52 protein-coding genes, 4 pseudogenes and 1 other annotated feature (1 of these 57 running past the window's edge) are annotated in these 57,671 nt (G+C 50.3%); of the genes and pseudogenes, 25 read left to right on the top strand and 31 right to left on the bottom strand.

Features of this window, described 5'->3' with window-relative positions:
- From fadD to yoaA, 4 genes are all read right to left on the bottom strand, one after another.
- Nucleotides 1-922 carry the 5' portion of a long-chain-fatty-acid--CoA ligase FadD gene (gene fadD / locus DES54_RS07940; protein WP_147247274.1) on the bottom strand. The gene continues 767 nt to the left of window position 1, outside the view, so only the first 922 of its 1,689 coding nucleotides appear in the window; its start codon is at nt 920-922; the stop codon falls past the left edge of the window.
- Nucleotides 923-1,125: 203 nt separating this feature from the next.
- Nucleotides 1,126-1,725, bottom strand: a complete 600-nt coding sequence (locus tag DES54_RS07935) for a Slp family lipoprotein (RefSeq protein WP_427846350.1) — start codon at nt 1,723-1,725, stop codon at nt 1,126-1,128.
- A gap of 154 nt (nt 1,726-1,879) precedes the next feature.
- Entirely contained in the window at nt 1,880-2,578 is a 699-nt protein-coding gene (gene tsaB / locus DES54_RS07930; protein WP_113866211.1) for a tRNA (adenosine(37)-N6)-threonylcarbamoyltransferase complex dimerization subunit type 1 TsaB, read from the bottom strand.
- 96 nt (nt 2,579-2,674) lie between these two features.
- Nucleotides 2,675-4,603 (bottom strand): DNA repair helicase YoaA, encoded by a 1,929-nt coding sequence (yoaA, locus tag DES54_RS07925; RefSeq protein ID WP_113866209.1) that lies wholly within the window; start codon nt 4,601-4,603, stop codon nt 2,675-2,677.
- 188 nt (nt 4,604-4,791) lie between these two features.
- Between yoaA and DES54_RS07920 the strand changes: the two genes are divergently transcribed.
- Nucleotides 4,792-5,136, top strand: a complete 345-nt coding sequence (locus tag DES54_RS07920; protein ID WP_113866207.1) for a RidA family protein — start codon at nt 4,792-4,794, stop codon at nt 5,134-5,136.
- A gap of 36 nt (nt 5,137-5,172) precedes the next feature.
- On the opposite strand, the gene DES54_RS07915 is transcribed toward DES54_RS07920, so the two are convergent.
- A complete protein-coding gene (locus DES54_RS07915) occupies nt 5,173-5,412 on the bottom strand; it encodes a YoaH family protein (protein WP_113866267.1) in 240 nt (79 codons plus the stop codon).
- A gap of 138 nt (nt 5,413-5,550) precedes the next feature.
- On the opposite strand from DES54_RS07915, the gene pabB reads away from it, so the two are divergent.
- From pabB to DES54_RS07900, 3 genes are all read left to right on the top strand, one after another.
- Nucleotides 5,551-6,978, top strand: a complete 1,428-nt coding sequence (gene pabB / locus DES54_RS07910) for an aminodeoxychorismate synthase component 1 (RefSeq protein WP_113866205.1) — start codon at nt 5,551-5,553, stop codon at nt 6,976-6,978.
- A complete protein-coding gene (locus tag DES54_RS07905) occupies nt 6,974-7,564 on the top strand; it encodes a CoA pyrophosphatase (RefSeq protein ID WP_113866265.1) in 591 nt (196 codons plus the stop codon). The genes pabB and DES54_RS07905 overlap by 5 nt, the downstream gene beginning before the upstream one ends.
- A 152-nt stretch (nt 7,565-7,716) precedes the next feature.
- Nucleotides 7,717-9,081, top strand: a complete 1,365-nt coding sequence (locus DES54_RS07900) for an L-serine ammonia-lyase (protein WP_113866203.1) — start codon at nt 7,717-7,719, stop codon at nt 9,079-9,081.
- Between the two features lie 85 nt (nt 9,082-9,166).
- Here the strand turns inward: DES54_RS07900 and DES54_RS07895 are convergent, their stop codons facing one another.
- The 3 genes from DES54_RS07895 to DES54_RS07885 form a co-directional block, all read right to left on the bottom strand.
- The gene (locus DES54_RS07895) at nt 9,167-10,720 is read right to left on the bottom strand and encodes a TerC family protein (protein WP_113866201.1); all 1,554 of its coding nucleotides are present in this window, start codon (nt 10,718-10,720) and stop codon (nt 9,167-9,169) included.
- Nucleotides 10,721-11,087: 367 nt separating this feature from the next.
- A complete protein-coding gene (locus DES54_RS07890) occupies nt 11,088-12,191 on the bottom strand; it encodes an amidohydrolase (RefSeq protein ID WP_113866199.1) in 1,104 nt (367 codons plus the stop codon).
- A 153-nt stretch (nt 12,192-12,344) separates the two neighbouring features.
- Nucleotides 12,345-12,941, bottom strand: coding sequence for a YitT family protein (locus DES54_RS07885; protein ID WP_240634972.1), 597 nt, complete (start codon nt 12,939-12,941; stop codon nt 12,345-12,347).
- A gap of 505 nt (nt 12,942-13,446) precedes the next feature.
- Here DES54_RS07885 and manX point away from each other — a divergent pair.
- The 5 genes from manX to mntP all read left to right on the top strand — a co-directional run bounded on the left by manX (nt 13,447) and on the right by mntP (nt 17,757).
- Complete coding sequence (gene manX / locus DES54_RS07880; RefSeq protein ID WP_113866197.1) at nt 13,447-14,400, top strand: PTS mannose transporter subunit IIAB; 954 nt, start codon at nt 13,447-13,449, stop codon at nt 14,398-14,400.
- A 129-nt stretch (nt 14,401-14,529) separates the two neighbouring features.
- On the top strand, nt 14,530-15,327 hold the full coding sequence (locus tag DES54_RS07875) for a PTS mannose/fructose/sorbose transporter subunit IIC (protein WP_113866195.1): 798 nt from the start codon (nt 14,530-14,532) through the stop codon (nt 15,325-15,327).
- 14 nt (nt 15,328-15,341) lie between these two features.
- The gene (locus DES54_RS07870) at nt 15,342-16,184 is read left to right on the top strand and encodes a PTS mannose transporter subunit IID (protein ID WP_113866193.1); all 843 of its coding nucleotides are present in this window, start codon (nt 15,342-15,344) and stop codon (nt 16,182-16,184) included.
- A 113-nt stretch (nt 16,185-16,297) separates the two neighbouring features.
- Nucleotides 16,298-16,756, top strand: coding sequence for a DUF986 family protein (locus tag DES54_RS07865; protein WP_113866191.1), 459 nt, complete (start codon nt 16,298-16,300; stop codon nt 16,754-16,756).
- Between the two features lie 428 nt (nt 16,757-17,184).
- Nucleotides 17,185-17,757, top strand: a complete 573-nt coding sequence (gene mntP, locus DES54_RS07860; RefSeq protein WP_113866189.1) for a manganese efflux pump MntP — start codon at nt 17,185-17,187, stop codon at nt 17,755-17,757.
- A gap of 74 nt (nt 17,758-17,831) precedes the next feature.
- On the opposite strand, the gene rlmA is transcribed toward mntP, so the two are convergent.
- The 3 genes and pseudogenes from rlmA to DES54_RS07845 form a co-directional block, all read right to left on the bottom strand.
- Entirely contained in the window at nt 17,832-18,662 is an 831-nt protein-coding gene (gene rlmA / locus DES54_RS07855; RefSeq protein ID WP_113866187.1) for a 23S rRNA (guanine(745)-N(1))-methyltransferase, read from the bottom strand.
- A gap of 142 nt (nt 18,663-18,804) precedes the next feature.
- The gene (gene cspE, locus DES54_RS07850) at nt 18,805-19,014 is read right to left on the bottom strand and encodes a transcription antiterminator/RNA stability regulator CspE (protein WP_005968829.1); all 210 of its coding nucleotides are present in this window, start codon (nt 19,012-19,014) and stop codon (nt 18,805-18,807) included.
- A gap of 39 nt (nt 19,015-19,053) precedes the next feature.
- Nucleotides 19,054-19,165 (bottom strand): annotated as a pseudogene (locus DES54_RS07845) (DUF2627 domain-containing protein).
- A gap of 732 nt (nt 19,166-19,897) precedes the next feature.
- On the opposite strand from DES54_RS07845, the gene DES54_RS07830 reads away from it, so the two are divergent.
- From DES54_RS07830 to DES54_RS07810, 5 genes are all read left to right on the top strand, one after another.
- Nucleotides 19,898-20,812 (top strand): metal ABC transporter substrate-binding protein, encoded by a 915-nt coding sequence (locus DES54_RS07830; RefSeq protein WP_113866181.1) that lies wholly within the window; start codon nt 19,898-19,900, stop codon nt 20,810-20,812.
- Nucleotides 20,809-21,699 (top strand): manganese/iron ABC transporter ATP-binding protein, encoded by an 891-nt coding sequence (locus DES54_RS07825; RefSeq protein ID WP_113866179.1) that lies wholly within the window; start codon nt 20,809-20,811, stop codon nt 21,697-21,699. Before DES54_RS07830 ends, DES54_RS07825 begins: the two co-directional genes overlap by 4 nt.
- Nucleotides 21,699-22,562, top strand: coding sequence for a metal ABC transporter permease (locus DES54_RS07820; protein ID WP_113866177.1), 864 nt, complete (start codon nt 21,699-21,701; stop codon nt 22,560-22,562). Before DES54_RS07825 ends, DES54_RS07820 begins: the two co-directional genes overlap by 1 nt.
- Nucleotides 22,559-23,419, top strand: a complete 861-nt coding sequence (locus DES54_RS07815) for a metal ABC transporter permease (RefSeq protein ID WP_113866175.1) — start codon at nt 22,559-22,561, stop codon at nt 23,417-23,419. Before DES54_RS07820 ends, DES54_RS07815 begins: the two co-directional genes overlap by 4 nt.
- Before the next feature lie 294 nt (nt 23,420-23,713).
- Nucleotides 23,714-24,574: a fructosamine kinase family protein gene (locus tag DES54_RS07810; protein ID WP_113866173.1), complete on the top strand. Its 861-nt coding sequence runs from the start codon at nt 23,714-23,716 to the stop codon at nt 24,572-24,574.
- Nucleotides 24,575-24,579: 5 nt separating this feature from the next.
- Here the strand turns inward: DES54_RS07810 and DES54_RS07805 are convergent, their stop codons facing one another.
- Complete coding sequence (locus tag DES54_RS07805) at nt 24,580-25,128, bottom strand: YniB family protein (RefSeq protein WP_113866171.1); 549 nt, start codon at nt 25,126-25,128, stop codon at nt 24,580-24,582.
- Between the two features lie 197 nt (nt 25,129-25,325).
- Between DES54_RS07805 and hxpB the strand changes: the two genes are divergently transcribed.
- The gene (gene hxpB / locus DES54_RS07800; protein WP_113866169.1) at nt 25,326-25,991 is read left to right on the top strand and encodes a hexitol phosphatase HxpB; all 666 of its coding nucleotides are present in this window, start codon (nt 25,326-25,328) and stop codon (nt 25,989-25,991) included.
- Between the two features lie 59 nt (nt 25,992-26,050).
- Here the strand turns inward: hxpB and DES54_RS07795 are convergent, their stop codons facing one another.
- A complete protein-coding gene (locus DES54_RS07795; protein WP_113866167.1) occupies nt 26,051-26,383 on the bottom strand; it encodes a cupin domain-containing protein in 333 nt (110 codons plus the stop codon).
- 493 nt (nt 26,384-26,876) lie between these two features.
- Between DES54_RS07795 and kduD the strand changes: the two genes are divergently transcribed.
- The 8 genes and pseudogenes from kduD (at nt 26,877) to DES54_RS07760 (ending at nt 35,118) form a co-directional block, all read left to right on the top strand.
- Nucleotides 26,877-27,638, top strand: a complete 762-nt coding sequence (gene kduD, locus DES54_RS07790) for a 2-dehydro-3-deoxy-D-gluconate 5-dehydrogenase KduD (protein WP_113866165.1) — start codon at nt 26,877-26,879, stop codon at nt 27,636-27,638.
- 295 nt (nt 27,639-27,933) lie between these two features.
- Nucleotides 27,934-28,101 carry a hypothetical protein gene (locus DES54_RS18560; RefSeq protein WP_169050451.1) on the top strand — a complete coding sequence of 56 codons (168 nt, stop codon included), beginning with the start codon at nt 27,934-27,936 and terminating at the stop codon, nt 28,099-28,101.
- Nucleotides 28,102-28,156: 55 nt separating this feature from the next.
- Nucleotides 28,157-29,047 (top strand): carbohydrate ABC transporter permease, encoded by an 891-nt coding sequence (locus tag DES54_RS07785; protein WP_113866163.1) that lies wholly within the window; start codon nt 28,157-28,159, stop codon nt 29,045-29,047.
- Nucleotides 29,040-29,945, top strand: a complete 906-nt coding sequence (locus tag DES54_RS07780) for a carbohydrate ABC transporter permease (protein WP_113866161.1) — start codon at nt 29,040-29,042, stop codon at nt 29,943-29,945. Before DES54_RS07785 ends, DES54_RS07780 begins: the two co-directional genes overlap by 8 nt.
- A 13-nt stretch (nt 29,946-29,958) precedes the next feature.
- Nucleotides 29,959-31,086: an ABC transporter ATP-binding protein gene (locus tag DES54_RS07775; protein WP_113866261.1), complete on the top strand. Its 1,128-nt coding sequence runs from the start codon at nt 29,959-29,961 to the stop codon at nt 31,084-31,086.
- A 16-nt stretch (nt 31,087-31,102) separates the two neighbouring features.
- Complete coding sequence (locus tag DES54_RS07770) at nt 31,103-32,392, top strand: ABC transporter substrate-binding protein (RefSeq protein WP_113866159.1); 1,290 nt, start codon at nt 31,103-31,105, stop codon at nt 32,390-32,392.
- Between the two features lie 243 nt (nt 32,393-32,635).
- The gene (locus tag DES54_RS07765) at nt 32,636-33,352 is read left to right on the top strand and encodes an oligogalacturonate-specific porin KdgM family protein (protein ID WP_113866157.1); all 717 of its coding nucleotides are present in this window, start codon (nt 32,636-32,638) and stop codon (nt 33,350-33,352) included.
- Between the two features lie 409 nt (nt 33,353-33,761).
- Nucleotides 33,762-35,118 (top strand): annotated as a pseudogene (locus tag DES54_RS07760) (L-cystine transporter).
- Between the two features lie 108 nt (nt 35,119-35,226).
- Here the strand turns inward: DES54_RS07760 and osmE are convergent.
- Nucleotides 35,227-35,559 (bottom strand): osmotically-inducible lipoprotein OsmE, encoded by a 333-nt coding sequence (gene osmE, locus DES54_RS07755; RefSeq protein WP_113866155.1) that lies wholly within the window; start codon nt 35,557-35,559, stop codon nt 35,227-35,229.
- A gap of 227 nt (nt 35,560-35,786) precedes the next feature.
- On the opposite strand from osmE, the gene nadE reads away from it, so the two are divergent.
- Both nadE and DES54_RS07745 read left to right on the top strand, forming a co-directional pair.
- Nucleotides 35,787-36,611 (top strand): NAD(+) synthase, encoded by an 825-nt coding sequence (nadE, locus tag DES54_RS07750; RefSeq protein WP_113866153.1) that lies wholly within the window; start codon nt 35,787-35,789, stop codon nt 36,609-36,611.
- 196 nt (nt 36,612-36,807) lie between these two features.
- Nucleotides 36,808-38,526, top strand: coding sequence for an ABC transporter ATP-binding protein (locus tag DES54_RS07745; protein ID WP_113866151.1), 1,719 nt, complete (start codon nt 36,808-36,810; stop codon nt 38,524-38,526).
- Nucleotides 38,527-38,670: 144 nt separating this feature from the next.
- On the opposite strand, the gene ihfA is transcribed toward DES54_RS07745, so the two are convergent.
- The 17 genes and pseudogenes from ihfA to DES54_RS07665 all read right to left on the bottom strand — a co-directional run bounded on the left by ihfA (nt 38,671) and on the right by DES54_RS07665 (nt 57,481).
- A complete protein-coding gene (gene ihfA, locus DES54_RS07740) occupies nt 38,671-38,967 on the bottom strand; it encodes an integration host factor subunit alpha (RefSeq protein WP_009112984.1) in 297 nt (98 codons plus the stop codon).
- A 4-nt stretch (nt 38,968-38,971) separates the two neighbouring features.
- Complete coding sequence (gene pheT, locus DES54_RS07735) at nt 38,972-41,359, bottom strand: phenylalanine--tRNA ligase subunit beta (protein ID WP_113866149.1); 2,388 nt, start codon at nt 41,357-41,359, stop codon at nt 38,972-38,974.
- 15 nt (nt 41,360-41,374) lie between these two features.
- Entirely contained in the window at nt 41,375-42,358 is a 984-nt protein-coding gene (gene pheS, locus DES54_RS07730; protein WP_113866147.1) for a phenylalanine--tRNA ligase subunit alpha, read from the bottom strand.
- Between the two features lie 119 nt (nt 42,359-42,477).
- Nucleotides 42,478-42,602: a sequence feature (Phe leader region), on the bottom strand.
- Nucleotides 42,552-42,596, bottom strand: a complete 45-nt coding sequence (pheM, locus tag DES54_RS18480; protein ID WP_121514181.1) for a pheST operon leader peptide PheM — start codon at nt 42,594-42,596, stop codon at nt 42,552-42,554. (Overlaps the previous feature by 45 nt.)
- A 137-nt stretch (nt 42,603-42,739) precedes the next feature.
- Nucleotides 42,740-43,096: a 50S ribosomal protein L20 gene (rplT, locus tag DES54_RS07725; protein WP_113866146.1), complete on the bottom strand. Its 357-nt coding sequence runs from the start codon at nt 43,094-43,096 to the stop codon at nt 42,740-42,742.
- Nucleotides 43,097-43,138: 42 nt separating this feature from the next.
- The gene (rpmI, locus tag DES54_RS07720; protein ID WP_109054964.1) at nt 43,139-43,336 is read right to left on the bottom strand and encodes a 50S ribosomal protein L35; all 198 of its coding nucleotides are present in this window, start codon (nt 43,334-43,336) and stop codon (nt 43,139-43,141) included.
- 98 nt (nt 43,337-43,434) lie between these two features.
- Nucleotides 43,435-43,977 carry a translation initiation factor IF-3 gene (gene infC, locus DES54_RS07715; protein ID WP_113866144.1) on the bottom strand — a complete coding sequence of 181 codons (543 nt, stop codon included), beginning with the start codon at nt 43,975-43,977 and terminating at the stop codon, nt 43,435-43,437.
- Between the two features lie 3 nt (nt 43,978-43,980).
- The gene (gene thrS / locus DES54_RS07710; RefSeq protein WP_113866142.1) at nt 43,981-45,909 is read right to left on the bottom strand and encodes a threonine--tRNA ligase; all 1,929 of its coding nucleotides are present in this window, start codon (nt 45,907-45,909) and stop codon (nt 43,981-43,983) included.
- Nucleotides 45,910-46,232: 323 nt separating this feature from the next.
- A complete protein-coding gene (locus DES54_RS07705) occupies nt 46,233-46,493 on the bottom strand; it encodes a YebO family protein (protein ID WP_169050504.1) in 261 nt (86 codons plus the stop codon).
- A 272-nt stretch (nt 46,494-46,765) separates the two neighbouring features.
- Complete coding sequence (kdgR, locus tag DES54_RS07700) at nt 46,766-47,557, bottom strand: DNA-binding transcriptional regulator KdgR (protein ID WP_113866132.1); 792 nt, start codon at nt 47,555-47,557, stop codon at nt 46,766-46,768.
- A 215-nt stretch (nt 47,558-47,772) separates the two neighbouring features.
- A complete protein-coding gene (gene ogl / locus DES54_RS07695) occupies nt 47,773-48,939 on the bottom strand; it encodes an oligogalacturonate lyase (protein ID WP_113866130.1) in 1,167 nt (388 codons plus the stop codon).
- Between the two features lie 274 nt (nt 48,940-49,213).
- A complete protein-coding gene (htpX, locus tag DES54_RS07690; protein ID WP_113866128.1) occupies nt 49,214-50,095 on the bottom strand; it encodes a protease HtpX in 882 nt (293 codons plus the stop codon).
- A gap of 214 nt (nt 50,096-50,309) precedes the next feature.
- Nucleotides 50,310-51,530, bottom strand: coding sequence for an L-lactate MFS transporter (locus DES54_RS07685; protein WP_113866126.1), 1,221 nt, complete (start codon nt 51,528-51,530; stop codon nt 50,310-50,312).
- A gap of 183 nt (nt 51,531-51,713) precedes the next feature.
- A pseudogene (locus DES54_RS07680) lies at nt 51,714-52,462 on the bottom strand (LytR/AlgR family response regulator transcription factor).
- Nucleotides 52,459-54,203, bottom strand: a pseudogene (locus tag DES54_RS07675) (LytS/YhcK type 5TM receptor domain-containing protein). Before DES54_RS07675 ends, DES54_RS07680 begins: the two co-directional pseudogenes overlap by 4 nt.
- 274 nt (nt 54,204-54,477) lie before the next feature.
- Nucleotides 54,478-56,652 (bottom strand): sensor domain-containing phosphodiesterase, encoded by a 2,175-nt coding sequence (locus DES54_RS07670; RefSeq protein WP_113866124.1) that lies wholly within the window; start codon nt 56,650-56,652, stop codon nt 54,478-54,480.
- A 571-nt stretch (nt 56,653-57,223) separates the two neighbouring features.
- Complete coding sequence (locus DES54_RS07665; protein ID WP_113866123.1) at nt 57,224-57,481, bottom strand: hypothetical protein; 258 nt, start codon at nt 57,479-57,481, stop codon at nt 57,224-57,226.
- Nucleotides 57,482-57,671 lie beyond the last annotated feature (190 nt).

The following is a 57,671-nucleotide window of genomic DNA, read 5'->3' as shown; positions in this document are numbered from 1 at the left end:
TGTTCACCCCGGTGATGGTCGTAAACGGATACTGGCTCAACGCCTTGACCACCGCCGGAATATCACGAGGATTGGTGATCAGCAGATTTTTTCCGCCCCGTTCAAAAAACAGCAGACAATTCACGGTCAACGCGAAAATGTGATACAGCGGCAATGCCGTCACCACCAGTTCTTGTCCTTCCTGCAGGACGGGGCCGTAAGCCGCTTTACACTGTTCAAGATTCGCCTGCATATTGCGATGGGTCAACATCGCGCCTTTGGCAGCGCCTGTCGTGCCGCCGGTGTATTGCAAAAAAGCCAGATCGGTATTGATGATGTCCGGCTTCACATATTGCAGGCGTCGTCCTTCTTGCATGACCCGACGAAACGAAATAGCATCCGGCAGATGATATTTTGGCACCAGCCGCTTGATATATTTGACGACAAAATTCACCAGCGTGCCTTTGGCGGTAGAAAGCTGATCCCCCATGCGAGTCAGAATAACGTGCTTTACCGACGTATTCGCCACCACCTTTTCCAGCGTATGCGCGAAATTGGATACGATAACGATGGTGCTGGCTCCGCTGTCTTTCAATTGGTACTCCAGTTCCGGCGGGGTATACAGCGGATTCACATTCACCGCCACCATCCCCGCCCGCAGTACGCCAAACAGCGCCACCGGATACTGCAACAGATTGGGCATCATCAAGGCAACACGGTCGCCCTTCTTCAGGCCAAGCCGATTTTGCAGATAGGCGGCAAAGGCCCGGCTACGCTCATCCAGCTTGCGGAACGTCATCACCTCACCCATGTTGATGAATGCGGTCTGATCGGCATAGCGCGTTACCGTGCTTTCAAACATATCGATTAGTGAGGCAAAACGGTCCGGGTCGATTTCCGCAGGCACCGAGGCCGGATAGCGAGACAGCCAGATTTTGTCCAAGACGTCACTCCCAAGATATTTTTTTAATGGCATCGCAAGCACCTCGGCATTGAACATTTATTAACATTACTTTAACTAAAATAATCAGTTAATTAACAATTAATCTCCAGGTTGCGAGGCCGATCACTGATTTGATGTTAGTCATTAGTTCAAAAAAAATCAGGCAACCTTAGTCGCCTGAATTTCTTCATCTGCAACAGCGTTTATTCTGTTACAACATCCTCAACTTGCGCAGGACCATACCAACCGCCGCCGAATCCCCATCCGGGCCCCCAGCCATGGCCATAGCGAGCATCCCATCCCCACGGGCCATAAGCGCCAGGCGGCATGACGACCCGCTGCACCACATTCCAACGTTTGTATCCCTGTACGTCCACCACGACAAAGCGATACGGTTTGTCACCGATGGCACCGTGCTCCGATCCCGTAATGAGGCCGACGACAGTAACCAATTGATTCTGAAAATCGATCGGTTCCAGGAAACGATTCACATAGGCAATGAAGCGCCCCTCGGAAGGGAGATCCAGCCGAGGTCTGGCGCCGCTATCAAGCGGCAGGCTGGCGATTTCCAATCGGGTTCGGTTAACTTCATTACGGATACTCACCACCCGGCCACCAAAACGCGCCTCCTGCCCGACATACAATTGCGGCGCATTCATTACCCGCACAAGATCGTCCTGTGGCGTTGGGGACGTTCCTTTTATCGCCTCAGGCACACTGACGCAGCCAGACAGTAGTAACACGGCGGCAACGACAAGACCGCGCACGGCCTGCACTGACAGGTTGTGAGGCTTCACATGCATTGAAATCGTAATCATCACATGCCCCTTCTTCAATGTCCGTTCATTAGACTATATCGCATCGAATAAGTTGCTGTTTTCTTCTGGCCGGGACCATCCGGGACGTGGAACGCGGCGACCGAAGTTTCAGCAAAGATGGTCTCAGCAAAGACGGATCTCAGCGTCCCGGCAGTTTTTTCCAGGCCACGTCGTTACGCAGATAACGCGGCTGGGCCAGTTCAACGCTTACGGCTTGTCCGGCTCGCCATTGCCGGTACGCCAGCGGCAACATGTCCTCGGCTCGCGGCAACAGCATGTCGCCATCCCGTAGGGTCAGCGCGGCGTGAACCACCAGATCGGGATAGGTTTGCCAGCCCGTTCCCACCGTTACCCATTCGCCCTGCAACGCAGCCGTCAGCGTTTGCGTCTGTAGGGGCGTCAGGACAGCCTCGGAAGCATCGCCCTGCCAGACGCCATCAGCATCACGCTGATATTGCGCCCAGTAGACTTCGCCCATCCGGGCATCAATGGCGGCTAACACCTGAGTAGCATTAATCCGACGAAATGCGCCCTGCGCCAGCGTCGCCAGCGTGGAAACGCCGATCATCGGCAGTTCCGCGCCCAGCGCCAGCCCTTGAGCGATACCGATGCCGATCCGCACGCCAGTAAAACTGCCCGGCCCCTGACCAAACGCCACTGCATCCAGTTCACCAAGCGTGAGGCCACCCTCGGCCAACACCTGTTGCACCATTGGCAGCACACGCTGAGTATGCTCTCTGGGACAAACCTCAAATAAAGAATGAATTTCACCATCATTCCAGAGCGCGACAGAACAGGCTTCCGTCGCGGTATCAAGCGCTAGAATTCGCGTAGACATGCCAACCTCAGGCGGGGTAAATAAATCTCAACGGCGCGCATAATAGCATATCCGCCGCCATCGCCGTCACCTTTCAGGCCCTTGTTCCGTCAGTCATCAAGTCAGTGATGCTTTGCGGGTAAGAAACGCAATGGCCTGCGCCATATCTCTGGTACGAGGAGCGGGCGGCAGGCTATTAAGGAAAACCTCGCCATACGGACGCATCACCAGTCGGTTATCGCAGATCACCAGAACGCCGCGATCATCCGTGTCGCGGATCAAACGGCCAACGCCCTGTTTTAACGTGATCACCGCATCAGGCAGTTGGACGTCGTCGAACGGTTCGCCGCCACGCAGACGGCAATCTTCGATACGCGCTTTCAATAACGGGTCATCAGGCGAAGTAAAGGGTAATTTATCGATGATCACGCAGGACAGCGCGTCGCCGCGCACGTCCACGCCTTCCCAGAAACTGCTGGTCGCCACCAGCAACGCATTCCCCGCCGACACAAACTGAGACAGCAACTGCGCTTTGCCGGTTTCTCCCTGCAACAGAACGGGCAAGGTCAGGGTGGCGCGGAATTCGGCGGCCAGATCGCGCATCATTTGATGCGAGGTGCACAGCATAAAACAACGTCCCTGATTAGCCTCAATCAACGGTCGCAATAAACCTGCCAACTTATGCGCCGCACCCGGCTGATGAGTTTGCGGCAAATAACGCGGCACACAAAGCAACGCCTGACTCGCATAATCGAACGGGCTGGGCAGCAACAGAGTATTGGCCGCGTCCAGGCCCAATCGTTCGGTAAAATGCGTCAGTTGTTCGTTAACGGAGAGCGTCGCGGAAGTAAATATCCAGGCTGCGGGCTTTTCTTTCATCAATTCCCGGAAACGATCGGCAACGGACAGCGGCGTCAACGCCAACACAAAGTGGCGGGAATTGCACTCATACCAGTAGCTGTAACCCGGCTGCTGCACATCGCGCAAACGTTTCAGGCGACTGCGGTACAAGGTGGCGCGCTCAAAGGCCGCATCAAGCAGCGCAGAGCGACCCAGCGACAGTTTGGCGACGTCATAACACAGTTCCAGCGCATCATCCAACAGCACCAGCGCACGCTGAAGATGGGGTTGGTTAAGCACGTCGCGCAGGTTGCCGCGAAAACCGGGATCGCCAAGCGCCAAACGAAAATCCTGGGTACTCTGGCTCAGGCGATCGGCGCTTTTCTGGAGTTGCTGCGCGTCCCGTACTTCCGTGCGATAGGCAATGGTGATGTCTTTTGCCAAATCCAGTAGTTGGCGGCTGGAAAGCTGCTGACCAAAATACTGGCTGGCGATATCCGGGATCTGATGAGCTTCATCGAAAATGACCACCTCGCTTTCTGGGATCAATTCGGCAAACCCGCTCTCTTTAACCACCATATCCGCCAGATAAAGATGGTGATTCACCACTACGATATCCGCATCCATTGCTTTACGGCGTGCCTTTACCACAAAGCAGTCTTTGTAATGCGGACAGTCGCTGCCCAGACAGTTGTCGTTGGTGCTGGTTACCAGCGGCCAGATTGGGCTGTCTTCCGCCACGCCGTCACAGGTGGCGACATCACCTTCCGTGGTTGCAGAAGACCAGCCTCGCAAGCGGACCAACTCGCTGAGCAGTTCCGCGGACAACTCCCCGCCCGCCAGCGATTGCTGTTCGAGTCGTTCGATACAAAGGTAATTGGAACGGCCTTTCAGCAACGCCAGTTTGCCCTGGTATTTCAGCGCCTGGGCCACCGTGGGCAAATCCCGACGGTAAAGCTGATCCTGAAGGGCTTTCGAACCGGTCGAAATAATGACTTTTTTATCCGATCGCAATGCCGGGGCCAGATAAGCGTATGTTTTTCCGGTGCCGGTTCCCGCCTCTACCACCAGCGCCTGTTTGCCGTGAATGGCCTGAACCACCGCCTGCGCCATTTGTCGTTGTGGCTCGCGCGGTTTGAATCCGCTAATTGCCCTGGCTAACGCCCCATCGGTGGCAAAATCATCTATTACACGATCACTTATCACGCTGTCTCTCTTAGTCGGGTTCAGACTGCCAGCGTTATCCAGTGACGCCGCCGGACCGATTATGCCAATACTCCGCCACGCTCGCTACCACCCTATCTTCGCCCGCGCTGCCCGCAACAGATTCATGACGCAAAAGAGTATGTTACGCTTAGCGCCGTTATTTACCCCAAGATGGAGACAATATCCTTATGTCAATTCAGAGAATCGATCCTGATGAACGCTGGTCCGACGCCGTTATTCACAACAACACGCTGTATTACACCAGCGTGCCGGAGAATCTGAATGACGCGGCGCAAGCGCAGACTGAGAATGCGTTGGCCGCACTGGATGCGATCCTGCAACGAGCGGGAACGGATAAAAGCCGACTGTTGGATATCACTATTTTTTTGGCTGACGCCGACGATTTCGCCGCCATGAACGCCGCATGGGATGCCTGGGTGGTGTCCGGCAGCGCGCCGGTGCGCTGCACCGTTCAGGCCAAACTGATGAATCCGAAATTCAAAATCGAAATAAAAGCCATCGCCGCGATATAACTGTGTGCTGGCGTCACCTCAGAGGAGGAACGGCAATCAGTGTTCTTCCTCTTCCTCACCATCGTCAAACGTGCCCTGGTCGTCATCCTGACGATTATCCTGGTCGTCTTCATCATCAAACATTGCTGTGACACTGTCACCTTGATGGGTGGCGCGAATTTCTGCGGCGACCAGCGCAATCGCCTGACCACTGCTTAACCCCTGTGACATCAGTTCCTGAATACGCTCAACCGCTGCTTGCTGCTGATGCGTCAGCGCGGGCATACCTGCAATCATGATAAATTCCTGCTTACCAACCAAGCGCATATCATCGCATGCCCTCCCGGTCATACACCAGCAGTTATGGTTTGTGATACGCTAGCCAGTCTGAATCGTCAAACAGACAACCAATAAAATAAACATCACCTGCCAAGCATGAAATTATACGACCACTCCGCCTCAGGCACGTTCTGGGTCTATCACTCGTTACCCTATCAGCCGGATGCGTTGCTAAAACGTTTTGCGCCTTTTTCTCAACAACCGTGGGCCATGTTATTACACTCAGGCTTCGCCGATCATCCGCACAATCGCTTCGATATCATGGTCGCCGATCCGCGGGTAACGCTCGTCACCCGCGCAGAGAAAACGACGATAACCCGCGGCGGGATCACGCAAATGGCGGCTGGCGATCCGTTCACGCTGTTACAGCAAGAACTGGATGACCTCGGCATCGCCGCGCCAGCACATCCTGACTTTCCTTTTCAGGGCGGCGCGCTCGGCTTGTTCGGTTACGATTTGGGGCGACGCATTGAGACGTTGCCCGTGCAGGCGGAACGGGATATTGATTTACCGGATATGGTGGTCGGCCTGTATGACTGGGCTCTGGTCGCGGATCACCAGCGTCAGACGTTAACCCTGATCGTCCAGGGCTCGCTTCAGCAACGGCTTGACTGGTTATGCACCCCGCCCGCCTCCAATAATCGGACGGACTTTCGACTCAACAGCCCCTGGCGCGCTAACCTGTCACGCGAGGAGTACGGCGAGCGATTTCGCAAAATACAGGATTACCTGCTGGCGGGAGACTGCTATCAGGTTAATCTGGCGCAACGCTTCAGCGCGGAATATGACGGGGATGAATGGCAGGCATTTCTGCGCCTGTCGGCGGGCAATCAGGCCCCGTTTTCCGCCTTCATCCGCCTGCCTGAAAATACGGTGATCAGCGTCTCTCCCGAACGTTTCCTGTGGCTGGCGGAGAACCGCATCCAGACCCGCCCGATTAAAGGCACGCTGCCGCGACTGGCCGATAAACACGCGGATGACTTGCAGGCCGAACGTTTGGCGCGCTCGGATAAAGATCGTGCCGAAAATCTGATGATCGTGGATTTATTGCGTAACGACATTGGCCGCGTCGCCGAACCGGGCAGCGTCACCGTGCCGGAACTGTTCGTCGTGGAACCTTTCCCGGCTGTCCACCATCTGGTCAGCACGATTGAAGCGAGACTTCCTGATTCGTGTCCTGCCACCGCGTTACTACGCGCCTGTTTCCCAGGCGGCTCCATCACCGGCGCGCCTAAAATTCGGGCGATGCAAATCATTGAAGAACTGGAACCGCAACGACGTAATGCCTACTGCGGCAGTATTGGCTATCTTAGTGTCTGCGGCACCATGGATACCAGTATCGCCATCCGTACTTTATTAACCGAGCAGGGAAAAATTTACTGCTGGGCAGGCGGCGGCATTGTGGCGGACAGTCAGGAACAGGCCGAATATCAGGAAACCTTTGATAAAGTTGGCCGCATTTTACCCTTATTGGATCCTCAGCCAGACGAGCAGGTAGAAAGCCGTGACCCATTCTGTCATTAGTAGCGCCATAGCGCCGACATCATTTGATTTGGCGGCGTTTATTACCCGTTTTCAGTTGCATGCGTTACAGCCTCATCCTCCGGTGTATCAGCAACGAAAGGCGGCGGTACTGGTGCCGATTGTTTGTCGCGCCACTCCGACATTACTGTTGACCCGACGAACGTCGGGTTTGCGCAAACATGCCGGTCAGGTGGCATTTCCCGGCGGCGCGGCCGACCGGGAAGATGGTTCGCTCATCGTCACGGCCCTGCGTGAAGCCCAGGAGGAAGTCGCCATCCAACCGCAGAATGTCCGGGTGCTCGGTACATTGCCGCCGGCGGACAGCGTCAGCGGATTTCAGGTCACGCCGGTGGTGGGGCTGATCTCCGCTCAGACCCGCTTTCATGCTAATAAAAGTGAAGTCGCCGAGTTGTTCGAAATGCCGCTGGCGGATGCCTTTGCGCTGGCGCGTTATTATCCGCTGGATATCGAACGGCAGGAAAAACGTCACCGCGTTTATCTTTCCTGGTATCAACAACAGTTTGTCTGGGGCTTGACCGCCGCCATCATTCGCCAACTCGCCATGCATGTCGCCAGTAAGCCATAAGCGTTATTCAATGTGTTCTGCTATAAGTTCCATTGTCCGTCTGCATAAGTTTATTTCATGCGAAAAAGCGAACTCCACAATATATTCCACACTACAATAGCGCGATTTGACGCGTTTTATTCTAACCACCTGCGCTTTTGAAGGAGTTCCGCGTGATAAGCGTTTTCGACATGTTTAAAATCGGTATTGGCCCCTCTAGCTCTCATACGGTTGGACCGATGAAAGCCGGTAAGCAATTTGTCGATGAATTGATAAATCAGGCGTTACTCACCGCCGTCACGCGCATCGCCGTCGATGTCTATGGTTCACTGTCATTGACGGGAAAAGGCCATCATACCGATATCGCCATCATTATAGGGCTGGCGGGCAATATGCCTGATACGGTTGATATTGATGGTATTCCGGCGTTCATCCGTCGTGTTGAACAGAGCGAGCGGCTGTTGCTGGCCGACGATAAACATGAAGTCGATTTCCCGCGCGAAGGCGGGATGGTTTTCCGCAGCGAAAACCTGCCGTTGCATGAAAATGGTATGACGATCACCGCCTTTGCCGGAAACAAAGAAATTTACAGTAAAACCTATTATTCCATCGGCGGCGGCTTCATCGTTGATGAAGCGCATTTTGGTCAATCTACATTGACTGAGGTTTCCGTCCCCTACGCGTTCAACTCCGCCAAAGCGATGCTGGCGCATTGCAAACAAAGCGGCCTTTCCGTGTCCGGTATGGTAATGCGTAACGAACTGGCTCTGCATAGCCGCGAGGAGATCGAAAATTACTTCGTGGATATCTGGCAGACCATGCGCGCCTGTATTGATCGCGGCGTAAACACCGAAGGCGTATTGCCGGGGCCACTTCGTGTTCCACGTCGAGCTTCCGCGTTGCGCCGCATGTTGGTTTCATCGGATAAACACTCCAGCGACCCGATGAACGCCGTGGATTGGATGAATATGTTTGCGCTGGCGGTGAATGAGGAAAATGCGGCGGGCGGTCGCGTGGTGACCGCGCCCACCAACGGCGCATGCGGCATCGTTCCGGCGGTATTGGCGTACTATGATCACTTCATCGAACCCGTAAGCCCCAGTATTTATATTCGCTATTTCCTGGCGGCGGGCGCCGTTGGCATTCTGTATAAAATGAACGCTTCAATCTCTGGCGCGGAAGTCGGCTGTCAAGGGGAAGTCGGCGTGGCCTGTTCCATGGCGGCGGCAGGATTGGCTGAGTTGATGGGCGCCAGCCCGGAACAAGTTTGCGTCGCGGCGGAGATCGGGATGGAGCACAATCTGGGGTTAACCTGCGATCCGGTGGCGGGACAGGTTCAGGTTCCCTGCATCGAGCGTAATGCCATCGCCGCGGTGAAAGCGATCAACGCTGCGCGTATGGCGATGCGCCGCACCAGCGAACCCCGCGTCTCGCTGGATAAGGTTATTGAAACCATGTATGAAACAGGGAAAGACATGAATGCTAAATATCGGGAAACCTCACGCGGCGGTCTGGTGATCAAGGTTCAGTGCGACTGACGGTTTTTAGTGAATAACGCTTGTTAGTAAATGCATTGATTTAACCGCCAACGCCGCCAGCAGCGACGTTGGCTATTCCTCGATATCACGCTTCCTGGTCTTCAACCGGCGCGGCGATTTTCTCCACCTTCACCAGTTCAATACGGTATTCCGAAACGTCAAGGATCTGGAAACGTAATTGGTGTAATTCGATGATTTCACCCACTTGCGGGAACTCATCACTGTGTGCCAGCAACAGTCCGGCCAGCGAAGTGTAATCCTCCTTCGGGCTCACCAGATCGCTGCTGTTGAGCACTTGCTGCAACGAATGCAGATCCGTACCGCCTTTTACCAGCCAGCCATCGCCGTCCGCCACGATTTCCAACGTTTCATCTTCGTCCGGGAATTCACCGGCTATCGCTTCCAGTACGTCCAGCGGCGTCACTAACCCCTGAATCACGCCAAACTCATTGCTAACCATTACCAGGCTGCCTTTGGCGCGACGCAGTACAGGAAGCAGATTGATGACGTCCAGCGTTTCCGGTACGACGATCGGCAGATTCGCCGCTGCAAAGCTTTCCACATCGGTGTGCGCCTCCAGCGCCACCAGCAGGTCTTTGGCCCGCACCACGCCGACCAACTCATCCAATGAACCACGACAAACCGGGAACAGACTGTGCGGCGTATCCAGCAATTGCAAACGGATATCTTCGATAGAACGTTCGCAATCTACCCAGGAAATTTCCGTGCGCGGCGTCATCACACTGCGCAGCGAGCGTGACGCCAGCGTCAGCACGCCGCTGATCATGTAGCGCTCTTCCTCGGCAAAGGTGTCCATCGTCACCTTCTGCGGTTCATCGTTATCCACTTCATCGGTGGTTTTCCGGGCTCCCATCAGCCGTAGAATCGCCTCGGCGGTACGCTCACGCAAAGGACGCCGCGACTGATGTTTCATGAAGTTATGTCGGGCAATCTGGTTGAAAAACTCGATCAGGATCGAGAATCCAATCGCGGCGTACAGATAACCTTTCGGAATATGGAAACCAAAACCTTCCGCCACCAGACTCAAGCCAATCATCAACAGGAAGCTGAGGCACAACACCACCACCGTGGGGTGGGCATTGACAAAGTTGGTCAGCGGCTTGGAGGCCAGCAGCATCACGGCCATCGCTATGATTACGGCGGTCATCATCACGCCAAGGTGGTTGACCATGCCTACTGCGGTAATTACGGCATCAAGTGAGAACACCGCATCCAGCACCACAATCTGCGCCACTACCGTCCAGAAGTTGGCGTGAACACGCGGACCATTTTCGTCATGTGATTTATTTTCCAGTCGTTCATGCAACTCCGTCGTCGCTTTAAACAACAGGAACAGCCCGCCGAACAGCAGGATCAGATCGCGGCCGGAGAAACTGAAATCACCAACGTGGAACAATGGACGCGTCAGCGTGACCATCCAGGAAATCAGAGACAACAGCCCCAGACGCATTAACAGCGCCAGCGACAGGCCGATGATACGGGCCTTATCACGCTGTTTGGGCGGCAATTTATCGGCAAGAATGGCGATAAACACCAAATTATCAATACCCAGAACAATCTCAAGTACCACCAGCGTCAGCAGGCCTGCCCAGATTGAAGGATCCAGCAAAAATTCCATGTCAGACTCCGAAAAATGAACGAGCAGATGGCTTCAATGCATTATCTACATTGAATGGTAATAGAAAGAATTGGGATGAAGCAGAGTAACTCAGAGAATGGTCGGAAAAACCAACCGAGTACAGGAAACCACCAGCGCAAGCGGGTAGGCAGTTAACGTTTTGTCGGTGACAGTCCATGGGAAGGGCTGATGCCCAGTGCTCCTAAGCAATTTAACGGAAGATTACTCTAACAGGTTGTCCCGCGTTTTCACAAAGATTTTCTTACACTTTTCCCGCTGATAAATGCGCTGCCCAGTAGCGTCTATTTTTTGACGATTGATAAGCCGCCAAAAGGAATACACCGCTGCGCAGCCAGGGATCGCGGCCTTATCCCAGTACTTTTTTCACACAGGTTTTAAAAACCCGGACGCCAATCTCCATTGCTTCAAGATCGAATCGCATATCGGGATGGTGTAGACCCGGCGTCAGGTTAGCCCCCAGGCCCCAGAAGCCACATTTGATCGTTGGCCGCTGACGCCCGTAATGGAAGAAATCTTCACTGCCAGGCGTATATTTGGCCTCGGTCGCCCCCTGCGTCCCCAACACGTCCACAATGGCGCTGGCAATCAACGCGGTTACCTCATCGTCAACCACCGCCGCCGGCATTTCCTTCATCACGCGAATGTCTGCCGCAGCACCAATCGCCGCCGTGCTATGTTCAATCGCTTTAATGACTTTTGCCTTAAGTTCATCCATCGGTTGATTGAATTGCGAGCGCAGATCCCAGCACACACGGGCTTCGGCAGGCACCGAGTTGGTAACGCCCGCATCGCAGATAAAACGTGTCGCCTTGACGCTATAGGTCAGTGAAGGCGCCAGATGGATGCTATTTACCGCCTGTACCGCCAGCACAGCGGCATCCAACGCATTAATGCCCTTATGCGGGCGGGCGGCATGGGACGGCACCCCTGTGATCACCGCTTCAATCGTCGCACTGGCTGAATAAAGCATAGCTGGCACCGCCTGCCCCAGCGGACACTCTTCCAACGGTCGCACATGAAAACCGAGCAATATATCGACATCATCGATCGCGCCGCCGGCCACCATCGCCAGCGCACCCGTTCCCAGTTCTTCCGCGGGCTGAAACAAAATTTTCAACCGCCCATTTTTCACTATCCCTTCGCTTATCACTTCCTGCGCGGTGCTCAGCACCACGGAGGAATGCGCATCATGACCACAGGTATGACGCGCCACCGGCTCGCCATTGATGATGTGCCCCAGGGCGTCCATATCGGCGCGTAACGCCATTATCGGCCCCGGCTCCCCACTGTCAAATTCGGCGATAATCCCGGTGGTGCCGTTTACATTGCGCGTGACGTTAAAACCCGCGCGCGCCAGTACGTCTGCCAGATATGACGATGTTTTTACCTCCTGAAATCCTAATTCAGGAATCTCATGCAAATATTGATAATGTTCGAGCGTTTTGGACACAGGCGTCACCTCCGGCAAAGAAAGTCAGCAATCGATTTACTGAAAGCCTGATTCGAGGATCAGGCGCAATTATCACTCAAGAAAGTACACAGACTGAGATTGGCGAGGTAAGAACGTTATCTTATTCCTCGACCTGATGGTGCGAAAATAGACTCACCCGCCCTGGTAGCGTCCCGGTTTGTGCCAGTTCATCAGCATGGCATTCATCGCCAGGGCGCTGACCGCCGACCAGAGCAACAACAGTCCCGGTATCTTGAGCAGCGAGAGCAGGAACACCAATATATCCAGCACCATCTGCGTTTTGCCGACATTGATATTGAAGCGCCGATACAACCACATGGCGACCACGCCCGTTCCGCCCACAGAGGCATTGTGACGGGCCAGAGAAAGAATTCCCATGCCGAGGAACGTACCGCCCACCAGCGCGGAAAATAGCGGATGGATATAACTAATGGTGATCAGATGTGGGATTGTCTGGGTCGTCAGGCCGAGGGCCACATTGACGATCAAGGTTTTCAAAGTGAAACCGCGCCCCATGCTGAAGTAACAGAAAATCATGAACGGGATATTGACCAGAATAAACAGCAGGCCGATAGACAGCGGGACATAATAGGAAATCAGTAATGCAATGCCGGCGATCCCACCGGTGACCATGCCGGACAACTTAAGCATATTTAGCCCTACGGCGATAAACATCACCCCCAGCGTCAACCCATAAATATCATCTTTCACCGTATGGGCCGTTCCCATCTGAAAAACCCTATCTGGCGCTTTTTGTTGCGCAACCGATTTTCGTAGCATACGCATTAACCTCAACTTCCACCGAACGCCTTCAGCCATAAGAAATGCATATGTTTGCATTTTATTTACCTGACAATTCACTTGATGCTCTTAAATTAACATCGATCACATCGTGATGCTTAACTAAAAATCACCGTGCTGCTATCACAATTTCGTCACAAACGTGCGCAACGCGGACATAACCCCTTTTAACTAATCAGCATTAGAGGAACATCACACTATTTATTTTTTCGATGGGTAAAATAAATCCGTCAAACCGTAGTGTTACGTGTCGTTGCCAGTATCTGCTCGCTGAAGGTATTGAATTAATGGCGACATTATTCACCGGATGAATAAGCAAGCTGGATGCTTACAACCATATGGATATCGCGACGGTTAACTTTCAGCATCTGAGCGTTAACCCTGTGTCCTGACGCATTACACATTCAATTTGATCGTGATGAGGAGGTAGCAAGTGAGTATTGCAATAATGTTATGCACTCACGGAGCCACTGCGGGGCCGCTGTTAAAAACGGCTGAAATGATTCTTGGCGAACAGAGCAACGTCGCCTGGATTGATTTCGTCCCCGGTGAAAACGCTGAAACATTGATGGAAAAATATCAGGAGAAATTAGCTCAATTAGACACCGCCGACGGCGTATTGTTTTTGGTCGATACCTGGGGCGGCAGCCCGTTCAATGCCGCCAGCCGTCTGGTTACCGATAAGAATAATCATGAAGTTATCGCCGGGGTAAATATTCCCATGCTGGCGGAAACCTTTATGGCGCGCGATGACAACCCGGCTTTCGCTGAACTGGTTTCCATCGCCCTGGAAGCGGGCAGAGATGGCGTTAAAGCGCTGAAGCCGCAGAGCACCGCCGCCGCTCCACCGCCAGCTAAAGTACAGGCTGTCGCCCCGGTTAGCGGAACGGGCGAACATATGAAGATCGGGTTGGCGCGTATTGATGACCGGTTGATCCACGGTCAGGTGGCAACCCGCTGGACCAAAGAAACCAATGTCACGCGCATTATTGTCGTCAGTGACGACGTGGCGGCGGATCATGTGCGTAAAACGCTGCTGACCCAGGTTGCGCCGCCGGGCGTGACGGCGCATGTGGTGGATGTCGCCAAAGCCATTCGCGTTTATGACAACCCGAAATATGCCGGCGATTGCGTTATGTTGTTATTTACTAATCCGACAGACGTATTAACACTGATTGAAAACGGCGTAAAAATCACGTCCGTTAATATTGGAGGAATGGCGTTCCGCCAGGGCAAAATTCAGGTTAATAACGCGGTCTCTATCGATGAGAAAGATATTGCCGCGTTTAAAGAACTGGATAAGCTCGGTATTGAGTTAGAAGTCAGGAAAGTATCATCAGATACCAGACTAAAAATGATGGATTTAATTAACAAGATGACTCGTTAACACCATTACTGGTGAATACGTCATTGGTTCACACGTCATTGATTCACATGTCATTGATTAACACAATCAATAACTATCGCTGTGTAACGATTTACTTTACTCAGAAACGTTTTCCATAGGAGAAGTACAATGGAGATTTCCACACTTCAAATTGTGCTGATATTTATCGTTGCTTGTATCTCGGGGATGGGCTCTATTCTTGACGAGTTCCAATTCCATCGTCCATTGGTTGCCTGTACGCTCATCGGGGCCGTTCTGGGCGATTTAAAAACCGGGATTATTATCGGCGGCACGCTGGAAATGATCGCTCTCGGCTGGATGAACATCGGGGCGGCGGTTGCCCCCGATGCCGCGCTTGCGTCCATCATCTCGACCATTCTGGTTATTGCCGGTGGTCAGAGCGTGGGTGCGGGGATTGCGCTGGCCATTCCGCTGGCCGCCGCAGGACAGGTGCTGACCATTATTGTGCGCACCATCACCGTCGCTTTCCAGCATGCCGCCGACAGCGCGGCTGAACGGGGCAGTTTAAGCGCGATTAGTTGGCTTCATGTCTCCGCCCTGCTGCTTCAGGCAATGCGTATCGCAATTCCTGCCGTTATCGTTGCGATTTCCGTCGGCACGGACGCCGTTCATGCCATATTGAATTCCATACCGGAAGTGGTGACCGGCGGTCTGAATATCGCAGGCGGTATGATTGTCGTCGTCGGTTACGCCATGGTCATCAATATGATGCGCGCAGGCTACCTGATGCCGTTCTTCTATCTTGGCTTCGTGACTGCGGCATTCACCAACTTCAACCTGGTTGCATTGGGTGTGATTGGTATCGTGATGGCGGTGCTGTATATCCAACTGAGTCCGAAATACAACAAGTCTCAGGGGCAGCCAGTCGCCGCTGGCAGCAACGATCTCGACAATGAACTGGACTAAGGGGAGTGAGATAAATGGGTGATACAACTGAAGTCAAAAAACTCACTGCCAGCGATATTCGCGCGGTGTTTATGCGTTCTAATCTTTTCCAGGGTTCATGGAACTTTGAACGTATGCAGGCGCTGGGGTTCTGTTTTGCCATGGTGCCGGTAATTCGTCGTCTTTATCCTGAAAATTCGGAAGAGCGTAAACAGGCGATCAAACGCCATCTGGAATTTTTCAACACGCAGCCGTTTGTCGCCGCCCCGGTCCTTGGGGTAACGATGGCGATGGAAGAACAGCGCGCCAACGGCGCGCCGATCGATGACGGCGCCATCAACGGCCTTAAAGTCGGTTTGATGGGGCCGTTGGCAGGTGTTGGCGACCCGATATTCTGGGGTACGGCTCGTCCGGTGTTTGCCGCGCTGGGCGCTGGTATCGCCATGAGCGGAAGCTTGCTTGGCCCTTTATTGTTCTTCATTCTGTTTAATCTGGTGCGTCTGCTGGTTCGCTACTATGGCGTAGCTTATGGTTATCGCAAAGGTGTGGATATCGTTAACGATATGGGCGGCGGCTTCCTGCAAAAGATGACCGAGGGGGCATCCATTCTTGGGCTGTTTGTCATGGGCGCGTTGGTGAATAAATGGACCCATGTTAATATCCCGCTGGTGGTATCCAGAGTCACCAACCAGAATGGCGAAACCACGGTAACCACGGTTCAGTCGATTCTCGATCAGCTTATGCCGGGCCTGGTTCCGCTGCTGCTGACATTCGGCTGTATGTATCTGCTCAGGCGGAAAATCAACGCGCTGTGGCTCATCATGGGATTCTTCGCCATCGGTATCTTTGGTTATTGGATCGGACTGCTTGGCATGTAATCCGCCACCTTGTTGCCGGGGGGAGTCCTCCGGCAATATTCCTGTATTTCCCTTATTTTTCATGTTACAGGTCTTGGGTTTCCGCCCACGGATATTCGCCCATGGAGTTTCTCATGACGCTTACGGATATCGCTCTGACGATAGTGATCGGGTTGACACTGCTTTATGCCATCTATGATGAATTCATCATGGACAGATTAAAAGGCGAAACACAGCTACGCGTGATGCTCAAACGCGTCAATCGTCTGGATGCCCTTATTTTTATTGGTTTGGTGGGAATTCTTATTTATCAGAATATTGTCAATAACGGTACGGTAATTACCACTTCTCTTTTGCTTTTTTTAGCATTCATGGCGCTGTATCTTGCCTATATTCGGCATCCAAAATTATTGTTTAAATCAACCGGATTCTTTTATGCCAATATATTTATTTCTTATAACCGTATTCAAAGCATCAATTTATCCGAGGACGGCGTTCTGGTTATTGCCCTTGAACGGCGTCAATTACTTATAAAGGTTAATCAAATTGATGATCTGGAGAAGATTTATAAATTTATGATTGAAAATCAATAATATAAATATTACACAAAGGAAACTTAAATTATTATTAAAATATTCGCAACGTATTGGCGTTCTTTTAACCGTACGAAATCAGATGTTATTTTATATGATCACAACTAACTTTTGTTTAAATGAAAATGATTATCAATTGCATTGATAAACCCTAAAACTTTTATTGTTGTTTAGTCTATAAATAATATGTTAAGGTTGCGCCGTCATTGGGGAGTAGCTGATTTCTGACGATAGTTAGAAATGCTCGTATCAACATACTCGTTTTATCCTTTCGCGGGATAGGTTTTGCAATATGGTTTTTCGCGGAAAGATTTAAACGTGGTGCGGGCGGCCAAAGGGCAAGCGAGACCATAGACACGAGGGGATCATCATCTGGTTGGGGATGATCTACGTGGATATGGACAAGCATACAGTCGAGGCTATTTAACATGAACCTTTCAGCAACCCTCATTCTTGCTTTTGGTATGTCGATGGATGCGTTTGCCGCGTCTATCGGTAAAGGCGCGGTTCTGCACAAACCCCGTTTTCGGGACGCCATTCGTACCGGCTTTATCTTCGGGATCATTGAAGCCATCACACCGCTGATGGGCTGGGCTCTGGGCTTTTTTGCCAGCCAGTACATTATCGAATGGGATCATTGGGTGGCATTCATCCTGCTGGTGATTCTTGGCGTGCGCATGATTACCGAAGGTATCAAGGGAACCGATCCCTGCCACTGTGAAAAAATCGGAAAACATAGTCTGGCGCTACTCATTTGCACCGCCTTCGCCACCAGCCTTGATGCGATGGCGATCGGTGCTGGACTGGCTTTCTTACAGGTCAATATCTTCCATACGGCTATGGTTATTGGTATGGCGACCATGATTATGGTGACGTTAGGTATGCTGATTGGGCGTTATATCGGCCCACTGCTCGGCAAAAAGGCTGAGATTATCGGCGGCGTGATATTGATTGGTATCGGTTGCAACATCCTGTACGAACATATCGGCAACGTCGCCTGACTTTATCCGCATTCCCTGAAAAATGGGCGGATTTATCGTCATCTCGCCCATTCTTACGCTTTTTCAACTTACTTTTATCGAGCGTCCAGCGGTTCAATGCGCTGATGCAATCGGATAATAAAGTCTGTTTCACAAGCAAATTGCGGCGCAGCCTGTATGCGCTGACTGACTTCCGGCGTCGCACGCCAGGCGAATGGCGTCATTTGCAACAATGCCGCCGCCTCCGGTCCTGACAACTGCATCGAATACGCCAATGTTTGTTGTTCAACCAACTCAAACCCGTCCAGCGCCTCATCCCTGACTGGATGCGGCAGTGCCTGATCGTAGACCTCAGCCTTGATCTGATAAAGGTGACGAGGCCCGGGCGATATGGTCATCAACCAGCCGCCGCGCTTCACCGTGCGCCGTAATTCAGTATCGTTACACGGAGCATAAATTTTTAATATGGCGTCAAAAGAGTGATCGTTAAATGGCAGACGCTGGCTTGACGCCACACAGAAATCAACATTCTGGTAACGCTTCGCCGCCCGCTGGATTGCGGCTTTTGAAACATCCAGCCCATAGACTGTCATTTCTCGGTGTTGTTGCAAACGCGCCGCCAGCGCCGTCGTGTAATACCCTTCCCCGCAGCCAATATCGAGTAACGCGCTCGCTTGAGGCGTCAGAATTTCATCCAAGCGTTGCGTGACACGTTCCCGCAGTGGCTGATAGTGGCCGGCATCCAAAAACTTTCGGCGCGCTTGCATCATCTCGGCGCTATCGCCTGGTTGTTTTGAGCGCTTGAATTGCACCGGCAACAGGTTCACATAGCCCTCTTTGGCACAATCAAAACTATGACGGCCACACGACCATTGCTGACTCATCCGTTGCAAGGGCTGTTGGCATAGCGGGCATTGATAAGACATCAGACCCCTTCCCCGCAAAAAAACGTTTTTATACCGCATAATACCGGTTGATAAGACGTTATATGACAAAAATGTGTTGATTGATAAATCTCAGGCAACAAAAAACCCGCATCGTGGCGGGTTTTGCAATAGAAGCGATAAATTACAGTGCAGTAACGTTTACTGCTGATGGACCTTTCTGACCATCTTGAATTTCGAATTCTACGTTCTGGCCTTCAGCCAGAGTTTTGAAGCCGTTGCCTTGAATTGCGGAGAAGTGCACAAATACGTCTTTGCTGCCGTCAGCCGGAGTAATGAAACCGAAGCCTTTAGACTCGTTGAACCACTTTACCTGACCTTTAATCTTTGCCATTTCAAATATTTCCTTTAATTGTTTAAACCGCCAGAGGCGTTATACAGACAAACCAAAGTCGTTACTGCTTGAGGCACTAAGATAAGGATCGGCAGAGAAGTGCAACGCTAACGTTTGTACTAAACTCTTCTTTACTAAAAATGCCATTCATATACAGAACTGTACCTCGTTTTACCCAGAAGTGTTATTACACACTCTGTAATCAATGGCAAGCCATTTTTTATCAGTCATGGACATGCCGCACAGATTAGCGTCATCAATGCTTCAGTAATAAGCGATTTCGGGTGAAATGAGGCTGGATAGCGCTTTATCCAATGAGCGCTACCAACAGTTCCTTGATACAAGGAAGTACAATGGTCTACGTCCTCCCACAACAGCTATCTACATCGTGGGCGTGCTACTCAATCTGTAACATAACAACGAATAATACGGTCGCCAGTATCAGTAAAATTATACTTGCCAGTTTCCAGCGTCTTTCTGATTTCGTGTTCATGTTGTTTACATACCTTCTCGGTAAAAATTTATACCCAATTCTTATAGCCTATAATTTATCGGCAGGTGGCGGCATTTTTTTAATTTATCTCCCGGTTTTTTCCTTCATGCCCGCCCACCGGTTGTTCATCACATAATCAAAAAAAGACTGATTTACTCGTTACCGTTAGACTTACGTTGCAACACTAGTTACGATTTATTAAATTAGATCAATATTTTTGTTACCAAAGGAGCATTATGGGTTTCTCGCTCATATGCACAGATGTACAGGTAGCCATCACTGGTGTCGACGGGCACGCCATCACCTCCCTCAGCCTTTCTTTGTTTCTTGACTTAAATGATATTGATAATTATTCTCATGTAAATTATATGCGCTTTGTAAGGATAATGCATGACCGCTTTCCAGATTAACTTTTCTCCTCTCTTACGACGTATTGTTTTGCCATGCGCTTTATTTTTACTAGCCAGCGGTTACGCGCAGGCGGCGGAAAAACTTAAGGTCGTCACCACTTTCACCATTATTCAGGATATCGCGCAAAACATTGCCGGGGATGCTGCGACGGTAGAGTCGATCACCAAACCGGGGGCGGAAATTCATGACTATCAACCCACGCCGCGCGATATCGTCAAAGCGCAGTCCGCCCAGTTGATACTGTGGAATGGTATGAATCTGGAGCGCTGGTTTGAGCGTTTTTTTGAAAATGTCAAAGATGTGCCCGCAGTGGTAGTGACCGAAGGGATCACGCCGCAACCCATCCGCGAAGGCGCCTACAATGGCAACCCGAACCCTCACGCCTGGATGTCGCCGTCCAATGCGCTAATCTATATTGAGAACATTCGCGCGGGATTGGTGAAATACGATCCGGCCAACGCCGAAACCTATAACCGCAATGCCAAAGCCTATGCGGAAAAAGTCAAAGCGATCGATGCCCCGCTGCGTGAGCGCCTCTCACGCATTCCCGCCCAGCAACGCTGGCTTGTCACCAGTGAAGGCGCATTCAGTTATCTGACCAAAGATTATCAATTCAATGAAGCGTACTTGTGGCCAATCAACGCGGATGAACAAGGCTCGCCGCAACAGGTGCGCCGCGTGATAGATACTGTGCGCGAAAAGAACATCCCGGTGGTATTCAGTGAAAGCACGATTTCGGACAAACCGGCAAAGCAAGTGAGTAAAGAAACCGGAGCCAAGTATGGCGGCGTGCTCTATGTTGATTCGCTGTCAAATGCAAAAGGCCCGGTTCCTACCTATATTGATTTACTGAACGTCACGGTGGAAACCATCGCCAAAGGATTTAATCAATGAGCAGCGATCTCGCAACACAGTCATTAGATGTCAATGATGTTTCCGTCACTTACAGCAACGGGCATCAGGCTATCCGCCGCGCCTCCTTTTCGCTGAAAGGCGGGACGATTTGTGCGCTGGTCGGGGTAAACGGCAGCGGAAAATCAACACTATTCAAAAGCATCATGGGGCTGGTCAAACCCACCTCCGGGCAAGTGCTGCTTAATAAACAGCCTATTTTTCAGGCTCTAAAGCAAAATCTGGTTGCCTATGTCCCGCAGACGGAAGACGTAGACTGGAACTTTCCGGTGCTGGTTTCCGATGTGGTGATGATGGGACGTTATGGAAAAATGAATTTTCTGCGCATGCCCAGTCAGCAGGATCGCGACATTGTTGCCGAATCCCTGGAGCGCGTGGGGCTTTCCGCTTTGCGGCAGCGTCAAATAGGCGAGCTATCCGGCGGCCAGAAAAAACGCGTCTTCCTGGCCCGTGCGCTGGCGCAGCAAGGCAGCGTGTTGTTGCTGGATGAACCTTTTACCGGCGTCGATGTTAAAACCGAAAACGCCATTATCGACCTGTTGCGCTCACTGCGCAATGAAGGACACCTGATCCTGGTGGCGACTCACAATCTCGGTAGCGTGCCTGAGTTCTGCGATAATGTTATTCTGGTCAACCGTACTGTGCTGGCGGCTGGCCCCACCCACAGTACGTTCACCCAAAGCAATCTGGAAAAAACCTTTGGCGGAGTATTGCGCCACATTAATCTCGGCGGTCCTAATCTCCACGACGATGATGATGTTCGTTCCGTTACCGTCCTGACGGATGATGAACGTCCGGCGGTATTTTATGGTTCAACCAAGAGCGATCCTCCCGCGCTGTTCACCCCCCCGGAGGAGGAGAAAGACTGATGGTCGATATTCTATTGCAACCCTTTGCCTATAACTACATGGTCAAAGCGATCTGGGTCAGCGCGATTGTCGGCGGCGTCTGCGCATTTCTGTCCGCCTACCTGATGCTGAAGGGTTGGTCATTGATGGGCGATGCGTTGTCGCACTCGGTGGTGCCTGGCGTCGCAGGGGCTTATGCGCTCGGTTTTCCGTATGCCGCAGGCGCGTTTTTCACCGGCATGTTGGCTGCGTTAGCGATGACGTTGATCCGGCATATTACCCGGCTGCGTGAAGACGCGATTATCGGCTTTATTTTTTCCACCTTCTTCGCGGTCGGTCTGTTGATTATTTCACTTAATCCGACCTCTATTAATGTTCAGTCGATTATCTTCGGTAATATTCTGGGTATCGACGATGCGGATATGCTTCAGGTGGAAATCATCATCGGCATCACTTTCGTCATTCTGTGTTTGCTGTGGAAAGACCTGCTGGCGGTGTTCTTTGATGAAAACCACGCGCGCTCGATCGGTCTTTCGCCACTGAAGCTGAAAATCCTTTTCTTCACCTTGCTCAGCGCCTGTACTGTTGCCGCACTGCAAACCGTAGGTGCCATTCTGGTCATCGCGATGGTGATCACGCCCGGCGCTACAGCCTATCTTCTCACTGACCGTTTTGAGCGTTTGGTGCTGATTGCCATTGCGTTGGGTTCAATCACCAGTTCAGTGGGCGCCTATCTGAGCTTTTTCCTGGATGGCGCCACAGGCGGCGTTATCGTCACCTTGCAAACCGTGGTCTTCCTGCTGGCGTTTTTATTCGCCCCCAAACACGGTTTGCTGGCATCCCGCCGCGCCCGGCAACACGACCAAACGGGAGATGCGCTATGAGCATGCTGATTAGTTGGTTTACCGAACCGCTTGCCTACCCGTTTATGCAACGAGCGATCATCGCCGCCGTCATCACCGGAACCGTATGCGCCGTGCTGTCATGCTTTCTGGTGCTGAAAGGCTGGTCACTGATGGGCGATGCGATTTCGCATGCCGTGCTGCCCGGTATCGTCGTGGCATTTCTGTTGGGGATACCGCTGGTGATCGGGGCCTTTGTTTCCGGTATCTTCTGCGCCATCGCCACCGGTTACGTCAAAGAGCATAGCCGGGTAAAAGAAGATACGGTCATGGGGATTATCTTTTCCGGCATGTTTGCGCTGGGGCTGGTGATGTTTGCCCGTGTCGATACCGACCAGCACCTCAACCATATTCTGTTTGGCAACGTGCTGGGGATCACCCGTCAGGAACTGACGCAAATCGTGTTGATTGCGGGTATTACCTTGTCGGTCATCCTGCTCAAGCGACGTGATTTCATGCTCTACTGTTTCGATCCCAGCCATGCGCGGGTAATAGGTCTGCCGGTGAAGCTGCTGCACTATGGCCTGCTCTGCCTGTTGGCGTTGACGATCGTGGCTTCATTGCAGACGGTCGGGGTGATTTTGGTCATCGCGTTGCTGATAGCGCCGGGTATCGTCGCGTTTATGGTATGCAAGCAATTTGACCGCATGCTGATTGTGGCGACGGCTGTCTCAGTGTTCTCCTGTGTCACCGGAACGTTAATCAGCTTCCACATTGATGGCGCCACCGGCCCTTGCATTGTGCTGGTACAGGCATCGTTTTTTGTACTGGCTCTGATTTATCACCAGTGGAAACTGCGTAAAACCGCCGCGTTGACAGCCCCGGCGAAAACCGCATGACGGCGGATACGCCTTCTACCCTCCCCATCATAACGTAAACTCAGGGATGGCCAGCCCATCCCTGATACACCATTTTCATGTACCGATTGCGCACGATAGGCAAACTGCGTTATTTTTCAACTGCGTCTATACTCTTCTGCTGAGCGCGTTCACCACCATCGTCATCACTGTGTTACAAGTCCGGTTTTTATTGTGCTTAATGCGTTACCGTGGTAATCGTCATCGGCTTGGCTGGCAGGTCGCGGCGGCGAGAAGAATCAGGATATCTGGCAATATCAACGAGAGGATGACCTTATGTGGCAAGCAATCAGCCGACTTTTGGAAGAACACCTCGGCGCAGCTGATATCCAGGCGCGTCATGAATTGTCAGGTGGCGAAATTCACGCCACATGGTATGTCCAATACGGTGAGCACGAGGTGTTTGTAAAATGCGACACCCGCGAAATGCTGTCCAAATTCACCGCCGAAGCCGATCAGATCACCTTACTGGCGCGCAGTAACACGGTTAATGTGCCCGCCGTCTACGGTGTCGGCAGTTCCCGCGATAATAGCTTCCTGCTGTTGGAATATCTGCCGGTAAAACCGTTGGATGCCCACAGCGCCTGGTGCCTTGGCGAACAGTTGGCGCACCTGCACCAATGGAGCGACCAACCGCAATTCGGGCTGGATTTCGATAACGATCTGTCGACGACACCACAACCGAATTGCTGGCAACGCCGCTGGTCGATCTTCTTTGCTGAACAACGGATTGGCTGGCAGCTTCAGTTAGCCGCCGAAAAAGGGATGCATTTTGGTCATATCGAAACCCTGATTACGCGAGCAGAGGAAAGACTGGCGGGCCACCAGCCTCAGCCTTCCCTGCTGCATGGCGATCTGTGGCCCAATAACTGCGCGAATAGTCACAACGGCGCTTATTTGTTTGATCCAGCGTGTTACTGGGGAGATCGCGAGTGCGATCTGGCGATGTTGCCGCTCTACCCCGAATTGCCGCCGCAAATCTATGACGGCTATCAGAGCGTATGGGCGTTGGATAAAGGCTTTATCGAACGCCAGCCGGTCTATCAGATATACTATCTGCTCAACCGCGCCAACCTGTTCGGCGGGAAAAATATCCTGGCGGCGCAGCAGGCGATTGAACAACAACTTAACGTATGATTGCGTTACAACGGCATGCCCATTAAACGCAAAATCAGATATCCCGCGCCCACCAGAATCAACGGCAGGATATAAAGCGGGAAAAACTGCACAAAAATGGTATGGCGAGGAACCACGACACGCGCTTCAAGCCCTTCACGCGTGCTGTTGTCGTTGCCTTTTACTTTCTCCAGAATCAACTGATCTTCAATCCCCTCGCGGATGGCTTTCACCTGCCGGGACATCCGTGCGCCCGATACCTGCAACGCCAGACCGATGAAAATCAGAAAGTAAATCAGCCAGAACATCAGGCTTGAAGTTATAAAAAAGCGAGAAAAATCAGGCACCGGCGAGTTATACCAGAAAATATTGAGAAATGGCGTGTTGAAACGAATCATTTCAATCATCAGGTTCAGAAAATCCAGCAGAACCGCATCAATCCCCTGTTTTTTTTGTGCATAAATGTATAAATAATTGGCCAGCGAAACGAGTGTAGACAGCAGAGCTGGAATAAAAATTATCCATCCCGCGATACGTTTAACCACGGCAATAAGGCCAGCCTGTTGATACGTCATGAGTTCCCCTTTTGAGCGACGCAGTATCGTTAATATCAAACAGTGTATACTGTAAAAATCCCGATAGCAGCCTACTTTAAGTTCATTATCAGTCAATGTTTTGTCGCTCATCACACGTTACAAACCATGATTTAGCATATAGTTAACCTGTATTATCATCGATTTCCGACTTTTCTACCTTGAGGGACTGGGCTGGTATGACTGCTAATACTGTTATTCGCGCCGCCATTTTTGATATGGATGGATTGCTGATTGATTCCGAGCCCTTGTGGGACATAGCCGAACTTGAAGTCATCGCCTCGTTGGGCATTGATACCTCACTGCGTAAGTCCATGACCGATACCCTGGGATTACGTATCGATATGGTGGTTGATCTCTGGTATCGCATTGCTCCCTGGAAAACTTCCGATAAAAAGGTGGTCGTGAACCGTATTATTGAGCGCGCAATCACCCTGATTGACGAGCGTCGTCCATTATTGCCCGGCGTTGAACACGCGCTGCAATGTTGCCGCCGGCAAAATCTCAAAATCGGTCTGGCGTCGGCATCACCGTCGCGCTTGTTGCAACAGGTTTTACGCATGTTCCAGCTTGAAAGCTATTTCGACGTGGTGGTTTCCGCGGAAAAACTGCCGTATAGCAAACCCCATCCTGAGGTCTATTTGCAGGCGGCGGAGGGATTAGGGATTGCGCCGTTACAATGCGTTGCGTTGGAGGATTCGATAAACGGCATGATTGCCACCAAAGCGGCGCGCATGCGATCCATTGTGGTGCCGGCGTCGTCGTTCAGCCAGGATCCACGTTGGGTGCTGGCCGATCATCAACTCAGTTCGTTGCAGCAGTTGGACACCACACACATTACCTAAAACGCGTGCAGGACAAAACTATTGGCCGGAAGGTACCTACCGGCCAGTAATTGAAGTAATTACAGGAAATCCGCCCGTTTGGGAGAAAACGTGTCAATTAACGCGCTGCCGTCTTCCAATGCCACCACACCGTGCATCTCATTTTTAACGGCCATATACGCATCACCGGTTTTCAGGATGCGCTTTTCCCCTTCAATTACCACTTCAAAGCTGCCAGCCGCGACATAAGCGATCTGATCGTGGATATCATGCTTATGCGGCGTACCAATTGCTCCTTTATCGAAATGCACGCAGACCATCATCAGTTCATCACTCCAGGTGATGATTTTGCGTTTAATGCCGCCGCCCAGTTCTTCCCAGGGCGTTTCATCGTCAATAAAATACCGTCTCATCATTTCTCCTTTTCAGTTTCTCAGTCTCATCCACCTGACCTACCAGAGTGAGTGCGCTACTGTAGATGCAGACATTCTAGTTACATCCGCGGTAGATGAAATACAAAATAAGCAAAATCATGACGCTCCTCAATAAATAAATAAAACATTATTTCATTTTTATTGAATTCACATCCCAACCAAACTATCATCACCAAATGACCAGAAAGAACCGGGCAATTAAGGTTTAGGTGACGTTGTCACTACCACGCGACGGACACATGTTCCGCCCGGTACTTTCACCGCGTGGGTCGATCTATTCAGGTGTGGGCTCCAGACGCTGCACCTTTATCTGGGGCATGGTTGGCTAGAAATGGTTGGCGAGAATCAGGTTTTCGGTGATATGGATTACGTTAAGGTTAGCAAGTGAAGTTAATCGCTTTCTACCACAATGACCGGTGTTCCCTACAATAACAGCTAACGACTTATTGTCGCTTTTGGAGAGAGTAAATCCATGATTTTAAATTCCTTCGATTTACAGGGCCGCGTTGCACTTATCACAGGTTGTGATACGGGGTTAGGTCAGGGTATGGCTATCGGCCTGGCGCAGGCTGGTTGCCATATTGTCGGCGTCAACATCGTTGAACCCAAGGAGACTATCGAGAAAGTCACCACGTTGGGACGTCGTTTTCTCAGCCTGACCGCCGACATGAGCAACATCTCCGGTCACGCCGCGTTGGTGGAAAAAGCGGTGAGCGAATTCAGCAAAGTCGACATTCTGGTTAACAACGCCGGTATCATACGCCGTGAAGATGCCATCGAATTCAGCGAAAAGAACTGGGACGATGTGATGAATCTGAACATCAAGAGCGTGTTCTTCATGTCTCAGGCTGTAGCACGTCAGTTCATCAAACAAGGTCACGGCGGTAAAATCATCAATATCGCCTCCATGTTGTCTTTCCAGGGCGGTATTCGCGTGCCTTCTTACACCGCGTCAAAAAGCGCCGTGATGGGAGTGACCCGCCTGCTGGCGAACGAATGGGCGAAACACAACATAAACGTTAACGCGCTCGCCCCCGGCTATATGGCCACCAACAATACCCAGCAGTTACGCGCCGACGAAGACCGCAGCAAAGAAATTCTGGATCGCATCCCGGCAGGCCGTTGGGGTTTGCCGCATGATCTAATGGGTCCCGCCGTGTTCCTGGCTTCCAGCGCGTCCGATTACATCAACGGCTACACCATTGCTGTGGATGGCGGCTGGCTGGCTCGCTAATCGTTTATTTAATCCGCGGTACAATTTTTTCATATGCTGCATTTTTCACACACCGCATGATAAAAGGCACAATTCCGGTTGTGCTTTTTTTTCATTTTCAATTGGTTATTTCCTCCCCCCCCTTATTTTTCCTCATCAAAATCTCGCCTTAAAAAAAATTAAAACAACGTTCCGACTTTGATCACACTTTCGCTATTGCGTACATGACGACAAGGTTAATAGCGCCATATAATCATTCAAAACAGCGTTTCTATTTATAAGGAACTGGTTACGCAGTTCCATAAGAAGGTACTCCATGAGTATTTTTGCAAGCTTCTACACCAGTCAGAAAACGCAGCTTGATCAGTGGATTAATATGCTGTGCCGGCATATCGCAACCGTTCATAAAGTGGCGCATAGCCGTACCACTCCAATACCTTTAATGGCTGATGGGTTTGATGTACTACCCGGAAAAAACGCTTAACTTCCTGCTTTGATTTTATTTTTGATATTTCACAATGACTAAATAGGTAAGCATTATGAATGAAAACAGAATGCTGGGGTTAGCCTATATCTCCCCCTATATTATAGGGCTGATAGTGTTTACCGCTTTCCCCTTTGTTTCATCATTTTTTCTCAGTTTTACCGAGTATGATTTGATGAGTCCGCCTGAATTCACCGGGATGGAAAATTACCAGCGCATGTTCATGGAGGATGACCTTTACTGGAAATCCATGGGCGTGACTTTCGCCTATGTTTTCCTCACCATTCCGCTGAAATTGATATTCGCTCTGTTGATTGCTTTCGTCCTCAATTTCAAACTGCGCGGCATCGGTTTCTTCCGCACCGCTTACTATGTGCCTTCCATTCTCGGCAGCAGCGTCGCCATCGCCGTGCTATGGCGCGCCATGTTCGCCATCGACGGACTGTTGAACAGCTTTCTGGCCGTTTTCGGCCTGGATGCCGTCAACTGGCTGGGCGAACCCTCGCTGGCCCTGATGTCCGTTACCCTGCTACGCGTTTGGCAGTTTGGCTCCGCCATGGTTATCTTCCTCGCTGCCTTGCAGAACGTGCCGCAATCACAATATGAAGCCGCCATGATCGACGGCGCTTCAAAATGGCAGATGTTCCTCAAGGTGACGGTCCCGCTGATTACTCCGGTCATCTTCTTCAACTTTATTATGCAGACCACTCAGGCGTTCCAGGAGTTCACCGCCCCTTACGTCATCACCGGCGGCGGCCCGACCCATTACACCTACCTGTTCTCTCTCTATATCTACGATACCGCCTTCAAATATTTCGATATGGGCTATGGCGCGGCGCTGGCGTGGGTGCTGTTCCTGGTGGTGGCCGTATTCGCCTCGGTCGCGTTCAAATCATCCAAATACTGGGTGTTCTACTCCGCGGATAAAGGAGGAAAAAATGGCTGACATGCATTCCAATATGACCCTGGCCCAGGCAATTGCCGCACGGGAAGTACACCGCACACTGCGTAAAGAGAAAACCAGCGCCGCCATCCGTTATGTCATTTTACTGTTCGTCGGGCTGCTGATGCTCTATCCGCTGGCCTGGATGTTCTCGGCTTCCTTCAAGCCGAACCATGAAATCTTTACCACTCTGGGGCTGTGGCCTGAGCACGCCACCTGGGACGGTTTCGTCAACGGCTGGAAAACCGGCACCGAATACAACTTCGGTCACTACATGATCAACACCTTCAAGTACGTGATCCCGAAAGTGCTGCTGACAATTATCTCATCCACCATCGTCGCTTACGGCTTCGCACGCTTCGATATTCCTTGGAAGAATTTCTGGTTCGCCACCCTTATCGCCACCCTGCTGCTGCCCAGCACCGTGCTGCTGATCCCGCAGTACATCATGTTCCGCGAAATGGGCATGCTGAACAGTTACCTGCCGCTCTACCTGCCGCTGGCGTTCGCCACCCAGGGGTTCTTCGTATTCATGCTAATCCAGTTCCTGCGCGGCGTACCGCGGGATATGGAAGAGGCGGCCCAGATCGACGGCTGCAACTCCTTCCAGGTGCTGTGGTATGTGGTGGTGCCGATCCTGAAACCGGCCATTATCTCGGTGGCATTGTTCCAGTTCATGTGGTCGATGAACGACTTTATCGGGCCGCTGATCTACGTCTACAGCGTGGACAAATACCCGATTGCGCTGGCGCTGAAAATGTCCATCGACGTGACAGAAGGCGCACCGTGGAATGAAATCCTGGCGATGTCCAGCATTTCGATTCTGCCCTCCATCATTGTTTTCTTCCTGGCACAGCGTTACTTCGTTCAAGGCGTGACCAGCAGTGGCATTAAAGGTTAATTGGGGATTTATCATGGCTGAAGTCATTTTCAACAAGCTGGAAAAAGTCTATTCCAACGGTTTCAAAGCAGTGCACGGCATCGACCTGACCATCAAAGACGGGGAATTCATGGTGATTGTCGGGCCGTCAGGCTGTGCGAAATCCACCACGCTGCGGATGCTGGCCGGGCTGGAAACCATCAGCGGCGGCGAAGTCCGTATCGGCGAGCGCGTGGTGAATAATCTGGCGCCCAAAGAGCGCGGGATTGCCATGGTGTTCCAGAACTACGCGCTCTACCCGCACATGACGGTTAAGGAGAACCTTGCCTTCGGCCTGAAGCTCAGCAAAATGCCCAAAGAGCGGATTGAAGAGCAGGTTACCGAGGCCGCCAAAATTCTGGAACTGGAAGAACTGATGGACCGCCTGCCCCGCCAGCTTTCCGGCGGCCAGGCCCAGCGTGTCGCGGTAGGCCGCGCCATCGTGAAAAAACCTGACGTCTTCCTGTTTGACGAGCCGCTGTCCAACCTGGACGCTAAGCTGCGCGCCTCCATGCGTATCCGTATTTCCGACCTGCACAAGCAACTGAAAAAAAGCGGCAAGGCCGCCACGACCGTGTACGTCACCCACGACCAGACCGAAGCCATGACCATGGGCGACCGCATCTGCGTCATGAAGCTGGGCCATATCATGCAGGTGGATACGCCGGACAACCTGTACCACTACCCCGTCAACATGTTCGTCGCCGGTTTTATCGGCTCGCCGGAAATGAACATCAAGCCAAGCAAGCTGGTGGAGAATGACGGCCGAATTGGTCTGACGGTCGGTCACTACACGCTGGTGCTGAACCGCGAACAGCAGGACAAAGTCCGCGCTTACGCCGATCAGGATGTGTTCTTCGGTATCCGGCCTGAGTACGTCACCGTGTCCGAAACCCCGTTTGAGGCGAACCACTCTCAGGGAGAACTGGTGCGCGTAGAGAACATGGGTCATGAATTCTTTATGTATATCAAGGTTGACGGCTTTGAATTAACCAGCCGTGTCGCTTCCGATGAAGCACGGTCGATTATCAGCAATGGCCTGCATCGTCAGGTCTTCTTCCAGTTCGATATGGAAAAGTGCCATATCTTTGATGCAAAAACAGAAAAAAATATCTCTCTTTAACAGGAGTAGTAACCCGATGAAAAAAGCGATCCTACACACTCTGATAGCCTCATCACTAGCATTATTGGCGGCACCGTCGTTTGCTGCTGATCAGGTTGAATTAAGAATGTCCTGGTGGGGAGGCAATACCCGCCATCAACAGACACTCAAGGCGATTGAAGCGTTCCATCAGCAGTATCCCAATATCACCGTTAAAGCGGAGTACACCGGTTGGGACGGACACTTGTCTCGTCTGACGACGCAGATTGCCGGCAACACGGAACCTGACGTGATGCAGACCAACTGGAACTGGCTGCCGATTTTCTCTAAAAATGGCGATGGCTTCTACGATCTGAACAACGTTAAAGAGACGCTGGATCTGACCCAGTTCGACGCTAAAGAGCTTCAGGGGACGACCATCAATGGCAAGCTGAACGGTATTCCTGTTTCTGTTACCGCCCGTGTGTTTTATTTCAATACAGAAAGCTGGAAAAAAGCCGGTCTGGAATATCCGAAAACCTGGGATGAACTATTGAACGCCGGTAACGTATTCAAAGAAAAGCTGGGCGAGCAATACTACCCTGTAGTTCTGGAGCATCAGGACTCCCTGGCGTTGTTAAACTCTTACATGGTTCAGAAGTACAACATCCCGGCCATTGATGAGAAAAGTCAAAAATTCTCTTATACCGATGCGCAATGGGTGGAATTCTTCAGCATGTATAAGAAGTTGGTTGATAGTCACGTGATGCCTTCAGCGAAATACTATGCCTCTTTCGGCAAGAGTAATATGTATGAGATGAAACCGTGGATTAGCGGCGAGTGGAGCGGCACGTATATGTGGAACTCTACGATCACCAAGTATTCCGACAACCTGCAACCGCCGGCAAAACTGGCGTTAGGCGACTATCCTATGTTGCCGGGCGCCAAAGATGCCGGTCTGTTCTTTAAACCTGCACAAATGCTGTCAATTGGTAAATCAAGCAAACATCCTAAAGAAGCGTCTCTGCTGATTAACTTCCTGTTGAACAGCAAAGAAGGCGTTCAGGCGCTGGGATTAGAGCGCGGCGTGCCGTTAAGCAAGGCTGCGGTAGCCCAACTGACGGCTGACGGCGTTATTAAAGATGACTCCCCCGCAGTTTCTGGTCTGAATCTGGCGTTATCATTGCCGCATAGCATGAGCGTTTCACCTTATTTTGACGATCCGCAAATCGTGTCCCTATTTGGTGATGCCATTCAATCTATCGACTATGGTCAGAAATCGGTTGAAGAAACGGCGAAATACTTCCAGCGGCAGTCTGAACGTATTTTGAAACGGGCCATGAGATAATAAAATTATTATTCAAAGGTAATAAACCCTGCCACACCACTGGCAGGGATTTTCATTAAAATTAAAAAATGAATTATATTCAAACCGATCAAAATCACAATTTGAAACTGCATTTCATTTTTTATCCTCCAAGAAGATCAAGATCACAAAACAACATTTAAAAACAAATAAAATAGAGCGTGTTTCAAAAGCAACAATACGTCTTTCAAATTAAGCACTATCCTATCCACAGGAAATATAACAATGAAAATTAAATTATTAACTCTGGCTATTACTTCATTAATCAGTGTCAATGCATTGGCCGTCACAATTGATTATCGTCATGAAATGAAAGATACGCCGAAAAATGATCATCGCGACCGTTTATTAATTTCACACCGATTTGCCAATGGTTTTGGTCTGTCTGCTGAAGCTAAATGGCGCCAGGCAACCAATGACTCGACGCCGAATAAACCCTACCATGAGACGGTAAGTAACGGCACAGAAGTGGTTGCCAGCTATGTCTATAAAATCGACAAAACATTCTCTATTGAACCGGGATTTTCTTTAGATTCATCATCTAACTCCAACAATTATCGCCCTTATCTCCGGGGCCGCGCCGGAATTACAGATGACTTATCGGTATCGCTTCGCTACCGTCCTTATTATCAACGTTACAATAGCAGAGTGGGTACTACAAACCCGAACACCAAGGAAACCGGATATACTCTTACTGGTGTCGTCAGCTATAAATTCCTGAAGAAATTCCAGGTGAACTATGAACTGGAATACAAGAAAGCCAATCAAGCAGGACGTGTTCTTTATGACAACGAAAGCTATAATTTTGTACATAATGTGAAATTATCATACAGTATCGATAAAAACTGGAAGCCCTATACTGCCATTGGCAATGTAGAAGAAAGTGGTACATCCGACCATCGCCAAACACGTTTCCGTGTCGGTGTACAATATAACTTATGATAGCCTTAGAATTATTTAAATAACTCTTACCATTAGCAGTAATAAGGGATGCTATCTTTAATACATGCTTGCTGACATGTTTATTAAACGTTAAACACCTCTTTATTAAGGCCTCTCACTTCAGTGAAGTAAGTTATAAATTAGTTGGTTTTTTTTAGTATTTACTGTCTGTGTTGTCGTGTTATTAAAGCACTGTGTCTGATTTACCCTCTCCACGTATGAATATTATTTATTAATTTATCTTTTGCGGTTCGGGACGGTCATTTTTTCTCCGATGTAATGACTGTCCCATTTTTTTGTTCCGCTTATCGGCGACGCCCCAATAACAAACTTATAGCAGACCTGTTATCCTGTTACGGTTTATTACGACTGAAAAAGATAACGTTTATACAAACAAGGAGAAGTGGAGATGAATTTTCCGCTGCTATTCAATATATTGGCATTTGTCAGCCTGATGATCTTATTGGGTTACGCCGCAAGAAACCCGTCCTGGAGTCTGGCTAAAAAAGTATTGCTGGGGCTGGTGGCGGGGGTCGCATTTGGTCTGATATTGCACTTTATCTATGGTGAAAATACCGGGATTATCGGCCAGTCTATCGCCTGGTTCAATATTGTGGGCAATGGATACGTCCAACTTCTGCAAATGATTGTCATGCCGCTGGTTTTCGTTTCTATCCTCAACTCGGTGGCAAAACTGCATAATGCCTCGTCATTGGGCAAGATAAGCGTGCTGACGCTCTCCACGCTGCTGCTCACCACCCTGATTGCGGCACTGGTCGGCGTTTTCGTCACCAACCTGTTTGGCCTGACTGCCGCCGGGTTGGTACAAGGCGCGCAGGAAAGCGCCCGGCTGAGCGCCATTGAAAATAATTATGCGGGCAAAGTTACCGATCTTAACGTACCGCAACTGATCCTCTCCTTCATTCCCAAAAACCCATTCTTCGAATTAACCGGAGCCAATCCCACATCCATTATCAGCGTGGTTATTTTTGCGGCGTTCCTCGGTGTCGCGGCGTTGCAATTGCTGAAGGATGACAAAGAGAAAGGCGAACGCGTGCTGGTTGCAATTGATGCGCTGCAATCCTGGGTAATGAAGCTGGTTCGTCTGGTGATGAAGTTAACGCCTTACGGGGTGATGGCGCTAATGACCAAAATGGTCGCCAGTTCCAATCTGCAAGATATTCTCAAACTGGGCAGCTTTGTGGTGGCGTCCTATCTGGGGCTGGCGATCATGTTTGGCGTACATGCTCTGCTCCTGACCTTCACCGGAATCAATCCGTCTCGGTTCTTCCGTAAAGTCTGGCCGGTGCTGACGTTCGCCTTCACCAGCCGCTCCAGCGCCGCCACTATTCCCTTAAGCATCGAAGCGCAAACCCGCCGGATTGGTGTTCCTGATTCCATCGCCAGCTTTGCCGCCTCATTCGGCACCACTATCGGTCAGAATGGTTGCGCCGACGGTAGGAATCAATCCGCTCGATCCGGTCTGGATCGCCACGTTGGTCGGGATTGTTACCATCAGTTCCGCCGGCGTAGCCGGCGTTGGCGGCGGCGCAACGTTTGCCGCCCTGATTGTGTTGCCGGCGATGGGATTACCGATTACGCTGGTTGCCCTGCTGATTTCCATCGAACCCTTGATTGATATGGGACGCACCACGCTGAATGTCAGCGGTTCGATGACCGCCGGCACCGTGACCAGTCAGTTGCTCAAACAAACGGATAAAACGGTATTTGATTCGCAGGAAGATGCGAAACTGACGCACCGGTAAATGCGGATAAAACGCTAACCCGCGATTAAGCAAAAAATAATGCCGGAAAAGTAATTTTCCGGCATTGGATTGTAAATAACGTTGCATCAGATGATGCGGGACACCACTTTACCGTTGCGGGTTGGTGTCGTATGCCTGACAACTTTGGAAGCCCTTGTTGCGGACATACCCGTTCTCGTCATAACTGACAAAATAGCTCTGGGCCGTACCGTCACGATTCTTCAACACGTAATCGCTACAGGTGCCGGTGGCATTCACCATTCTTCGCTCCATACCACCCGAACCGGCAATCTGATGAACCTGCTGCTTCGTCATTCCCACCTTAACATCTTTCACTACCGGTTCATTTACATAACTCTCTGCTTTATTGTAGGCCGAACACCCAGAAAGAAAGACAGCTCCTGCCGCCACAATACACAACATTATACGATTATTTTTCATTTCATTACCTCATTGATTAATGGGTCCTGGATAAGACTAGATGGCAACTGGCACTTTTTCAAATGGCAGGCTGATGAAGTAACCACTTCATCGATAAAAGAAAGGTATCAGCCATAGATTAAACCATTGACAAAACGCTTGTCCTTTTTCTTCACGCCAATTCGTTTTACACTCTGATGATTGAAATAATTATTTCGCAGGATCAATAAGTTCAGGAGGGGGAGATTATGTCATTACAGTCAGACATCATCGCTGCACTGGGAGTCAAAAGCACCATCGACCCGATGAAAGAAATCCGCGTTAGCGTTGATTTTTTAAAGAATTATCTGAGCGCCCACCCATTTGTGAAATCGCTGGTATTGGGGCTGAGCGGAGGTCAGGATTCGACGTTAACAGGTAAACTTTGCCAAACGGCCATTACCGAAATGCGCAGTGAAACAGGCGATGAAAGTTATCAGTTTATTGCCGTGCGCCTGCCTTATGGCGTACAGGCCGATGAAGCCGACTGTCAGGACGCCATCGCGTTCATACAGCCTGACCGCGTGCTGACTGTTAATATCAAACCGGCGGTGGAAGCCAGTGAAGCTACGCTGAGGGCGATCGGTATTGAACTGTCCGATTTCGTCAAAGGTAATGAAAAAGCCCGTGAACGAATGAAAGCGCAATACAGCATCGCCGGCATGCATGCCGGACTGGTGGTGGGAACCGACCATGCTGCTGAAGCCGTGACGGGTTTCTTCACTAAATATGGCGATGGTGGAACAGATATCAACCCCATCTTCCGGTTGAACAAACGTCAAGGGAAAGCGCTCCTGCGGGAACTGGGCTGCCCTTCTCACCTTTACACCAAGGCGCCGACGGCAGATCTGGAGGAAGATCGGCCTTCACTGCCGGATGAAGTGGCGCTGGGCGTCACTTATGAAAAAATTGACGACTACCTTGAAGGTAAAAAAATCGATGCCAAAGATGCCGCGATTATTGAGAACTGGTATCGCAAAACTGAACATAAACGTCGGCCACCGGTAACGGTTTTCGACGATTTCTGGCGCTAAACTGGTTTTGATTCCCTCTGGCGGATGCTGGTCACGGCATCCGCCTTGCCCGTTTTAACGACATATAAGCACAACACCGCAAACTTGAAGATCATGCTCCAGTGCAATACATGTTGGGAATAGAAGGCCAGAATGCCGCTCAGCGCGATAACCTGTTATAGTGATCCCCCCATTAATTTAACGAAAAAATAACGTCATGTTACGGCGCTTCTTCTCTTATTACGCTCCTTACAAGGGGTTATTTGTACTGGATTTTGGCTGCGCCATTATCGCCGGGTTGCTTGAACTGGGTTTTCCGATGGCAATTAAAGCGTTCATTGATACGCTGCTGCCGGAACAGGACTGGTCATTGATTCTGCTGGCGTCAGTGGCGCTATTGGCCGTGTATTTACTGAATACCGGACTGATGGCCATTGTGAACTATTGGGGCCATGCGCTGGGCGTCGGCATCGAAACCGATATGCGTCGTCAGGCGTTTGAACACCTGCAAAAGTTGCCTTTTCGCTATTACGACAATATGAAAACCGGGCATATCATTACCCACGTCACCAAGGATTTGGAAGAAGTGGGAGAAATCGCCCATCACGGCCCGGAAGATCTCTTTATCGCCATTATGACCTTCATCGGCGCGTTTATTCTGATGGCCACCGTACATCTGCCTCTGGCTATGCTGACTGTCGTTATCGTCCCGTTTATGACGTTTCTGGTCAGTCGCTATGGTGCCCGCATGACCGACACCTGGCGTCAGTTGTTCGGTCAGGTCGGCAATTTCAACGCGCGTATTGAAGAAAGTGTTGGCGGCATTCGGGTAGTCAAGGCGTTCGCCAACGAAGCGCATGAGAAAAAACTGTTTTCCCATGACAATGAAAATTATCGCCGAACCAAACTTCAGGCCTACCGCATCATGACCGCCAGTTTGACGCTCAGCTACCTGAGCACTCGCCTGATTCAATTGATCGTCATGCTGGCGGGCATCTGGTATGTCATTAAAGGCGAACTTACCTACGGCGGTTTTGTTGGCTTCCTGTTGCTGATCGATGTGTTCTTCCGTCCGGTCGCTAAAATTACCTCGGTGCTGGAGAGCTACCCGAAAGGAATAGCCGGTTTCAAACGCTTTACACAACTGATCGATACCGTGCCGGAAATTGCAGACGCGCCCCATGCACGTGATGTCGGTACGCTCAAAGGCGATATCCGGTTCAATCAGGTTGGTTTTGGCTATTCGCCAGACCGCCCAATCATCCATAATGTTGACCTGTCGATTCGTGCGGGCGAAACGATCGCCTTTGTCGGGCCTTCCGGCGCGGGAAAAACCACGCTTTGTTCGCTGCTGCCTCGTTTTTATGATCTCACTAGCGGCAGCATCACTATCGATGGTATTGATATCCGCGACATGACGCAGACATCGCTACGCAGCCAGATCGGTATTGTTCAGCAGGATGTGTTTCTGTTTGGCGGCACCATTCGTGAAAATATTGCCTATGGCAAACTGGGCGCCGGCGATGACGAAATTATGCAGGCGGCGCGACGCGCCAGACTGGACGAACTGATTGAGAATCTGCCTGACGGACTGGATACCATCGTTGGCGAACGCGGCGTTAAATTGTCTGGCGGACAGAAACAGCGTTTATCCATTGCGCGGATTTTCCTGAAAAATCCACCGATTCTGATTCTGGATGAAGCCACCTCCGCCCTGGATAGCGCTACCGAGCAGGCGATTCAACAATCGCTCAGTGAACTTTCGGCGGGACGAACCACGCTGGTTATCGCCCATCGGCTGGCAACCATTCAGAATGCTGAACGCATTGTGGTGGTCGATAACGGCGGGATCATTGAGCAAGGCAGCCATCAGGCTTTAATCGCGCACCGAGGGATTTACGCCAGTTTGCATCAGGCACAGTTCAGACAAGCTTGATCCCCTTCGCGAGGAGGTTCGTGCCTCGCGTTTACGTTGATTCCGTACTGAACATGACGCCAATCACATAATGCATCAACGCTATTTAGGACAGATCAAACGCGTAAAAAAGGCCGCTTGCGCGGCCTTTTGGGTTTATCACGTTTACTCTTTGGGAGACGCGTTCTCTACCCTGCTTTTTAGCTTTTGCCCCGGACGGAACGTGACCACACGGCGCGCCGTAATCGGAATATCTTCGCCAGTTTTTGGGTTACGTCCCGGACGTTGGTTCTTGTCTCGCAAATCAAAATTGCCAAAACCGGACAATTTAACCTGCTCGCCATTTTCCAAAGCGCGACGAACTTCTTCAAAAAACAGCTCGACTAGCTCTTTGGCATCCCGTTTGCTCAGCCCAAGCTTCTCAAACAGGTATTCTGACATTTCAGCTTTAGTAAGCGCCATAGGTTCAATCCCTCAAGGATGCTTGGAATCGCTGTTTTAATGCTGCTACGCATTCTGCAACGGTAGCGGCAATTTCCTCTTCTGCCAGTGTACGAGAGGTATCTTGCAAGATCAGACTGATAGCCAGACTCTTATAACCATCCGCTACACCCTTACCTCGGTACACGTCAAATAAGTTTACGCCAACTAACTGATTTGCGCCAACTTTCTTACACTCGGCTAAAATATCGCCAGCAGACACGCTTTCGGCCACTACCACAGCGATGTCACGACGGTTTGTAGGGAAGCGGGAAATATCGCTCGCATCAGGCAGCACGCGGTCTGCGACCTTATCCCACAGTAATTCGAACACCACGGTGCGCCCGTTCAGATCCAGTTTACGCTCAAGCTCCGGGTGAATAACCCCAATAAATCCAATGCGTTCCCCGCAGAGATAAATAGCAGCACTTTGCCCTGGATGCAATGCCGGATTGCTTTCCGCTTTGAATTCGATGTCGGACAGTTTTCCGGTCAGCGCCAGAACAGCTTCCAAATCACCTTTTAAATCATAGAAGTCAACAGCCTGACGCGCCAGATCCCAATGCTCTTCGTAACGGGTGCCGGTAATCACGCCAGCCAGCATGAAATCCTGACGAATACCCAGGTCGGCGCTACTGTCAGGCACAAAACGTAAGCCGCTTTCAAACAGACGCAAGCGGCTCTGCTGGCGGTTCTGGTTGTACACCACCGCACCCAGCAACCCGCTCCACAAGGACAGACGCATGGCTGACATTTCCGCTGAAATCGGACTAGGCAGGTTCAACGCCTGTTCACCGGGATGGATCAGCGCCTGAATTTTCGGATCAACAAAACTGTAAGTAATTGCTTCCTGATAGCCATGATCGACCAATAACGTCTTGACGCGTTTGAGAGACAGCGTCGCTTCGCGGTGTGACGTCATGGTCAACGGCGCGAGCGTCGCGATGTTGGGAATGTTGTTGTAGCCGTAAATACGGGCGACTTCTTCAACCAGATCTTCTTCGATTTCCATATCGAAACGCCAGCTTGGTGCAACTGCCTGCCAGCCGGTAGCTGTTTTGGTCACTTTGCTGCCAAGACGCTGCAATATATCGGTCACCTGTTCATCGGCAATGACGTGACCAATCAGGCGATCCAGTTTTTCACGACGCAACGTAATCGTCGCCCGCGTGGGTAAATCCGCCGCGCTGGTCACATCCATGACCGGCCCAGCTTCACCGCCGCAAATGTCGATCAGCAGACGCGTGGCGCGTTCCATCGCCTTATGTTGTATCGCCGGATCAACACCACGCTCGTAACGATGTGAGGCATCGGTATGCAAACCATAGCGGCGCGCGCGTCCGGTAATGGACAACGGATTAAAATAAGCGCATTCCAGCAGAACATTCTGCGTGTCCTGATTCACGCCGGAATGCTCCCCGCCAAAAATACCGCCCAGCGCCAGCGCCTTCTGTTTATCGGCGATCACCAGCGTATCCGCATTCAGCTTCGCTTCATTGCCGTCCAGCAGCGTCAGCGTTTCGCCATCATGGGCCTGACGCACCACTATCCCGCCTTCCAGACGATCGAGATCGAACGCGTGCATCGGCTGACCTAGCTCCAGCAGGACATAGTTGGTGACATCAACCACCGGATCGATAGAACAAATGCCGCAACGCCGCAGTTTTTCACGCATCCACAAGGGCGTGGCGGCGTTGATGTCGATGCCTTTGACCACACGTCCCAGATAACGCGGGCAAGCTTGCGGGGCTTCGACCTGAATCGGGAACGCGTCCTGAATGGTGGCCGCGACGGGCTCAATTTCAGGTTCGCTCAGCGGTAATTGGTTCAGCACCGCCACATCGCGCGCCACGCCAATGATGCCAAGACAATCCGCACGATTTGGCGTAACGCTGATTTCAATGGTGTTGTCGTCCAGTTGCAGATATTGTCGAATATCCGTACCCATTGGCGCATCGAGCGGCAGTTCTATAATGCCGTTATGATCGTCAGAAATACCCAGTTCGGAGAATGAGCACAACATGCCTTCAGACGGCTCGCCACGCAGCTTGGCTGCTTTGATTTTGAAATCGCCCGGTAACACCGCGCCCACTGTCGCCACCGCCACTTTCAGCCCTTGACGACAGTTCGGCGCGCCGCAAACGATATCCAGCAGGCGATCGCCGCCCACATTCACTTTTGTTACCCGCAGTTTATCGGCGTTCGGATGTGGCGCGCACTCAACCACCTCTCCCACCACCACGCCGTGGAACGCGCCGGCCACCGGTTCAATACCATCAACCTCAAGGCCGGCCATGGTGATTTGTTCAGATAATGTATCGCTGTCAACTGCCGGGTTTACCCACTCGCGCAACCAGAGTTCACTGAATTTCATGATGATATTCCCGCCTTACTTAAACTGTTTGAGGAAACGCAGATCGTTTTCGAAGAATGCGCGCAAATCCGTGACACCGTAACGCAACATGGTCAACCGCTCCATGCCCATGCCAAAAGCAAAGCCGGAATAGACTTCAGGATCGATACCGACATTACGCAGCACATTCGGATGCACCATACCGCAACCCAGTACTTCCAGCCACTTGCCGTTCTTGCCCATCACATCGACTTCGGCGGACGGTTCGGTAAACGGGAAATAGGAAGGACGGAAACGAACCTGTAAATCTTCCTCAAAGAAGTTACGCAGGAAATCATGCAGCGTTCCCTTCAGGTTGGTGAAACGGATGTTTTTATCTACAATCAGCCCTTCCATCTGATGGAACATGGGTGTGTGTGTCTGGTCGTAATCATTACGATATACGCGACCAGGCGCAATAATGCGGATTGGCGGCTGCTGGTTTTCCATGGTGCGAATTTGCACGCCGGAGGTTTGTGTGCGCAGCAAACGCTTAGCATCGAACCAGAAAGTATCGTGGTCGGCACGAGCCGGATGGTGGCCCGGAATGTTCAGGGCATCAAAGTTATGGTAATCATCTTCAATTTCCGGCCCCGTTGCGACGGAGAAACCTAACTCGCCAAAAAATGTTTCAATACGATCGATGGTGCGGGTGACCGGATGCAAACCGCCGTTTTCAATGGTACGACCGGGCAACGAGACATCTATGGTTTCTTGCGCGAGTCTGGCGTTCAACTCTACCGACTCCAGCATCTGCTTGCGCGTATTCAGCGCTTCCTGCACGTTCTGCTTGGCCTGATTAATGACCGCACCCGCGGCTGGACGCTCTTCAGCCGGCAGATCGCGCAGCGAGGTCATCTGAAGGGTTAAGTGACCTTTTTTGCCAAGATATTCAACACGCACGTTTTCCAATGCGGTAATGTCCCCGGCCTCTTCTATAGCTGTTCTGGCTTTGGCAACCAGTTCTGCGAGATGTGGCATCGTATTCCTCTTCTTGTGCCTGTATGACCAACCGTCATGATTAAAATTATGGTATCAATGACCTTCTCCGTTTCTTGCTATCTGAAGAAAAAGCATTGAAAAATCAGCATAATATTTCTAAAAAAAAAGCCTCCCACTGGGAGGCTTGAGCGCTACTTTTCGTTTCTTTTCTTACGCGCAAAGCCCCCTGAGTTCAGGCGCTAAAGTAAAAAAAGAAGCGGAAAATAGCAGTATGCATACTTGCGTTACCTTGTCATTTTATAAAACAGGAAATCGATTTATTGAAAAATGAGTCGCACAAATGTCAACTACAACCCATGATCTTACCAACATCAACCCCACAGACTAAAAGAGGGAGCCAGGCTCCCTCTTTTAACTGACTTATGCCAGAGCAGACTTCGCTTTTTCAACCAGTGCGCTGAACGCGACTTTGTCGAATACGGCGATATCAGCCAGGATCTTACGGTCAATTTCAATAGAGGCTTTTTTCAGGCCATTGATGAATTTGCTGTAAGACAAGCCATTTTGACGGGCTGCTGCGTTGATACGTGCAATCCACAACTGGCGGAATTGACGTTTACGTTGACGACGGTCGCGGTAAGCGTATTGACCAGCTTTGATAACTGCTTGAAAAGCGACACGATAAACGCGCGAACGGGCACCATAGTAACCTTTCGCTTGTTTCAGTATTTTTTTGTGACGTGCGCGAGCAACCACACCACGTTTTACGCGAGCCATATGCTCACTCCTAAAGTCTTATTCTAAATTCAAAAAGGTTACTTATGCGTAAGGCAGACATGCAACGACCAGGCCCAGATCCCCTTTGGAGACCATACCTTTCGGACGCAGATGACGTTTACGTTTAGTCGCTTTTTTGGTCAGAATATGACGCAGGTTAGCATGCTTACGCTTGAAACCACCTTTGGCGGTTTTTTTGAAGCGTTTAGCGGCGCCACGTACTGTTTTGATCTTTGGCATGTTAATTTCCACTTCGCATTGTTAATTACAACGAATCAGATAAGGCGAACAAAACCCGCACGGCGCATGCGCAGCGCGGGTTCAGTTACTTGAATGCCTTACTGTTTCTTCTTAGGTGCGAGCACCATGATCATCTGGCGGCCTTCAATCTTCGATGGGAAGGATTCAACCACCGCCAGTTCACTCAGATCGTCACGAACGCGATTAAGCATTTCGATACCGATCTGTTGGTGCGCCATTTCACGTCCGCGAAAACGCAGCGTGATTTTGGCTTTATCGCCGTCTTCCAGAAAGCGAATCAGGTTGCGTAGTTTGACCTGATAGTCGCCATCATCGGTACCAGGCCGGAATTTGATTTCCTTGACCTGAATAACTTTTTGCTTCTTCTTCTGTTCCTTTGTAGCCTTACTCTTCTCATAGAGGAACTTGCCGTAATCCATGATTCGGCAAACCGGCGGCTCGGCGTTCGGACTGATTTCAACTAAATCAACACCTGCTTCCTCGGCTTTTTCTAATGCTTCATTCAGACTGACAATACCAAGCTGTTCGCCTTCGACGCCAGTTAAGCGTACCTCGTGTGCGCGAATTTCTCTGTTGATGCGATTAGGACGCGCCGGTTGAACTCGTTTTCCGCCTTTAATACCTTATTCCTCCAATTGATGAAGACTACGGCTGCGAATCTCTTGTTGCAGCTTGCTAATTACATCGCTGACATCAAGGCTCCCCAGGTCTTTACCACGACGAGTACGGACAGCAACTTTTCCTGCTTCCACTTCTTTATCGCCACAGACCAACATATAGGGAACACGCCGTAAAGTGTGCTCGCGGATTTTAAAGCCTATCTTCTCATTTCTCAAGTCTGCTTTTACGCGAATGCCTGCTTCTTGCAGTTTTCTGGTCAATTCATTGACATAATCAGACTGGCTATCGGTGATATTCATAATCACCGCTTGTACCGGCGCCAACCAGGTTGGGAAGAACCCTGCGAATTCCTCGGTAAGAATGCCGATGAAACGCTCCATTGATCCCAGAATGGCGCGGTGAATCATTACCGGCACCTGACGTTCATTACTTTCCCCCACATAGGAGGCATTCAGGCGACCGGGTAAAGAAAAGTCGAGTTGCACCGTACCACACTGCCAGGCACGATCCAAACAATCATGTAAGGTAAATTCAATTTTTGGTCCGTAGAACGCCCCTTCACCTGGCTGATATTCAAATGGAATAGCATTTTCAGTCAGGGCGGCGGCCAAATCTTCCTCGGCGCGATCCCACATTTCATCGCTGCCGATACGTTTTTCAGGACGGGTAGACAGTTTCACCGCGATTTTTTCAAAACCGAAGGTGCTGTACACATCATACACCATTTTGATGCAACTATTGACTTCATCACGGACCTGCTCTTCTGTACAGAAGATATGCGCATCATCCTGAGTAAATCCGCGCACGCGCATTAATCCATGCAGGGAACCAGACGGTTCATTACGATGGCAGCTACCGAACTCGGCCATACGTAGCGGCAGATCGCGATAAGATTTCAATCCCTGATTGAAAATCTGTACGTGCCCCGGACAGTTCATCGGCTTAATGCTGTATTCACGGTTTTCAGATGACGTGGTGAACATCGCTTCTTTGTAGTTTTCCCAGTGTCCGGTTTTTTCCCACAGTACGCGGTCCATCATGAACGGGCCTTTCACTTCCTGATACTGATACGCTTTCAGCTTCATGCGAACAAATGCTTCCAGTTCACGGAAGATGGTCCAGCCATCGTTGTGCCAGAACACCATCCCTGGCGCTTCTTCCTGCATATGGTAAAGATCAAGCTGTTTACCAATCTTGCGGTGATCACGTTTGGCCGCTTCCTCAAGACGTTGCAGATAAGAAGCAAGCTGTTTTTTATCAGCCCAGGCTGTGCCGTAAATGCGTTGCAGCATTTTGTTTTTACTGTCGCCGCGCCAGTATGCGCCGGAGGTTTTCTGCAATTTGAAATGGTGGCAGAAACGCATGTTCGGTACGTGCGGACCACGGCACATATCGATATATTCCTGATGGTGGTACAGTCCAGGACGATCATCACGGCTGATGTTTTCGTCCAGAATAGCGACTTTATAGATCTCGCCGCGAGCGGCAAACGTATCACGCGCTTCCTGCCAACTGACTTTCTTTTTAATGACGTCATAGTCAGTGCCGGCAAGTTCATGCATCCGTTTTTCAAGCAGATCGATATCTTCCTGGGTCAGGGTGCGATCAATATCAACGTCGTAGTAAAAACCGTTATCGATAACCGGACCAATCGCCATCCTGGTATCCGGCCATAATTGCTTAATGGCATGGCCCAGTAAGTGAGCGCAGGAGTGACGAATAATCTCCAGACCCGCCTCATCTTTGGCGGTAATAATCGCCAACTGCGCGTCGGTTTCGATTTTGTCGCCGGCATCGATCAATTCACCATTAACACGACCCGCGATGCAGGCTTTCGCCAGACCGGGACCGATATCAAGGGCAACATCAAGGGGAGAAACAGCGTGATCGTAGTGACGCTGACTTCCATCAGGAAGGGTAATAACAGGCATTATAATTCCCTTATTTGCAGTGGTGACCCGCACGAAAGATCACATACAAAAACAATTTTCTTTAATTTCAAATGATTGACGGTTAAATCAGACCCACAATGTCAGATTGACCGACAAGTTGGCCCACAGCTTCTTTTATGTGAGCACATTCGGCCTAAACAGGCAGTCAGGATAATATCACCAAACTAGCCAGGGATAAACGAGCACTTGCCGCCAGGAACGCCAATAGATAAACCGACTAAACATGCGTTATTCATGTGGATTTGCGCACTGGCGCTCTGATTTGAAAAAAACTTTAGCCGAACGCGGGAGCGTGGCTGCAATCAACGTTCAGGGATGACGTTTTTAAATGCCAACGTGACATCGTCACTTTCCTGAAGATCCAGCGCATCATCTTCTGCCTTTTCTGCCGTTGCGCGGCGTGCCTCTTGCAGAAACCGCATTTTTAACAAATCCAGTTGCTGACGCTGTTGCTCAACAATTTTATGCAATAGCCTGATCTGCTCATTGGCCCGCACGCTCGCCCGGTTAATGAAAAACCAAACCAGCAGCGCCAACACCGCCAGCAGCGCGATAAAAACCATTTCTAATATGTTCACACACCCACTCCACTCAAAACCGCGTTATCCAAAACTTCGCTATTCAAACAATATGCTATTCAAACAACATGTTGTTCAAACAACACGACTCAAAATAACGCCACTCAAAACGAACCACCAAACAGGACAAGCAGCGAACCGTTATTGGCGGCACTCATCTTAACACCGGGCATCCGGCAAGTTCGATATCTCCTTTGTGTCATCGCATTGCATAAAAAAGCCTGTCGCAAGGACAGGCTGATTGACGGCGATCCTAATCAGAACGGATAATCGTGATATCCCATCTGCTCAGAAATGTTTCTGGCTGCGGTATGCAACATCTGAACGTATCCGTGTTTGTTTTCTTCAGAAAAACGGATCGTCGGGAATGAAATGCTCAGGCCGGCGATAACGACGCCGAAGCGATCAAAAACAGGCACCGCGATGCAACGCAATCCTTCTTCCTGCTCTTCATTATCTTCACCGTATCCTTGCTCGCGCACCAGATCCAACTGCGTTAACAGCGCATCAGCAGAACTCAGGGTATGCGGCGTACTACGGGTAAATTCGACAGCGGAAAGAATTTCATTCACCTCGTCTTTGTCGCGCCAGGCAAGCAGCACTTTACCGATAGCCGTACTGTATAAGGGATTACGGCGCCCAATGCGCGAGTACATGCGCAAGTTATACATTGAATCGATCTTGTGGATATAAACGATACTGTCTTCGTCCAGCGCGCCAAGGTGGATGGTTTCCCGCGTCAGCGCCGAAAGCTCGCGCATCTGTATATCCGCACTACGGATCAAATCGACATTCTGTAATGCCTTTGCGCCGAGCTCAAACAACTTCAGCGTCAATGAATATTTCTCTGATTCGCCTTCCTGCGCGACATACCCCAGGGATTTCATCGTCTGTAAAAACCGGTACACGGTACTTTTAGACATCATTACACGCTGAGAAAGTTCGGTAATGCCAATCTCCCGCTCTTCACCTAATGCCTGCAAAATACCAAAAACCTTTAAAACGGACGACACGGAATCGGGTTGTTTATCTAAATCTGCTATAGCCATCTCTGTCGTTACCCTACTCAGTCTTTGTTGTTTTAAAAAAAATAGAACAATGGTTTTAGTATAAAGGGAATACTTTGATTATGGCAATGGAGCAACGACGATAATCAAGTTACTTTGACAAATATCAGAGCCAGAACTTTCTTAATTAATAGGTTAATGAATTTATAGATAATAAACCGCGCCATAAATGTGACGACGCGGTTTATTAAGTATTATTACTGCCAGACTGACTCAGGGATCGTCGCCAGATATAGGGCGGGTTTGCCATCCACATCTGAGGTAAACAGAATTTGCTTATTGTCCGGGGTGAAAGAAGGATGCGGATGCGTTACCTGACGGTCGCCTTGCAGCACTTTCCAGGACGTATTGTGCTGCGCCACACGATGCTGCTTCCCGGTCCGCATATTAAATACATACAGGAAAGGATCGTTTTCAATCTTGTAGCCGCCGTCATCCTGTACATCGACCGGCGCATCTGAGCCGTCGCCCACCAGTAATGTCCCATCATAGTTGCTCATCAGATGAGAACAGGCGGGCATCGCCGTCAGTTGACGATCTTGCAAGGTGACCGGGTCAATGCTGCAAATATAACGGTTTGGATTTCCCTTATGATAAGAAACGTAGATCATCGCTGAACCATCCGGCACCCAGAATTCGTGGGTACAACTCTCGCCTTGCGCATGCTCTTTCACTTTACGCATGTTGCTGCCGTCTTCATTGATGAACCACATACGGGCGTCAACCAGATCGTGTGGCCCTTCATGACAGAAAGCAACGGTATTATCATCTCCCGGACGGTAGATCGGATGCCCAAGCCATTGATTTTCCTGGAGGATGGTGCGCGCCTCGCCCGTCGTCAAATCAACACGAATCAGACGGCAGCACGGATTGGTTAAGTAGAATGCCTGAAATTTTTTCCAATCTGTTAATGGTTTCCAGTCTTCTTTCCTGATTTCAATACCCACCATCTTGGTGCAATCAGAGTTCGCGACCCAGGTTCCGTAGCCCACCCAATCATCAGGAACCTGATAAAGGGTTTTCTCTTCCAGCGTTTCCAGATCGACGCGCATCAGGTTACGTCCATCCTTCACATAATACAGCGCATCATCATTCGGCGACAGAAAACCGCCGAAGGTATTATCTCCCTTCCCTTCGGTCAATTGCTGGGCTTCCCGCGTGTTCAGATCCAGCAGATAGTAGTTCCACGGCCCAGCAAATGCGCCGCCAAACAGCAGCTTACTGCCATCATTGCTGAAACATTTTTGATAAAAGTAATTGCGATGGCAAATGACATCTGGCGGGGTTAAACGCACAACGTCGGTGCCCGTCGTTGAATCCTGGTAGAAATGAAACGTCAGGGGAAACTTGTTACCTTTAGCCATCCGTAAATCCTTAGCGCTTATCATGAACAATTTGACCTCGCATGAGCGTAGCATCAGGAAAATCCGTGCTGCTGGTCATACTCCCTCACGCGAATTATCTGTTATATCGACATTATAGAAACAATGTTTCATTTTTCCGTGATCGTGGTTTTGTTTTATAAAACATTCTTTCCGTTTTGATGAACGGTGATCACGGCGGATAGCGGGATTTCATAAAGAAAAAGGCCCGAAATTCGGGCCTTTGGCAGGTAATAGCGATTATCAGAGAGAAACCTTATTTCAGGTAAGCCCCTGAGCGCAGCGCTTCAATACGCTTGTCCAGCGGCGGGTGCGACACAAATAACTCACTGAATGATTTGGATTTACCGTTGATACAGAACGCCATCATGCTGCTGGCTTCCTGCGGTTCGTAGCTGGTTTTCAGACGTTGCAGCGCGGCAATCATCTTTTCACGCCCTACCAACTTCGCGGAACCGGCATCCGCGTGGAACTCACGATAGCGAGAGAACCACATGGTTATGATGCTGGCCAGAATACCAAACACCAGTTCCAACACGGTCGCCACCGCAAAATAAACCAACGGGTTGCCGCTGCCGCTCTCGCCTTCATCACGGTTGCCGGACAGAAAGCCTGACGCCACCTGCGCGATCAAGCGTGAGATAAAGATAACAAAAGTATTCACGATACCTTGAATCAGCGTCATGGTGACCATATCACCATTGGAGATGTGGCTGATTTCATGCGCGATAACGGCTTCCGCTTCATCACGGCTCATGTTTTGCAGCAAGCCCGTGCTGACCGCAACCAGGGACGCATCACGACGCGCGCCGGTGGCGAAAGCGTTGATATCGGGCGCATGGTAAATCGCTACCTGAGGCATTGCGATCCCGGCTTGCTGTGATTGCGAACGGACAGTTTCCAGCAGCCAGCGCTCTGTTTCATTGCGTGGCTGTTCGATCACTTCACCACCAACCGATCGTAATGCCATCCATTTAGACATCAGCAGTGAAACAAACGCACCGCCGAAGCCGAACAGTCCGGCCATAATCATCAAGCCCTGGACACTGCTGGACTGAATTCCCGTCAGGCTGAGTACCAGCCCGAAAACCAACATCACCGCCAGGTTGGTGATCAGGAAAAGCGCAATACGCATCATAGAAGTCTGATTTCCTCTCGCAGAAAAATTAAAGTTTGCAACACTTACATCGTATGGGTTGTGGTGGCATTTTCAAGCATTCTTAACTTTTAAGTTACTAAATCCACATAACTTTACATTATCCACAGGACGTCGTTTCGCACCGCGGGAGAAAACGCGAAAACGGCGGGATAGCCCGCCGTTAATTGACGCCTTATTGCACTATTGCTGAAGATTACCGCGCATGCGCCATCATGGTGTTAAGTGAAGTTGCAGACGGATAGTATTTCGGCGGTTTAATCCACAGTGTTATCAGTAAAGAAATCGCCGACATAATGATAATCGCCATAAACGTGGCCTGAAAACCGCCCAGTTGCGCCGCGATAAACGAACCGGACAGTGCGCCGATGCCGAAACCCTGATAGATCACGCCATAATTTTTGCTGTGATTTTTCAGACCGAAGAAGTCGCCGACGATGGCCGGGAGAACCGTGATATTGCCGCCAAAACAGAAAGCGATAGCGCTCACGCAGATGAAGAACGTCACCGGATTGAGCGGCATAAAGGTCATCACCGATACGGCAAGGATGGTCGTAAACAAGGTAAATGTGATCACCCGCAAACGTCCGACATTATCGGAAAGCGAGCCTAACACGATACGGCCCACGGTGTTGAATATCGCAATGGCGGATACGGCATTAGCCGCGGTTTCCATATTCATCCCCGCCATCTGCACGCCGATATCTTTCACAATACCAATCAGGTACAACCCGCTCATACAGGCGGTGAAGAAAATAATAAACAGCAGATAGGATTCTTTGGTTGCCAGCATCTCGCTCAGCGAGAAATCATGCGCTTGTCTCTGATCGGCAGCCTTGTTAACCGGCGCCGCCGCAGGTTCTTTCAGCAGCAAGCTACCGATGATAATCATCGCCATCACGATAATACCCCAGTAGAGGAAGGCTGCCGACACGCCGACTTCGGCAATCAGGAAGCTATTAATGTACTTGAAGAGCAGGCTGCCCGTACCAAATGCCCCCACCGAGATACCGGCGATTAACCCTTTCCGCTCCGGGAACCATTTGATCAGGTTGGACAGCGTGGTGATGTAGGCCGTGCCATCGGCAAAGCCGACGACGAAGCACATCAGAATATAGATCATCATCAGGGAAGAACTGGCGGCGCTGGCCATCAGCCCTAACCCCAGCACGATCCCGGCGATCAGTGTCAGGCGGCGAATCCCGATCCGTTCCTGAAATTTCCCGGCAAAAAGCGTCGCCAGCGCCAGACAGAAACTGGTGATGGAAAATGTGGTCGCCACCGAACCCAGCGACCAGCCAAATTTATCCACCAGCGGTTGATTAAACAGGCTCCAGGTATAAATGGTCCCCAGTCCCATCTGGGCAATGATCGTGCCGACGACAATCAAACCTCGGTTTACAGGTTTCTCATTCATGGGTTTTCCCCTACATCAATATTGAGTCCGATGATCTCGGAATACGAAAAATATAAGCTGAGGCGAGGGAGAAAATGTCACCGGGAACACCGTCAGCTTATGGGCTGAGGCCAGTATACAAGCGGGCTGACAGTGTTTGTTCGAAACGGGAATGAGATGCCGGAAATGCGGAATGAAATGCCGTTAAAGACGCATCAATGACCTGAATTCTTTTACCTTGCTGCGGCTGACCGGCACTTCAAAATCCAAATCGTTCAGGCGCAGAATATAAGTATTGTTAAACCAGGGTACAATCTCACAAATTTTAGTCAGATTAACGCAATAAGAACGGTGACAACGGAAAAAAACGTTTCAGGTAAGCGGTTACAGAACTCGGTGATATTCATCGACATGATGAACGTTTCCCGCCGGGTATAAACCAGCGTGACTTTTTCCTGCGCCGCGGCGTAATAGATATTATTGATGTCCGTGACGATAATACGTTCATCTTTCATCAGATTAATCGTCTGTTGAGCACTCCGATGAGCGCTGATGCTATCTTCCGGTTCGATGGCCGCGGGTAACTGCCGCTGCCGCCATGCCGTTTCCAGTTTTTGCAGCATAGTCACAATACGAGACTCATGATAAGGCTTAAGGATATAGTCAAAAGCTTCCACTTCAAACGCTTCAACCGCATGTTCCTTATACGCCGTTATAAAGATGATATAAGGCTTATGAACATATTTGCTGATATTCTGCGCCAGCCAGACACCATCCAGCGACGGAATATTAATATCCAGAAAAATCGCATCCACCTTGTTGTGCTGTAGATATTTCAGCACATCCAATCCGTCGTCAAAGATGGCGTTAATGTCGATATTACTGTGCTGTTTGATGAGATAACTCAATTCTTGTTGAGCCAAAAACTCATCCTCGACAATAATGGCTTTCATCGTTCACCTCCTGATAAACTGGCTGTCGAATCCAATGCTTGTTCGCCGCTTCTCATTTCAGGCATCGCCGTCTGCGATATATCGACGCGTGGAATATAAAAATAGATTTCTGTTCCCGGTTCGAGACGACGAATATGCAGTCCCTCGCCGTAAAGCAAACGAACCCGATGGTGCACATTCAGCAAGCCAATTTTATTGCCCGGCATTTCATTCCTCGCTACCCGGTCCATCGTCTCCTGGCTGATGCCATGTCCGGTATCTTTCACCGCCACCAGCAATCGTTCGCCCAGATCTTTCACTAAAAGCACCACCGTCCCCTTACCGCGAAAAGGCTGAATACCATGCACAATGGCATTTTCAACCAACGGCTGAATTAACAGACTGGGGATCTTGTAGGTCAGATCGTCATCAATATCGTAGATAACCGTCAGTTTTGAACCAAACCTGGCCTGCTCAATCGCGATATAGTCACGGATCTGATAGAGCTCTTTTTTAATATCAATCAGCGAGTCATCATTCAGTTCCAGGTTATAACGCAAATAGCGGGATAAATTGATCACCAATTGGCGCGCGGTATCGGGATTTATTCGAATGGATGAAGAAATAGCATTCAGCGCATTAAAGAGAAAATGCGGGTTGATTTTACTTTGCAAAGCGCGTAGTTCCGCTTTATTCGCCATATCACGCGGTTGTTCCGTTCGGGAAACTTCAATCTGCGTTGACATAATTTGCGATAATCCCACAGCCATCACTCGCAATGAATAGGTAATTTTGTGCGCATGACAATAATAGATTTTCAGCGTTCCCGTTACCTGTCCATGTTCCCAGAGCGGAATAATAATCATCGAATGGATTTGCGGCGTCAGATGCTGTTCATCATTATTTTTGATAATAATTTTGCCATCTTTCATCGCCTGCTGCGTCATCGAACTGGTGATATCATGTTCAATCTGATATTTTTCCTCACCGACCCCCACATACGCCAGAATATGTTGGGTATTAGTGATCGCTTCTGCATCGGCATTGATTTCCGTGCGGATAATATTGCAGATGGATGCTAAGGAGTCATTATTGATATTGCGGAAATAAGGCAAGGTTTTCCGGGCGATATCCAGCGCGAGCTTTGCCTGTCGCGCGGCTATCACTTCTTTTTCATTGGCGACACTGTGCACCAGCAGCACGATCAACCCGATACAGACGGAACCCAAAATCATCGGCACCGCGATTTTGGAAACAATATCCAGCCCTAGTTCAATCGGCGTGGCCTAGGCAACCACCAGCAACATGGTAAGCGATTCGCACAGCATGCCGCCCAGAATCCCCATGCTCCATTGCTGCTTTTTTTTACTTTCTTATTAATATAACCGGCGGTCGCACCGGCAATAATGCTGGTGATTAGACAAGGGACGGATGTAATGCCATCAATATCAATCAGATATCGATGGACGCCAGCGATCACCCCGGTAGCTATCCCCACCCACGGCCCAAATAGAATACCGCCGGACATCACCGCAATAATGCGCACATTGACCAGCGAACCTTCAACATTGATGCCGGAATAAGTGCCAAACAGCGCGAATAACGAAAAAATAGCCGTGACGGTGACACGCTCTCGGGGCGAGTACTGTTCTTTTTGCAACAGTTGCCGAAATTGCCGCGTGCGCGTAAGCAAAAAAAGACAAATCAGCATCAGGGCTGCGCGATCAAATACCGCGAGCAACATCTCAAATATTCCGTGCACAGCGAATTCCGAAAACCAGAGCAACAAGGATTCACTATAGAAAATATGTGATCTACATTCCACTTTTTAGTACGGCGGAAGGGAATGCCAGCAATTGTTCACAAACGGCAGCACAGAGTACCTCTGGCGTTGTTGACAAGGAAAAGGTCACGAAACAGCAGCCGCATCAGCCTGATAAAAAACTGTTTGCGTTCTGACCGCTTCCTTACTCATCAGGCAGAATCGATCCGCAAATCGATATGCTCAGATGTTCTATGATCAAATGTACATTGGACTATTGCTTTATGGAGGGCGGAATATCAAGTTTCAGCAATCGGGTAAACTCGTCGGCGAGCATCGGACAGCCGAAGAGATATCCTTGCACCTCCTCACAGCCCTGGTTCCTCAGTAGTTCACATTGTTCCTGCGTTTCGACTCCTTCAGCAATTACCCCCAGTCCGAAGCTTTTTCCCAGGTAGAGGAGCGCGCGGACAATCGCCTCGTCAGTCGATGACTCGCACATGTTGCGCACAAACGTCTGATCAATCTTAAGCCTGGTCACCGGGTAGTTTTTCAACATGCTCAATGAGGCATAACCCGTGCCGTAATCATCAAACGCGATCCCGATCCCCGCATTTCGCAGCGTATTCAGGGGCTTCAACACACTTTCATCGAAGCGTAGAATGATGTTTTCCGTTATTTCCAATTCCAGCGAACTGGGTGGTAATCCGGTTTCCGCCAGCACATCGGTGATCTTCTGCACCAAAATATCGGAACGAAACTGTACGCTAAACAGATTAATGCTGATGCGAAAATGAGTGGCGCCTGCATTGTACCACCGAGCGGCTTGTTCGCAGGCGGTTTTGACCACCCAATCCCCTACCCGCCCGGCCCAGGCGCCATACTCCAATGCGGCAAGAAACTCACCCGGCGCTAATAAGCCTCTTGTGGGGTGACGCCATCGCAATAGCGCTTCCGCACCGACGATCTCATTGTTCAACAGATTCACCTGCGGCTGATAAAACAACTCAAACTCATGTTGCGCGTAGGCGCGCACGAGTTCCTGTTGAAAAGCATACCTTGCCTGAAAAATTTCACGCAGTTCCTGGGTAAACAGCCGATGGCAGTTCTTGCCTTCCGTTTTGGCCTGATAAAGCGCCAGATCGACGCTTGTCAACAATTCCTGTACCGTGGTGCCATGTTTCGGCGCCAGTACAATCCCGATACTGGCGCTGATATTGATTTGGTGATCATCAACAAAAATGGCTTGCGAAATGTCATGAATAATTTTTTTCGCAAAATCGGCTATCGCCAGTTGGTCATTCAGCCCCGGAAACAACAGGGCAAATTCATCGCCGCCCATACGAGCAATCACATCGCCAGGCCGAACAATGGCCAGAAGCGTCTTCGCGACACTAACCAGGATATGGTCGCCGTAGGCATGACCCAGACTATCGTTCACATCCTTGAAACCATCGAGATCGATCATCATCACACAGGCGGTGGCATTGTTCTTCAGCGCCTGCTCCAGATTGGAAGACAACAGTGAGCGGTTTGCCAACCCGGTGAGCGGATCCATATGCGCCAGCAGGAACAGGCGCTCTTCATTACGTCGGCGCTCAGTAATATCGCGCATGATCACGCCATAACTGACGGTGGAATCCTCTTTCCACATGGAAACCGACACTTCGACCAGCATCGAGGCACCACTTTTCGCCCGGACATTCAATTCCAACATGATACCTTTGGTCAGCGCCTGCCGATCGGCAATCAGTTGATCCAACTGCGAGATATCCTCTTCGGCGACAAGGTTATGAATATGCGAACCGATGATTTCATCGACCGTGTAGCCAAGCAATTTTTGCGCAGCCGGATTCCAGAAGGTAATAGCGCCGTGACCCTCTACGCAAATAATAATGTCCGGCGAGGTGTTGGCAATATTTTCAAACCGAACCTTACTGGCCTTGCGCGCCAGATCAAGGCGCCGCATTTCCAGCTTATCCATAACCAATGCGGCCAAATCCTGCAAGTTATGTCTATCTCTGGCGCTGAGCTTAAGATGCGGTTTGACGTCAACAATACAAAGCGTACCAATCGCATGACCTGTCAGCGTCCTTAACGGGATAGCTGCATAAAAACGGATATGAGGCGTGCCTGTCACGAACGGGTTATGTTTAAAGCGGGGATCTTCAAGGGCGTCAGGCACCACCATAATTCTCTTTTTCAAAATCGCATAGGGACAAAAAGAGAGTTCTCTTGGCGTGTCATAAAAAGGCATGCCAAGGCTGGCAACAAATAGCTGTCGTTCTGATTCCAGTAGGGAAACCCAAACGACAGGCATATTAAAAACATTTGCCGCCAGATTAATCAAATTGTCAAGATCGGTATCAAATAAATAATTGTTGATGCCATACTCTTGAAGAGCAGCAAGACGGGCAGTTTCATCTTTGCCTATTGGGGCCGGGCTCATAGGTTCCCCCTGCATATCAATCGTATTCAGATTAAAAGAATTAGAAATCTAATTAGTCACCGCATGTAATAATTTCAATACGAACCGTCAACTAACGCCGACAAGCAGAAAAATGAGCAACATTCTCATTTTCAGAGCAGTAAATCCCTATGGCTGAGAATAATTATGGCAAAAGATCCTAAGTCTACCACCCCTTAACACAGACAATAGTTGCGGTTAAAACATCAAGATCTTTTGATAGTGTTGCTCAGCAGAAAGCACTGAGCTCAACAGACGCAGGACGACGTCACCAGATGAAGTGATTTGATTTCAAATCCGAAATACTTTTATACAGGATAAAATCGCCTGCCGTTCATTTGCGCCGACAGGTATTTTGGATCGATTAATGCGGTCGCCATCGCTGGAAAAAATACTTAATCCTATATCTTTTATGCAGATAGCCAGGGGTTTGTTCGTACCGATGCGATTACGAAATAGAAGGGAAAAGCGCAATCTCGTATTTATTGACAACTAAACATTCAAGGTCAGCATATTCATTCACATAACAAATAATATGCTAACCACAATATCATCAAGCAGGAAAATAGCTTATCGAATGTTCCGGCGTATCGTTTTTTGCCTTGATAATTAAATCCCAATCCCCGGTATACGGAACCGTCAAATAAATCTCATTTTCCGCACTGACGCTTATCATATCCGGCATGGCGGTTTGATTCTGGCCGTGTTCCCCCTGGTCGCCACTAACCATTTGAAGTTCAAATACATTCGAACACCGTACAATTACTGTATCACCGCCAAAAAGACTCAAACACGTGCGAATTACAGACATACATCCTCCCCGGCATACCGCCACTAAATAGCTGTTCCAAATAGTAGATCACTTTGAGGGAACTCAGTCCGAGTTGAGCGATCTGATCAATCGCTAAAAATCACAAATCACCAACCGGACTGAGCGATGCCGATCATAGCACCAATACCCCGTACCGAACGACGTCGGATGCAGAAAACCATCCATAAAA

It is taken from the genome of Brenneria salicis ATCC 15712 = DSM 30166, assembly GCF_003315515.1.
Classification (GTDB): Bacteria; Pseudomonadota; Gammaproteobacteria; order Enterobacterales; family Enterobacteriaceae; genus Brenneria; species Brenneria salicis.
The sequence above is the reverse complement of the archived record's forward strand: the minus strand, read 5'-3'. Positions and strand labels throughout refer to the sequence as shown.

What these genes read in the sequence shown, in the direction of transcription:
- DES54_RS07865 (WP_113866191.1), top strand. Translation starts at nt 16,298, where the DNA reads ATGACGCTTACGGATATCGCTCTGACGATAGTGATCGGGTTGACACTG.
- DES54_RS07870 (WP_113866193.1), top strand. Translation starts at nt 15,342, where the DNA reads ATGGGTGATACAACTGAAGTCAAAAAACTCACTGCCAGCGATATTCGC.
- DES54_RS07885 (WP_240634972.1), bottom strand. Translation starts at nt 12,941, where the DNA reads ATGGGAACGGCCCATACGGTGAAAGATGATATTTATGGGTTGACGCTG.
- pheT (WP_113866149.1), bottom strand. Translation starts at nt 41,359, where the DNA reads ATGAAATTCAGTGAACTCTGGTTGCGCGAGTGGGTAAACCCGGCAGTT.
- DES54_RS07895 (WP_113866201.1), bottom strand. Translation starts at nt 10,720, where the DNA reads ATGGAATTTTTGCTGGATCCTTCAATCTGGGCAGGCCTGCTGACGCTG.
- DES54_RS07670 (WP_113866124.1), bottom strand. Translation starts at nt 56,652, where the DNA reads ATGAGCCCGGCCCCAATAGGCAAAGATGAAACTGCCCGTCTTGCTGCT.
- cspE (WP_005968829.1), bottom strand. Translation starts at nt 19,014, where the DNA reads ATGGCAAAGATTAAAGGTCAGGTAAAGTGGTTCAACGAGTCTAAAGGC.
- DES54_RS07830 (WP_113866181.1), top strand. Translation starts at nt 19,898, where the DNA reads ATGACCGCTTTCCAGATTAACTTTTCTCCTCTCTTACGACGTATTGTT.
- DES54_RS07920 (WP_113866207.1), top strand. Translation starts at nt 4,792, where the DNA reads ATGTCAATTCAGAGAATCGATCCTGATGAACGCTGGTCCGACGCCGTT.
- DES54_RS18560 (WP_169050451.1), top strand. Translation starts at nt 27,934, where the DNA reads ATGAGTATTTTTGCAAGCTTCTACACCAGTCAGAAAACGCAGCTTGAT.
- htpX (WP_113866128.1), bottom strand. Translation starts at nt 50,095, where the DNA reads ATGATGCGTATTGCGCTTTTCCTGATCACCAACCTGGCGGTGATGTTG.
- DES54_RS07820 (WP_113866177.1), top strand. Translation starts at nt 21,699, where the DNA reads ATGGTCGATATTCTATTGCAACCCTTTGCCTATAACTACATGGTCAAA.
- DES54_RS07770 (WP_113866159.1), top strand. Translation starts at nt 31,103, where the DNA reads ATGAAAAAAGCGATCCTACACACTCTGATAGCCTCATCACTAGCATTA.
- ihfA (WP_009112984.1), bottom strand. Translation starts at nt 38,967, where the DNA reads ATGGCGCTTACTAAAGCTGAAATGTCAGAATACCTGTTTGAGAAGCTT.
- pabB (WP_113866205.1), top strand. Translation starts at nt 5,551, where the DNA reads ATGAAATTATACGACCACTCCGCCTCAGGCACGTTCTGGGTCTATCAC.
- mntP (WP_113866189.1), top strand. Translation starts at nt 17,185, where the DNA reads ATGAACCTTTCAGCAACCCTCATTCTTGCTTTTGGTATGTCGATGGAT.
- DES54_RS07875 (WP_113866195.1), top strand. Translation starts at nt 14,530, where the DNA reads ATGGAGATTTCCACACTTCAAATTGTGCTGATATTTATCGTTGCTTGT.
- osmE (WP_113866155.1), bottom strand. Translation starts at nt 35,559, where the DNA reads ATGAAAAATAATCGTATAATGTTGTGTATTGTGGCGGCAGGAGCTGTC.
- thrS (WP_113866142.1), bottom strand. Translation starts at nt 45,909, where the DNA reads ATGCCTGTTATTACCCTTCCTGATGGAAGTCAGCGTCACTACGATCAC.
- DES54_RS07805 (WP_113866171.1), bottom strand. Translation starts at nt 25,128, where the DNA reads ATGACGTATCAACAGGCTGGCCTTATTGCCGTGGTTAAACGTATCGCG.
- DES54_RS07765 (WP_113866157.1), top strand. Translation starts at nt 32,636, where the DNA reads ATGAAAATTAAATTATTAACTCTGGCTATTACTTCATTAATCAGTGTC.
- DES54_RS07915 (WP_113866267.1), bottom strand. Translation starts at nt 5,412, where the DNA reads ATGATTGCAGGTATGCCCGCGCTGACGCATCAGCAGCAAGCAGCGGTT.
- kduD (WP_113866165.1), top strand. Translation starts at nt 26,877, where the DNA reads ATGATTTTAAATTCCTTCGATTTACAGGGCCGCGTTGCACTTATCACA.
- DES54_RS07685 (WP_113866126.1), bottom strand. Translation starts at nt 51,530, where the DNA reads ATGAATGAGAAACCTGTAAACCGAGGTTTGATTGTCGTCGGCACGATC.
- DES54_RS07785 (WP_113866163.1), top strand. Translation starts at nt 28,157, where the DNA reads ATGAATGAAAACAGAATGCTGGGGTTAGCCTATATCTCCCCCTATATT.
- pheS (WP_113866147.1), bottom strand. Translation starts at nt 42,358, where the DNA reads ATGCCACATCTCGCAGAACTGGTTGCCAAAGCCAGAACAGCTATAGAA.
- DES54_RS07665 (WP_113866123.1), bottom strand. Translation starts at nt 57,481, where the DNA reads ATGTCTGTAATTCGCACGTGTTTGAGTCTTTTTGGCGGTGATACAGTA.
- nadE (WP_113866153.1), top strand. Translation starts at nt 35,787, where the DNA reads ATGTCATTACAGTCAGACATCATCGCTGCACTGGGAGTCAAAAGCACC.
- hxpB (WP_113866169.1), top strand. Translation starts at nt 25,326, where the DNA reads ATGACTGCTAATACTGTTATTCGCGCCGCCATTTTTGATATGGATGGA.
- DES54_RS07810 (WP_113866173.1), top strand. Translation starts at nt 23,714, where the DNA reads ATGTGGCAAGCAATCAGCCGACTTTTGGAAGAACACCTCGGCGCAGCT.
- rpmI (WP_109054964.1), bottom strand. Translation starts at nt 43,336, where the DNA reads ATGCCAAAGATCAAAACAGTACGTGGCGCCGCTAAACGCTTCAAAAAA.
- DES54_RS07825 (WP_113866179.1), top strand. Translation starts at nt 20,809, where the DNA reads ATGAGCAGCGATCTCGCAACACAGTCATTAGATGTCAATGATGTTTCC.
- DES54_RS07795 (WP_113866167.1), bottom strand. Translation starts at nt 26,383, where the DNA reads ATGAGACGGTATTTTATTGACGATGAAACGCCCTGGGAAGAACTGGGC.
- rplT (WP_113866146.1), bottom strand. Translation starts at nt 43,096, where the DNA reads ATGGCTCGCGTAAAACGTGGTGTGGTTGCTCGCGCACGTCACAAAAAA.
- tsaB (WP_113866211.1), bottom strand. Translation starts at nt 2,578, where the DNA reads ATGTCTACGCGAATTCTAGCGCTTGATACCGCGACGGAAGCCTGTTCT.
- DES54_RS07935 (WP_427846350.1), bottom strand. Translation starts at nt 1,725, where the DNA reads ATGCATGTGAAGCCTCACAACCTGTCAGTGCAGGCCGTGCGCGGTCTT.
- DES54_RS07775 (WP_113866261.1), top strand. Translation starts at nt 29,959, where the DNA reads ATGGCTGAAGTCATTTTCAACAAGCTGGAAAAAGTCTATTCCAACGGT.
- kdgR (WP_113866132.1), bottom strand. Translation starts at nt 47,557, where the DNA reads ATGGCTATAGCAGATTTAGATAAACAACCCGATTCCGTGTCGTCCGTT.
- ogl (WP_113866130.1), bottom strand. Translation starts at nt 48,939, where the DNA reads ATGGCTAAAGGTAACAAGTTTCCCCTGACGTTTCATTTCTACCAGGAT.
- rlmA (WP_113866187.1), bottom strand. Translation starts at nt 18,662, where the DNA reads ATGTCTTATCAATGCCCGCTATGCCAACAGCCCTTGCAACGGATGAGT.
- DES54_RS07745 (WP_113866151.1), top strand. Translation starts at nt 36,808, where the DNA reads ATGTTACGGCGCTTCTTCTCTTATTACGCTCCTTACAAGGGGTTATTT.
- DES54_RS07705 (WP_169050504.1), bottom strand. Translation starts at nt 46,493, where the DNA reads ATGGTTTTTATCGCGCTGCTGGCGGTGTTGGCGCTGCTGGTTTGGTTT.
- DES54_RS07815 (WP_113866175.1), top strand. Translation starts at nt 22,559, where the DNA reads ATGAGCATGCTGATTAGTTGGTTTACCGAACCGCTTGCCTACCCGTTT.
- DES54_RS07780 (WP_113866161.1), top strand. Translation starts at nt 29,040, where the DNA reads ATGGCTGACATGCATTCCAATATGACCCTGGCCCAGGCAATTGCCGCA.